This is a genomic window from Streptomyces sp. SudanB5_2050, assembly GCF_964272335.1.
GTDB classification, from domain to species: Bacteria; Actinomycetota; Actinomycetes; order Streptomycetales; family Streptomycetaceae; genus Streptomyces; species Streptomyces rochei.
In genome coordinates this window covers 5,155,609-5,211,204 of record NZ_OZ186760.1, presented here as the reverse complement: position 1 = coordinate 5,211,204, position 55,596 = coordinate 5,155,609, and the positions used below count along the sequence as shown (strand labels likewise).

Below are 55,596 nucleotides of genomic sequence, written 5' to 3'. Positions count from 1 at the left end.
GACGACGAAGAACGTCGACATCTGGCTGCTGGTCCAGCTGTAGTCGGCCATCGAGTGCCAGCCGAGCTTGTCCAGCACCCAGTTGACGACGCCGAAGCGCTGGGCGAACAGCCACTGGTAGACGGTGGTCGCGGCCACGACCGGCATCGCCCAGGCCAGCACCAGGCCGATCAGCAGGGTGAACCGCATCCGCCTGCCGAGGCGGGCGAGCAGCAGCCCGATCAGCGTGCCGCCGATCATGATCAGCACGACGTTGGTCGCGGTGAAGAGGATCGAGCGGAGGGTGACCCGCCAGAACTGCTCGCTGGTGAGGGTCTCCTCGTAGTTCTCGATGCCGTTCCACTCGGTGACGTGCTGGATCAGCTGCGCCATGTTGAGGTTCTGGAAGGACAGCAGGAGGTCCTTCAGCAGCGGCCAGCCGAGCAGCAGCACGGTGGCCGCGCAGGCGGGCAGCAGCAACAGGTACGGGGCGAACGCGCCGGCGCGCGACGCGGCTGTGGGTTTCGGCCTGCCGGCTCCCCCGTCGTCCGCCTTGCGGACGTCCGCCGGGCCGGAGGGCGGCCGTTCGGTCTGCACGGTCATGCTCGCGTTCTCTCTTCTCGACCTGTGTACGTCGACCCGCGTACGGTCGCCGGGGCGGGGGCCTTGGTCCGGCCTCCCCGCCCCGGCGCACCCGGTGTTACTGCTCCTGCGACAGGCGCTTGTTGAACTCTTCCTCGACCTGCTCGGCCGCCTCGGCCGGCGACTTACCGTTCAGCACGGCGGTCATGTAGGTCTTGACCGGGTTGGGCGGGTTCTCGACCGCGGCCCACTCCGGGATCAGCGGCGTGGTGCCACCGCCCGCGGCGGCCGGCGCGGCGGCCTCGGCGGCGGCGTTGCCCTTGAGGTTGCTCTGCAGCGCGTCCTTGTTCGGGATGACGCCGTTGGCCTTGGCCAGCGCGCCCTCGTTCTTGTCGGACAGGGCGATCTTCAGGAACTCCTTGGCGAGGTCCTGCTTCTTGCTGCCCGCGGCGACGGCGAGGTTGGAGCCGCCGAGGAAGACGCCCTCGGGCTTGTCGGCGGTCTCACCCGGGATGGTGAAGTAGCCGAGGTCCTTCTCGATCGCCGGGTTGGCCTCGATGGCGATGCCGGCTTCCCAGCCCATGCCGATGAAGGCGCCGACGTTGCCCTTGGCGAAGACCTCGCCCTGCTGCGGGGTGGCCTCGTCCTTGTCCTTGGGGGCCTTGGAGAGGGACTGGAACTTCTGGTAGGTCTCCATGGCGGCGGCGACCTTCGGGTCGGCCAGGTTGGAGACATACTTGTCGCCGTCCTTCTTGACCAGCTCGGCGCCCTCGCCGATGGCCAGGCCGACGAAGTGGTACCAGTTCTGGCCGGGCAGGTAGATCGGCTCGGCGTCGGTCTTCTCACCGATGGTCTTGAGGTCGTCGTAGAACTCGTCGCGGGTCTTGGGGGTGTCCTTGATGCCCGCGTCCGCCCAGACCTTCTTGTTGTAGACGACGACGCGGTTGACCACGAACCACGGAGCCGCGTACTGCTTGCCGTCGAAGACCGCGGACTCGTTGAGGGACTCGGACCAGTCCTGGCCGAGCGTGCTCTTCAGGTCGGCGAGGTCGGCGAGGCCGCCGGTCTTGGCGTAGGCCGGCGTCTGGGTGTTGCCGATCTCGAAGACGTCGGGCGGGTTCTCCTCGGACAGGGCCGTGGTCAGCTTCTGCTGGATGCCGTTCCACGTCTGGACCTCGAACTTGACCTTGGCCTTGGTCTTCGACTCGAACTCCGCGGCCACGTCCTTCTGCCACTGGTCGGGCGAGGAGCCGTCCATCACCCACACGGTGAGCGTCTCACCCGCGTAGCCGTCCGCCCCGGCCTTCTTGCCTCCGTCGTCGCTGTCGCCCCCGCACGCCGCGACCGAGACCATCATGCCCGCGATACCGATCGCGGCTATCAGCTTGCGCTTCACGCCACCCTCCTCAGGGATGCCACAAAACCCCCCTGCCTCCCCGCGGTTGCTCGTCGACGCGGACCGCCCATGGGGCCGGGACCTGGACCAATGGTGTAGACCAGTACGGGGAGCTTGGCCCAGACCAATAGGGCTGTCAAGGGTGTTCAACCACGCTCCTCGCGTCCGTGATGCGACCGAGATATGCAGGGACCTTTCATTGCGCAAGCGGCAGATCGGACGGACCGGGGCCGGGTGTACCACTGCCCCCGGAACGACATGCGGGTACGGTTCCGAACGCGCGTACCAGGGGCGTCGGCGGGCGCTATGGACTAGACCAACGGGAGCCCCGGAGGTATACAGAGGGGATCACGGAGCGTGCCGGACCGTGCCGGCGCGAAGCCGTGCCACGATGTGAGCCGTGGCCGACAGGGATATCGGTCGCTTCGGCATCCGGAGCCGGGAAGGCAGAGCATGAGCACCGACGTCAGCAGTGCGGAGAACGAGGGTGGGACGACGGTCCGTACCGCGCGCGTGCCCAAGTACTACCGCCTGAAGAAGCACCTGCTCGACATGACCCGGACCCAGGCGCCGGGCACCCCGGTCCCGCCCGAGCGCACCCTGGCCGCGGAGTTCGACACCTCGCGCACCACCGTGCGCCAGGCCCTCCAGGAACTGGTCGTCGAGGGCCGGCTCGAACGCATCCAGGGCAAGGGCACCTTCGTCGCCAAGCCCAAGGTGTCGCAGGCCCTGCAACTCACCTCCTACACCGAGGACATGCGCGCCCAGGGCCTCGAACCGACCTCGCAGCTCCTGGACATCGGCTACATCACCGCCGACGACCGGCTCGCCGGGCTGCTGGACATCTCGGCCGGCGGGCGGGTGCTGCGCATCGAGCGGCTGCGAATGGCCAACGGCGAGCCGATGGCCATCGAGACGACCCATCTGAGCGCCAAGCGCTTCCCGGCCCTGCGCCGCTCCCTGGTGAAGTACACGTCCCTCTACACCGCGCTCGCCGAGGTGTACGACGTCCATCTGGCCGAGGCCGAGGAGACCATCGAGACCTCGCTGGCCACCCCGCGCGAGGCCGGCCTGCTCGGCACCGACGTCGGCCTGCCCATGCTGATGCTGTCCCGGCACTCGCAGGACCGGACCGGCCAGCCGGTGGAGTGGGTGCGCTCGGTCTACCGGGGCGACCGCTACAAGTTCGTCGCCCGCCTCAAGCGGCCCCAGGACTAGACCAAGTCCCGCCCCGCACGCCCCTGACGTTGCGGTTGGGGACCGATATGCGGACGAGGGCTTCCGCTGTCCTGAACCCGTCACCTACATTTCGTGCGCACTGCACGAGGTGATCAGCGAGGGGACGGAGCCACCGCATGTCACAAGCCCCACCACAGAGCGGAGAACCGGTGGTGACGCCGGTGCGCGTCGTCATCGGCCTCTGCCTGCTCGCACCGTTCGTCGCCATGCTCTGGGTCGGCTCGTACGCGAAGTCCGACCCCGCTTTCATCGGCATCCCGTTCTTCTACTGGTACCAGATGGCGTGGGTCCTCATCTCGACCGCGCTGACGATGATCGCCTACAAGCTGTGGCAGCGTGACCAGCGCGCCCGCCGGGGAGGCGGTTCCCGGTGAACGACGGTGTGAACGGCGTCGCGCTCGGCGTCTTCATCTTCTTCTTCGTCCTCGTCACCGCCATGGGCTTCCTGGCCGCCCGCTGGCGCAAGGCCGAGAACGAGCACAGCCTCGACGAGTGGGGCCTGGGCGGTCGCTCCTTCGGCACCTGGGTCACCTGGTTCCTGCTGGGCGGCGACCTGTACACGGCGTACACCTTCGTGGCCGTCCCGGCGGCGATCTACGCGGCGGGCGCGGCCGGCTTCTTCGCGGTGCCGTACACGATCCTGGTCTACCCGCTGATCTTCACCTTCCTGCCCCGCCTGTGGTCGGTCTCGCACAAGCACGGGTACGTGACGACCTCGGACTTCGTGCGCGGCCGGTTCGGCTCCAAGGGGCTGTCGCTGGCGGTCGCCGTCACCGGCATCCTCGCCACGATGCCGTACATCGCGCTCCAACTGGTCGGCATCCAGGCCGTGCTGGACGTGATGGGCGTCGGCGGCGGCAAGGACACCAACTGGTTCATCAAGGACCTGCCGCTGCTGATCGCCTTCGGTGTGCTGGCGGCGTACACCTACTCGTCGGGGCTGCGCGCGCCCGCGCTGATCGCGTTCGTCAAGGACACGCTGATCTACATCGTGATCGCGGTGGCGATCATCTATATCCCGATCAAGCTCGGCGGCTTCGACGACATCTTCGCCGCGGCGAACGACAAGTTCACCGAGTCGGGCAACGGCGGGCTGGTGCCGAACCACGGCGGCCAGTGGACCTACGCGACCCTGGCGCTCGGCTCGGCGCTCGCGCTGTTCATGTACCCGCACTCGATCACCGCGACGCTCTCCTCGCGCAGCCGTGAGGTGATCCGCCGCAACACCACCATCCTGCCGCTGTACTCGCTGATGCTCGGCCTGCTGGCGCTGCTGGGCTTCATGGCGATCGCGGCCGGGGTGAAGGTGGAGAACGGACAGCTGGCGATCCCGCAGCTGTTCGAGAACATGTTCCCGGACTGGTTCGCGGGCGTGGCCTTCGCGGCGATCGGCATCGGCGCGCTGGTGCCGGCGGCGATCATGTCGATCGCCGCCGCGAACCTCTTCACCCGCAACATCTACAAGGACTTCATCAAGCCGGACGCCACCCCCGCCCAGGAGACAAAGGTCTCCAAGCTGGTGTCGCTGCTGGTGAAGGTGGGCGCGCTGGTCTTCGTCCTGGGCATGGACAAGACGGTCGCGATCAACTTCCAGCTGCTGGGCGGCATCTGGATCCTGCAGACCTTCCCGGCCCTGGTGGGCGGCCTGTTCACCCGGTGGTTCCACCGCTGGGCGCTGCTCGGCGGCTGGGCGGTCGGCATGGTCTACGGCACGGTCGCCGCGTACGGTGTCGCCTCGCCGACGCAGAAGCACTTCGGCGGCTCCTCCGACGAGATCCCCGGCATCGGCGAGATCGGCTACATCGGACTCACCGCCTTCGTGCTGAACGTCCTGGTCACGGTGGTCCTCACCTTCGTCCTCAGGGCTGTCAAGGCGCCCGACGGCGTCGACGAGACCAAGCCGAGCGACTACACGGCGGACGCGGGCGACCCCGGCGTCCAGGTCGAGCTGCCGCCGGCCACGGCGGGCTCCTCGCACTGAGCGCCGTCCCCGGCACGCGGCGGGCCGTCGGAGAGATCCGGCGGCCCGTCGTCGTACCGTCGGGCACACTCGGCGTCATGGACTTCGTGATCCGGCAAGCGGCGGCGGACGAGTACGGCACCCTCGGTGAGATCACCGCGCACGCCTATCTGCGGGACGGCCTCCTCGACTTCGGGGAGGGTGACGCGTACCTCGGCGAGCTGAGGAACGTGGCCAAGCGGGCGGCGGCCGCCGAGGTGCTGGTCGCCGCGGCGGACGGCCGGGTGCTCGGCGGCGTCACCTTCGTCCCGTCCGGCGGTCCCATGGCCGACATCGCCCGGCCCGGTGAGGCCGAGATACGGATGCTCGCCGTCGCCCCTGAGGCACGCGGACGTGGGGTGGGCGAGGCCCTCGTGCGGGCCTGCGTCGACCGCGCCCGGTCCGTCGAGGGCTGCGCGCGCGTCGTGCTGTCGACCCAGCGGACCATGCGCACCGCCCACCGCCTCTACGAACGGATGGGCTTCGCCCGCACGCCCGAGCGTGACTGGAACCCGCTGCCGGAACTCGACGACATCACGCTCCTCACCTACGAACTGACGCTCTGACACCGGCGCGACACGGTACGGGGCCGAGCCCGGGACGCCCCACCGAGACACAACATCTGGGGGTGCTCGCGGCACCCGGCACAAGATGTATGCTCATGCTCGCTGTCGCCGCAGGGGAATCCGGTGCGAATCCGGAACTGTCCCGCAACGGTGTACTCGCGTGTGTCCGTGCGCTTTCGCGCAGACGTCCACGCCTGTCCAGTCCGAGGACCTGCCGACGGTGCGCCCGGCCGCCCTGGCCCGGGTGCCATGACGTCCGGGCCTCGTGGAGTGGGCCGGTGGACGCGACGCCGTGTGCGCTCGTGAGCTGCCCCCTGCCCTCCGCCAGGCCCCGTGCCGAGCGAGGGAGTGCTCCACGTGACCATCGCGCCAGCCGATCCGGCTTCAGCGACCCCGGTGACGGCGACCGGGGAACCCGACGGACCCGGTGCCGCGCTGCTGCGGACCCTGACGGACCTGACCGCCGACCTCCCCGACGCCGACCCCGGCCGGGTGGCCGCCGCCGCGCTGCGCGGCCGGTCCGCCCGCGCGGACGAGGCCGAACTGCGCGAGCTGGCCGTCGAGGCGGCGGCCGGGCTCATCTCCGAGGACCCCGCCTACTCCAGGCTCGCCGCCCGCCTGCTGGCCCTCGGCATCCGCGCCGAGGCCGCCTCGCAGGGCGTCACCTCCTTCAGCGGTTCGGTCGCCACCGGTCACCGCGAGGGCCTGATCGCCGACCGCACCGCCGCGTTCGTACGGCTGCACGCGGACCGCCTGGACGCACTGGTCGACCCGGGCGCCGACGACCGCTTCGGCTACTTCGGCCTGCGCACCGTGTACAGCCGCTACCTGCTCCGGCACCCGATCACCCGCAAGGTCGTCGAGACCCCCCAGCACTTCATGCTGCGCGTCGCCGCCGGACTCGCCGAGGACGACACCGCCCGCTCGGTGGACGAGGTGGCCGCGCTCTACGGCCTGATGAGCCGCCTCGACTACCTGCCCTCCTCCCCCACCCTCTTCAACTCCGGCACCCGGCACGCCCAGATGTCCTCCTGCTACCTCCTGGACTCCCCCAAGGACGAGCTGGACTCCATCTACGACCGCTACCACCAGGTCGCCAACCTCTCCAAGCACGCCGGCGGCATCGGCATCGCCTACTCCCGCATCCGTTCCCGCGGTTCCCTGATCCGCGGCACCAACGGCCACTCCAACGGCATCGTCCCGTTCCTGAAGACGCTGGACGCCTCGGTCGCCGCCGTGAACCAGGGCGGGCGGCGCAAGGGCGCGGCGGCGGTCTACCTGGAGACCTGGCACGCGGACATCGAGGAGTTCCTGGAGCTGCGGGACAACACCGGCGAGGACGCCCGCCGCACGCACAACCTGAACCTGGCGCACTGGGTGCCGGACGAGTTCATGCGCCGGGTGGACGCCGACGGACCGTGGTCGCTGTTCTCGCCCGCCGACGTTCCCGAGCTGGTCGACCTGTGGGGCGAGGAGTTCGACGCCGCCTACCGCGGGGCCGAGGCGGCGGGGCTGGCCCGCAGGACGCTGCCCGCCCGCGAGCTGTACGGCCGCATGATGCGCACCCTCGCGCAGACCGGCAACGGCTGGATGACCTTCAAGGACGCCGCCAACCGCACCGCCAACCAGACCGCCGAGCCGGGGCACGTCGTCCACTCCTCCAACCTCTGCACGGAGATCCTGGAGGTCACGGACGACGGCGAGACGGCGGTCTGCAACCTCGGCTCGGTCAACCTCGGCGCGTTCGTCGACGTGGCCGAGGGCGACATCGACTGGGAGCGGCTGGACGCCACCGTCCGCACCGCCGTCACCTTCCTGGACCGGGTCGTCGACATCAACTTCTACCCGACCGAGCAGGCGGGCCGCTCCAACGCCCGCTGGCGCCCGGTCGGCCTCGGCGCGATGGGCCTCCAGGACGTCTTCTTCCGGCTCCGTCTGCCCTTCGACTCCCCCGAGGCCAAGGCCCTCTCCACCCGCATCGCCGAGCGGATCATGCTCGCCGCCTACGAGACCTCCGCCGACCTCGCCGAGCGCAACGGCCCGCTGCCGGCCTGGGAGAAGACCCGCACCGCGCGGGGCGTGCTGCACCCCGACCACTACGGCGTCGAGCACACCTGGCCGGAGCGCTGGGCGGCCCTGCGCGAGCGCATCGCCTCGACCGGCCTGCGCAACTCCCTGCTCCTGGCGATCGCCCCGACGGCGACCATCGCCTCGATCGTGGGCGCCTACGAGTGCATCGAGCCGCAGGTGTCCAACCTGTTCAAGCGCGAGACCCTGTCCGGCGAGTTCCTCCAGGTCAACTCCTACCTGGTGGACGACCTCAAGCGGCTCGGCGTGTGGGACGCCCGCACCCGCGAGGCGCTGCGCGAGGCGAACGGGTCGGTGCAGGGCTTCACCTGGATCCCCGAGGACGTGCGCGCGCTGTACCGCACCGCCTGGGAGATCCCGCAGCGGAGCCTGATCGACATGGCCGCCGCCCGCACCCCGTACCTCGACCAGGCCCAGTCGCTGAACCTGTTCCTGGAGACGCCGACCATCGGGAAGCTCTCCTCGATGTACGCGTACGCCTGGAAGCAGGGCCTGAAGACCACGTACTACCTGCGCTCCCGCCCGGCGACCCGCATCGCCCGCGCCGCGGCCCGAGCCACCGCCCCCGTCCCCGTGCAGGCCGGCCCGGACCCCGAAGCGGTCGCCTGCTCCCTGGAGAACCCCGAGTCCTGCGAGGCATGCCAGTAATGACCACCGAGACCCCCGCGACCCCCGAGACCACCGCGACCCCCGTCACGAAGAACCTGCTCGACCCCGGCTTCGAGCTGACCCTGCGCCCCATGCGCTACCCCGACTTCTACGAGCGCTACCGGGACGCCATCAAGAACACCTGGCACGTGGAGGAGGTCGACCTCCACTCGGACGTCGCCGACCTCGCGAAGCTCAGCCCCGAGGAGCAGCACCTGATCGGCCGGCTGGTGGCCTTCTTCGCCACCGGCGACTCGATCGTGGCGAACAACCTGGTGCTCACCCTCTACAAGCACATCAACTCCCCCGAGGCGCGGCTGTACCTGTCCCGCCAGCTCTTCGAGGAGGCCGTGCACGTCCAGTTCTATCTGACGCTGCTGGACACCTACCTGCCCGACCCGGACGACCGGGCCGCCGCCTTCGCGGCCGTGGAGAACATCCCGTCCATCCGCGAGAAGGCCGAGTTCTGCTTCACGTGGATGGACTCGGTCGAGTCGATCGACCGCTTGGAGACCAAGGCCGACCGGCGCCGCTTCCTGCTCAACCTGATCTGCTTCGCGGCGTGCATCGAGGGCCTGTTCTTCTACGGCGCCTTCGCCTACGTCTACTGGTTCCGCAGCCGGGGCCTGCTGCACGGCCTGGCCACCGGCACCAACTGGGTGTTCCGGGACGAGACGATGCACATGTCCTTCGCCTTCGACGTGGTCGACACCGTCCGCAAGGAGGAGCCGGACCTCTTCGACGACGCGCTGCGGCAGCAGGTCACCGACATGCTGCGGGAGGCCGTCGAAGCCGAGCTGCAGTTCGCGCGCGACCTGTGCGGTGACGGCCTCCCGGGGATGAACACCGACTCGATGCGGCAGTACCTGGAGTGCGTGGCCGATCAGCGTCTGACGCGGCTCGGCTTCGCCCCGGTGTACGGCTCCGAGAACCCCTTCTCCTTCATGGAGCTGCAGGGCGTTCAGGAGCTGACCAACTTCTTCGAGCGGCGCCCCTCGGCGTACCAGGTGGCGGTGGAGGGCACCGTCGACCTGGACGAGGACTTCTGAGTCTCCTTCCTGGTTCCCCCGCCCTCCTGGGCCTCCCTGATCTGACGGTCGATGCGCCGGTCGCGCACGATGCCGATCACCGAGGGGAGGACCATGAGGACCAGGAGTCCGAAGGTCACGAGCATTCCGATCAGGGCTTCGATCTGGTTTCCGGTCATGACACCACTGTCGCGCCGGACACTCCTGACCGGGAGTGGCAGGACTGCCGCAAGACCTCGATTTCCTGCCAAGGACGAGGCACACTGGCGGCATGCTGCAGAACGTGGCCGCCGTCCTGCTGGACGGCGTGCACCCCTTCGAACTCGGCGTCGTCTGCGAGGTCTTCGGCATCGACCGGAGCGACGAGGACCTGCCGAAGTACGACTTCGCGGTGGTGTCGGCGGAGGGCCCGGCGCTGAGCACCCATGTCGGCGGGCTCTCCGTCTCCACGCCGTACGGCCTCGACCGGCTGGAGGAGGCCGATCTGATCACCGTCCCGGCGGGCAGCGACTACGCCCGCCGGGAGTACCCGCCCGAGCTGCTGGCCGCCCTGCGGCGGGCGGTGGACCGGGGCGCGCGGGTGCTGAGCGTCTGCTCCGGGGTGTTCGTGCTGGGCGCCGCCGGGCTGCTGGACGGCCGGCGGTGCGCGGTGCACTGGCACCACGCCGAGGAGCTGGCCCGCCAGTACCCGACGGTGGCCGTCTCGCCGGACGTGCTCTACGTGGACGAGGACCCGGTGATCACCAGCGCCGGCACGGCCGCCGGCATCGACGCCTGTCTGCACATCGTGCGCAAGGAGCAGGGGCCGGAGGTGGCCAACAAGATCGCCCGGCGGATGGTCGTACCGCCGCACCGGGACGGCGGTCAGGCGCAGTACATCGAACGGCCGCTGCCGCGCTCCTCCTGCGACACCGTCGGCGAGGTGCTGGCCTGGATGGAGCAGCACCTCGACGAGGAGGTCACGGTCGACCAGCTCGCGGCCCGGGCCCACATGTCCCCGCGCACCTTCGCCCGCCGCTTCCAGCAGGAGACGGGAACGACTCCCTACCGCTGGATACTGCGCCAGCGCGTGCTGCTGGCCCAGCGGCTGCTGGAGGCGACGGACGAGACGATGGACTCGATCGCCTGGCGCACCGGCTTCGGTACGGCGGCGGCCCTGAGGCACCAGTTCGTCAGGGCCCTGGGGACCACCCCGCACGCCTACCGCCGCACCTTCCGGGGTCCGGACGCGGTCCCGGCCGCCTGAGCGTCACCGTGCCACGGGCCTGACCCGCAGGTCGTGCGGACGCAGCGTGATGCCCACGCGGACCGCGTCGTTGGAGCCGGCCACCTGCTCGAAGCGGTACTTGGTGGCCAGCGCCGCCGTGATCAGCGTGAGCTGCGCCATGGAGAAGTGGTCACTGGGGCACTTGCGATTGCCGACACTGAACGGCTTCATGGCGTATTTCGGCACATTCGCCGCGCGTTCCGGCAACCACCGGTCCGGGTCGAACTCCAGGTTGTCGGCGTACGACTTCGGATCGCGCTGGATTGCGTACGGACTGTAGATGATGTCCGCCCCGGCCGGAATGCGATAGCCACCGAGTTCCGTCGCGGTGACCGCGCGGCGGGTCAATACCCATACGGCCGGCCGCAGACGCATGGCCTCCATGATGACATTGTTGGTGTGGGTGAGCCCGCGCACGTCCTCGAATGCCACGGGACGCCCGCCGGTGACCGCCTCGACTTCGTCGCGTATGCGGTCGGCATGTTCCGGGTGATCGGCAAGTGCCTGCAGCAACCACATGATCGTGGAGGCGATGGTTTCACTGCCGGGGGTGAGTATCGCGACGACTTGGTCGTGGATCTCCTGTTCCCCGATCGGGTCGCCATTGTCGTCCTTCGCCTCCAGCAATGCCGTCAGCAAATCGTCCGGCTTTTGACCGGATGCGCGGCGCTCCGCGACGATCTCGTCGACCAACCGGTGCAGATCGGCCAAAGCGTCGTTGAAGGCGCGATTGGCCGGAAGCGGCAGCCGGTACAACGGCCCCAGCGGGACGACCATCCGCCGGTACATGCCGCGGAAGACGGTGGCGAGGGCGACGCACAGCCGCTCGGCCCGCTCGTCCATGTACTGGCCCCGCAGCAGGCAGCGGGCGGCGACCCGCACGGCGACGCGGAAGGACTCCGAGGTGGCGTCGACGGTCTGCCCCGGCCGCCAGCGCTCGGCGAGCGCGTGCGCCTCCTCCTCCATGATCGGACCGTAGGCGGGGATGGCGCCGAGCCGGAACGCCGGCTGGATGGTGCGCCGCTGGCGCCGGTGGAGCGGGCCGTTGGCGGTGGCCACGCCCTCCTTGCCGAGCAGGCCCTCCAGCGATTCCCACAGGGGGCCGGCGATGTGGTAGTCGGGGCTCAGGGCCAGGGCGCCGGTGAGGTCCGGGCTGGTGACCGCGTAGACGGTCTTGGGGCCGAGCTTGATGCGAACGATGTCACCGTGGTCGCGCAGCTGGGACATGAAGGCCAGCGGGTCGCGGGCCAGCCGCCAGCCGTGGCCGAGGAGCGGGACGCCGCCGCCCGCGACGGGCGGCTCGCGCAGCTCCGGGGCCGGATCGGCCGGCTCGGTCCGGGTCTCGGGATTGACGGACTCGACGCTCATTTCTCACCTGCCGCTTCGTTGTTGACGTACGGGGGCGTGGACCGGTCGTCCCAGCTGTCGACCATGTAGCGGCCGGACTCGTGGTGGAACCAGTAGACGGAACTGAACCAGTTCCGCATATTGCCGACGCAGGCCCGTACGGCGCCGCTCAGTTCTTTTCCGCGTACGGTGCCGTCGGCGAGCGAGTCGGCGAACCGCAGCGCGTCCTGTTCCACGGCGAGGAATTCGGTGATGCATTCCTCGACGCGTCGCCTGACTTCTCCGATGGCTTCTTCGAGGGTCAGCGCGTGATGCGTGATGAGACTTATTCCGAGATTGTGCACCTCATCGCCCGCTATTTCCTTGGGCAGTGAGCAGAGGTCGTTGTACCAGGCGGCGAATTCTTGGCTCAGCAGTGCCGCGCGGTGAAATGCCGGATGATTCCGGACGGCGGCCGGAAGTTCGCACCCGGCACTCGGCTCCAGCAGGTCGGTCCAGATCCAGTGGGCGAACGTGAGCCGGCGCAGTGCGAGGTACTCCTCGACGCCGGGCACGATTCCGTGCGTGCGGTTGTGGAATTCACGGTCGTACGCCTCGATCACCGCGTGGAAGTGCCGGGCGAAGCGCGCGTTCCACGTCGCCGGCGCCGGCAGGAAGGAGTACAGCCGCCGCACACCGTCGGCGAACCCCGCCACCAGCGCGTCCTCGTGGTGCAGGTGGGTCTCCGGTGAGTCGAGCGCCGCGTGCAGCCGGTCCCGCAGCCGCCGCCAGGCGACGGGACGTTCGTGGACGATGTCCCGGTCGTGCCGGTCGTCCCAGACGAAGAACCACGCGCTGTAGTCCGCTATCGCCTGCATGACCTCGTCGGGGGCGCCCAGGTAGTACCCCGCCATGAGGTCGGTGTAGCACAGGCCATCGGCATATTCCTCGACCTTGTCCGCCGGCATGAGCCGTTTTTCGAGCAGCCAGGCGCGTGTTGTCTCCTGGAGCTTCGGCCAATACGGGTGCAGTTGCCGGGGAAAGGCCGCCTCGATCACCGGGAGGCGGAGTGATGGCGGTACCGCGATCGCGGTCGGTGTCGCTGTGGTGCCGTGTGAGAAAGCGTGCACGAACAAACCCCTCTCAGCCGCCGGTGGCGCATGCCTCGAACTGAGCCGGGCGTGCGCCGTTGCGTATCGCCGCGCTTCCCATTCAGCACCACAACTGACCGTTCTGGGAACGGATTTGCTTCATTCACTACCCCTACGTGCCGGAATTCTCCTGTTGTGTGGCGGCTTTCGGCAAACGAACGGCGCCCGCCCGGGAGGTGACCCGGGCGGGCGCCGAACTCGCTGCTGGGGTGGGGCCGGTGACGTGCCGTCAGTCGTTCGCGACCACGGGGTAGCGCGGCTCGTTCTCGGCCATCTGCCGCAGCGCGTCCTTGCGCTCGCGCTTGGAGAGCCGGTCGATGTAGAGGTACCCGTACAGGTGGTCCGTCTCGTGCTGCAAACACCGTGCGAAGTACCCGGTGCCGCGCACCTTGATCGGGTTGCCCTTCTCGTCCTGCCCCGTCACCTCGGCGTAGTCGGGGCGGGCGAGCGGCGCGTAGGCGGTCGGCACGGACAGGCAGCCCTCGTTGCTGTCGTCCAGGCTGCGCCGGTCGGCGGGCAGCTCCACGAGCTTCGGGTTGCAGACCACGCCGACGTGGCGCACGCCCTGGTCGTCGGGGCAGTCGTAGACGAAGACCTTCTTCGAGACGCCGATCTGGTTGGCGGCCAGGCCCACGCCCTCGGCGGTGCGCTGGCTGGCGAACATGTCCGCCACCAGCTGCTGGAACTCCTCGCCGAAGTCGGTGACGTCCGCGCACTCCTTGTGCAGCACCGGGTTCCCGACCACCGTGATCGGCCGCGAGGTGCCGCGCTCACGCCAGGCGCTCTCGCGCTCCTCGCAGTCCTCGGTGTCGACGACGAACCCCTCGTCGTCGACGGGGAGCACGCCCGCGTGCTGCTGATCGGTGTCCTGCTGGGCCATGACCGACGTATGCCTTCCTCGTACAACCAAGGGGTGGTGCCTGCTGGTGACTGCTGCTGGAGAGTCCCCGGTAAAGACTACGGGGCCGCTCAGCAGACCTCTTCCAGGTCCCGCCAGTCCCGGGAGTCGGGGCTGTCCGCGACCCACCCGTCCAGCAGCCCCTTCACCAGCCCGGCCGGCGCGGCCACCCCGCACTCCCGCTCCGGCACCCACAGCTGGCCGTCGGTGCGGTGGCCGAGCGGCCCCGGGTGGCCGGGCTCGCTGTGGTCGTGGGGGTCGAGGTGCTCGCCGTCGCCCTCGTCGGAGGGCATCCGGGACTCCGAGCACATGCGGCACAGCAGCCGCACCGACGACGACCAGTCCTCGGCGGCGAACCCGGCGTCCGCGGCGAGCTGCTCCAGCGCGTCCCGGTCGGACTCGGTGGCGGCCTCCAGCAGGACCACCCAGGTGGGCACCGGCGAGGGCGCCCACAGCTCGATCTCGTCGAAGACCGGGAAGGAGTGCCCGGCGGTGGTGGTCCGCTCCCCGTGCGGGACGCCGTCGTGCAGGACGACCTCGCCCCAGCGGCGGCCCGAGGAGGGCAGCGGGATGGACAGCACCTCGATGCGGGCGGGGTCCAGCCGCCGCCCCCACACCACCTCGGCCTCCCCCTCCGGGGACAGCCGTACGGCCGCGCTGCCCAGGTCCATGCCGAGCGGCTCACCGGCGTCGGTCGCGTCCCCGGGGGTGCGCAGCCCGTACGCCTGCCAAGCGCGGCGGGCCAGCGGCCAGTCCTGCAACGCGGTCGCCGCGATGCCGACGTTCCACCAGTCGGGCGCGCCGGTGTCCCGGTCGAGCAGCGCCACGGCCCGCAGGCCGGCCGCCCGCGCCTGCTCCCAGTCGTGCCGGAACTTGTGCAGCAGCGCGAGATTGAACCACGACTCCGACAGCCACGGTTCCAGGTCGGCGGCGCGCGTCAGCAGCGCGCCCGCGTCCTCGTAGCGACCGTCGCCGATCAGCGTGAACGCGCGGTCGGTGGCCTGCCGCCAGGAGGCGGAGGGCCGGTGCCGTCCCTTGCCGAAGATCCTCACGATTCCCGCCTGCCAGTTCCGTTCTGTGGGCTGGCTGTGCCTTCCCGCGCCCCCGGACACCTACTTCTTCGCATCCAACCACGTACGGCCACGAGGTCGCTCATTACCCATGGGTTACCCAGCCGCGGGCACGCTAAGGCTGCCTCGTGACAGCACTCGGGCCAGTGCCTCCACGACCTCGGGAGCGTAGTCGTCCGCGGTGGCCAGGCGCAGCTCCTCCAGGGCGGTGAGGCCGCCGCCGGGCCCGGCGTCCCGCGACTTCTCCTCGTAGGCGTTGACGGCCCGCACGATGCGTGCGGCGACCGGCTGCTCCCGGCAGGGGTCGGCCTGCCGCTCCACCACCACCGCGACCGCCGCGTCGACGCCGGTCTGGCGGACGACGGCCCCGCCGAGCAGCGCGATCCGCCGCTGCTCGGTGACCGGCAGACAGGCGGTGGCCCCCGCCGGGACCGGGTCGACCAGGCTCAGCTGACCGATGTCGTGCATGAGGGCCGCGTACTCCAGGACGGTCAGCTCGGCACCGGACAGTCCGAGGTCCCGTCCGACGGCGCGGCTCAGCTCGGCGACGCGGCGGGCATGCCCGGCCGGGGTGTAGCCCGCGATCTCTGTGGCCCGGGCCAGCGAGGCGATGGTCTGCCGGTACGTGGCCCGCACGGCCGCGTAACGCCGGTAGGACAGCTGGGTGAGCAGCAGCGGCACGCTGAAGACGGGCAGCGCCCACAGTCCCGCGACGGCCACGGCGAGCGCCATCACCGCGCCGGTCGCGCACACCGCCGAGGTGACGCCGACCATGCCGCGCAGCTCCTCGCGCAGCAGCGGGCCGAAGGGCCAGCCGGTGCGGGCGTGCGCGGCCGCACCGGCCAGCAGGGCGTCGCACAGCGTGGTCAGGACCAGCAGCGCGATCAGCAGCAGTGCCTGCGCGGGCCCGCTCCCGTCGAGGAAGACCCCCCGCAAGGACAGCGGCTGGAAGCACACGGCGGCGAAGGCGACGGTGAGCACGCGCCGCGCCAGCTGGTCCGGCACCGGGCCGCGGCCCCGCGCGACGTGCGGCACGCTGCCGAGCAGGGAGGCGGCGAGGACGACGGTGACGGTCTGGGCGACGCCGTGGTGGGTGGGCGTCCCGGCGACGTGCCCGAGCAGCGCGTACGCCAGTGCCCCGGCGGCGGCGAGGGGGGCGGCCTCCCGGGTTTCGGCGCTGGTGCGCCGGGTGAGTTCGCCGAGGGCGACGAGGGCGCCGAAGGCGAGCGCGACGGGCCGCTCCGCCGGCCCCGCCCACAGCACATGGGCGAGACAGGCGAGCGCGAGGAGCCCGGCGCCGAGGTGCATGAGACCCGGGAGCAGCGGCGGACGACCGGGCGGGCGCGACGCCGTCATGACGGACTCCCGCCGGCGCGCCCGGGTCCGGCCTCCGCCTCCCGTCACCGCGCCCCCTTGCCCACGCTGTCCCGCGCCCGCGCCGCCCGGCCTCCGGGGACCGCGGCGGACTCGGGCGGGGCGCCGTCGGAGGTCACCGCCGGGCGCCAGCCGTGCCGGGCCAGGGCCCGGACCAGGGCGCCGACCATCCGGGGGTCGAACTGCGCACCGGCGCAGCGCTGGAGCTCCGCCACGGCCACCGGGACCGGGCGGGCCCTGCTGTAGGAGCGCGTGGACGTCATGGCGTCGAAGGCGTCGGCGACGGCCACCACCCGGGCCGACTCCGGGATGCGGTCGCCCGCGAGACCGTAGGGATAGCCGCTGCCGTCCAGCCGTTCGTGGTGGTGCAGGACGGCCGCCCTGGCCTCCCCCAGGAAGCGGATGCCGCGCACCATCTCGTGCCCGTACTCGGGGTGGAGTTCGATCACCCGGCGCTCCTCGGGCGTCAGCGGCCCGTCCTTGCGCAGCAGCCGGGTGGGTACGCCGAGCTTGCCCACGTCGTGCAGGATTCCGGCGAAGCGGAGCGTCTCGACGCGCTCGTCGTCCATGCCCAGCTCGCGGGCGATCATCATCGACGCCTGGCCGACGCGCTCGCTGTGTCCGCGGGTGTAGCCGTCCTTGATGTCGACGGCCTGCACCAAGGCGCGGATGGTCGCCTGGTGCGCGGCCTGTTCCCGGTGGTACTGGGCGAACGCCCACCAGGCCACGCACATCGGCAGCAGCACGAGCAGCGCGGCGACGGGGCCGTACGGACTGCGCCACAGGACGGCCATCATGAGTCCGGCGAGCCCGTGGACGGCGATCGGCCCGAGCGACCGGGTGAACAGCCCCCGCCAGGCCCGCCGGGCCGGCACCCGGTCCGCGAGCAGCAGGATGCCGCCGTCCAGCAGGGTCAGCACCAGGCAGAACGCGAGTACGGCGGCCCCGGCCGGCACGAGGGCGTAGGGGAAGTGCGGGCCGACGACCGCGTCGCGGCCGTCGTACTCCCAGTGCACGCGGGCGGCGGCCCACACCGCGAGCGTCAGTTGCGCGGCCCGCCAGATCCGGCGCAGGACGTAGGGCCGCTGCGCCACCGGCGAGAGCAGCGCACCCGGCAGTGCCACGAGCGCGGCGGCCGGCGGCGGCAGCAGGAACGCTCCGGCGAGCAGCACCGGGTAGCAGGTCCCGACGAAGCGGGACCTGGCGACCAGTTCCGAACCCGCGTAGAGCCCTGCCAGCAGCAGCACGGCCCACCAGGGCGTGTGCGTCTCCGGCAGCGGACGCAGGACGACCAGGGCGGCGAGGGCGACACCGGTGACGTACGCGCGCGCCCGCACCGGTACCGCGTCCATGAGCCCCTCCCCGGCCATGCCAGTCAGGCTCCGGAGCCTAGGGCGAGGGCGGGGGGAAGCGGGCAGATAACCCGCGGATTAGCACGTACGGGTGACGTCGGGCGGCGCGTGCGCGGACCGGCGGCTCAGGACTCCTGGGGAGTCGGCGGCGCGGTCGTGACGTCGTGCTCGGGCACCGACTGCCCGGAGCGGATCAGGTCGATCCGGCCCATGACCTTGGACCGCAGGTCGCCGGGGACGTCGTCCTGTCCGCAGCATCGCTTGACCAGCTTCTTCACGGCCTGCTCCAGCCCGTACTTCTCCAGGCAGGGCGAGCACTCCTCGAAGTGGTGCTCGAACTTCACGCAGTCCGAGTCCGGCATCTCCTTGTCGAGGAACTCGTAGAGATGATCGAGGATCTCGCTGCAATCCGTTTCGTGCGGCTCTCCGCAGCTCATGACCCCGAGCCTTTCGCTTCGTTCGACTTGCCGGCGCCGGCCGGGACGAGACCGCGGTCGCGGGCGTAGTCCTCGAGCATGCCTCGCAGCTGACGGCGTCCACGGTGCAGGCGGGACATCACCGTACCGATGGGTGTCCCCATGATGTCGGCGATCTCCTTGTAGGCAAACCCCTCGACGTCCGCCAGATACACGGCGATGCGGAACTCCTCCGGGATGGCCTGGAGGGCTTCCTTGACGTCCGAGTCGGGCAGGTGGTCGAGCGCCTGCGACTCCGCGGAGCGCAGACCCGTCGACATGTGCGACTCGGCGCGCGCGAGCTGCCAGTCCTCGATCTCCTCGGCCGCGCTGCGCTGGGGTTCGCGCTGCTTCTTGCGGTACGAGTTGATGAAGGTGTTGGTGAGGATGCGGTACAGCCACGCCTTGAGGTTGGTGCCCTCGCGGAACTGGTGGAAGGACGCGTACGCCTTGGCGTAGGTCTCCTGCACCAGGTCCTCGGCGTCGGCCGGATTACGTGTCATGCGCAGCGCGGCCGAGTACATCTGGTCGAGGAACTCGAGCGCGTCCCGCTCGAAGCGCGCGCTGCGCTCCGCGGTCGACTCCGCGCCCGTTCCCCGGCCCTCGGGCTGCTCCGCCTGGCCGTGTTCGGTCCCTGCGTCGGTCCCAGTGACCGGACCCACCTCCTCCAGAGTCGTCGCGAGGCCGAGGCCGGCCCCACTCGAATCGGAGGATAGACGACCTGCGCCCGGGGACGCTTGCCGATCCGGCCCGCCCGCCACCCGGAGAGGGGCGGTCTTCGCCGCGTGCAGCACCGTCCAGTCCAGGTCGGCGCGGCTGCTGCGACTTGGGCAGAAGGCTGAAGCCATGCGGCGGACTTCCTCTCGTACGGCGTCGGTGCTGATTCCCAGCAACGTATGTCCGCCACAACAGCGGGCGCCCGCCGGTCATTCCCGGGGGTTCACCCGAGTGAGCCGACCCACTCCGCGACGCCCTCGGTGATCAGTTCCAGGGCCCGCTCCTGGGTGATCTCCGCCCGCTTGGGCACGGCGAAGCCGTGGTCGCCGTGCGGGATCTCGATCAGGTCGTACGTGCCCTCGGGGGCCTCGGGGAACTCCTGCGGCCTGCCGAACGGATCGTTGCCGCCCTGCACGACGAGGGTCGGGACGCCCGCGCCGAGCAGTTCGTCGGCGCGGGACTTCTCGGGCCTGCCCGGCGGGTGCAGCGGGAAGCTGAGGGCGAGGACGGCGCGGGCGCCCAGCTCCGCGGCGGTGCGGCAGGCGACGCGGGCGCCGGCGCTGCGGCCCCCGGCGATCACCGGCGGGCCGGGCGCCCGGAGTGCGGGCCAGATTCCGCGCCAGCCGGTGTCGAGGGCCTTCGGCGCGGGTGCCATCTTCTTGCCGGCCACCCGCCAGGGCTGCTCGACGAGGGCGACGGTCACCCCGTGGGCGGGCAGCGCGGCGGCGAGCGCCCGCAGGTCGCGCGCCTCGATGCCGCCGCCCGCGCCGTGGCTCGCGGCGAGGACGAGGCGGGGCCGCTGCGCCGGATGCCAGGTGATACGGGCGGGACCGGTGCCGGTGTCGACGGTCTCCGTGGTCGTCTCGGTCTTCTCGCTGCTCACGTCAGAAGAGTGTGCCCTCTTCCGGCCCCTCCAGCTCCTTCAGCAGCTCCGGCCCGTTGTTGCGGACGTTGCTCACGGCCGTGGAGACCGGGAACGCCCGCATCAGGCCGGCGGGCGGGGGCGTGAGGAGGGAGGTCAGCTCGTCGGGGTCGGTGCGCGCGGGGTCGAGCCAGTCGTCCCAGCGGTCCGGCGTGAGCATGAGCGGCATCCGGGGGTGGATGTCGGCGAGGGCGTGCGGACCGTCGGCGGGGGCGACCGCGAGCGGCGTGGTCTCCGCCTCCGTGGTGATCACCGAGCAGGTCACCCACCATGCCTGCGGGTGGTCGTCGGGCAGGGTCCTGTCCCGCCAGAACTCGTACAGCCCGGCCATCGCGAAGACCGAGCCGTCGGCGGGAGTCACGAAGTACGGCTGCTTCCGCGGGCGCTTCTTGCGCCCCTCCACCTCGAGGTCCCGCTCCTGCTTGCCGGTGACCCACTCGTAGTAGCCGTCGGCGGGCAGGATGCAGCGCCGGGCGGTGAAGGCGCGGCGGAAGGAGGGCTTCTCGTGGACGGTCTCCGCGCGGGCGTTGATCATCCGGGCGCCACCCTCGGGCGTCTTGGCCCAGGACGGGACGAGCCCCCACTTCAGCTTCCGCAGCTGGCGAACCGGCTTCGGATCCTCGACGTCCTTCAGGGGGCGGTCCAGGACGGCGTAGACCTCCTTGGTCGGAGCCACGTTGTAGTCGGGCTCCAAGGTCTCCTCGGGCTCCCACTTCTCGATCTCGAAGATTCCCGCGAGATCCTCGGGCCGTCGACTCGCCGCATACCGTCCGCACATACGTGCCACACTGCCAGACCCCGCGTTCTCACGAGGAGCCCCCGCCCGACATGGACCACCTCGCAACGGCCTCCGTCGCCTCTCTCTGGGACGAGGTCTCCGGCACCCAGCCCGATCCCGACCTGTGGGTGGTGATCGCCACCCTGGTCGCCGCGCTCGCCGTCGTCGTGCCGCACGGACTGTGGCGGATAGCGCGCAACGCCATCACCATCGCCCACGAGGGCGGCCACGGGCTGGTGGCGCTGCTGACCGGGCGCACGCTGACCGGCATCACGCTGCACTCCGACACCAGCGGCCTCACCGTCAGCCGCGGCAAGCCGCACGGGCTCGGGATGATCCTCACGGCGGTCGCCGGCTACACCGCTCCCCCGCTGCTGGGTCTCGGCGGCGCCGCGCTGCTGGCCACGGGGCGCATCACACTGCTGCTGTGGCTGGCGACGGCGCTGCTCGTCGCGCTGCTGGTGATGGTCCGCAACGCCTACGGGGTGCTCACGGTGGTGCTGACCGGCGGCACCTTCGTCCTGGTGTCCTGGCTGGCGGGTCCGCAGGTGCAGGCGGCGTTCGCCTACGCGGTGGTGTGGTTCCTGCTGCTGGGCGGGGTGCGTCCGGCGTTCGAGCTCCAGGCGAAGCGGGCGCGGGGCGGCGCCGGGGACTCGGACGCGGACCAGCTGGCCCGGCTGACCCACGCGCCGGCGGGGGTGTGGTTCTTCCTGTTCCACGCGGTGTCGCTGTGCTCCCTGATCGGCGGTGGGCGCTGGTTGCTGGGGCTGTGACCGCGAGGGACCCTGCTCAGCGCATATATGCGCGGCACGTGCGTCACCGCGCGTTCGGCCCGGTTTCGGCGCTTTTGATCAAGATCTCCGGTGGCGTTCAGCCATTAAAGTGGGGCCCATGACCGTGAACCCCGCGCACACCGCCCTCTGGCCCGCCCCGCACGCGAGCGGAGCCGTCGACGCGACCGTCCACGTGCCGGGGTCCAAATCGGTCACCAACCGCGCCCTGGTGCTGGCCGCCCTCGCCTCCGAGCCCGGCTGGCTGCGCCGCCCGCTGCGCTCCCGGGACACCGTGCTGATGGCCGAGGCGCTGCGCGCGATGGGCGTCGAGATCGAGGAGGGCGTCGGCCCGGACGGCACGGGTGAGTTCTGGCGGGTCATCCCGGCCGGCCTGCGCGGCCCGGCCACGGTCGACGTCGGCAACGCGGGCACGGTCATGCGCTTCCTGCCGCCGGTCGCCACCCTGGCCGACGGCGCCGTCCGCTTCGACGGCGACCCGCGCTCGTACGAGCGTCCGCTGCACGGCGTGATCGACGCGCTGCGCGCCCTCGGCGCCCGCATCGACGACGACGCGCGCGGCGCGCTCCCGATGACCGTGCACGGCGGCGGCGCCCTGGAGGGCGGCCCGGTCGAGATCGACGCCTCGTCGTCGTCCCAGTTCGTCAGCGCCCTGCTGTTGTCCGGACCGCGCTTCAACCAGGGCGTCGAGGTCCGCCACACCGGCTCGGCGCTGCCGTCGATGCCGCACATCCGGATGACCGTCGACATGCTGCGCGCGGTCGGCGCCCAGGTCGACACCCCGGAGTCCGGCGGCGAGCCGAACGTCTGGCGGGTCACGCCGGGCGCGCTGCTCGGCCGGGACCTCACCGTCGAGCCGGACCTGTCCAACGCCCAGCCGTTCCTGGCGGCGGCGCTGGTCACCGGCGGCAAGGTCGTCATCCCCGACTGGCCGACGCGCACCACGCAGCCCGGCGACCGGCTGCGCGAGATCTTCACCGAGATGGGCGGTTCCTGCGAGCTGACGGACTACGGTCTCGTCTTCACCGGTTCGGGTGCCGTGCACGGCATCGACGTGGACCTCGGCGAGGTCGGCGAGCTGACCCCGGGCATCGCGGCCGTCGCCGCCCTGGCGGACTCCCCCTCCACCCTGCGCGGGGTGGCGCACCTGCGCCTGCACGAGACGGACCGCCTGGCCGCGCTCACCAAGGAGATCAACGAGCTGGGCGGCGACGTCACCGAGACCGCCGACGGCCTGCACATCCGCCCGCGCCCCCTGCACGGCGGCGTCTTCCACACCTACGAGGACCACCGCATGGCCACCGCCGGAGCGATCATCGGCCTCGCGGTCGAGGGCGTGGAGATCGAGAACGTGGCGACGACCGCCAAGACCCTGCCCGAATTCCCCGACCTGTGGACCGGGATGCTCGGGGCGTAGGGACGGATCGCCATGCGCCGCTACGGCAAGCACACCGACGAGGACGACATCCGCTCCCGGCCCAACCGCAAGGGCAACCGGCCGCGCACCCACACCCGGCCCAAGCACGAGGACGCCGCCGAGGGCATGGTCCTGACCGTGGACCGGGGCCGGCTGACCTGCCTCGTCGAGGACCGGATCGTCATGGCGATGAAGGCCCGCGAACTGGGCCGCAAGGCCGCGATCGTCGGCGACCGGGTGGCGCTGGTCGGCGACCTGTCCGGCAAGAAGGACACGCTCGCGCGCATCGTCCGCATCGAGGAACGCACCTCCGTCCTGCGCCGCACGGCCGACGACGACGACCCCTACGAGCGGGTCGTGGTCGCCAACGCCGACCAGCTCGCCATCGTCACCGCCCTCGCCGACCCGGAGCCGCGCCCCCGCCTCATCGACCGCTGCCTGGTCGCGGCGTTCGACGGCGGGCTCACTCCGCTGCTGGTGATGACCAAGTCGGACCTCGCCCCGCCCGACGAACTGCTGGAGCTGTACGGCGCGTTGGACATCCCGTACGTGGTCACCAGCCGCGAGGAGCTGGAGAACGGGGACGCGGCCGACCGCGTACGCGAACACCTCGACGGCAAGGTCACCGCCTTCGTCGGCCACTCGGGCGTCGGCAAGACCACGCTGGTCAACGCGCTGGTGCCGGAGGACCGGCGACGCACCACCGGCCACGTCAACGCGGTGACCGGGCGCGGACGGCACACGACGACGTCGGCCCTGGCCCTGCCGCTGTCGTCCGAGACCGGCGGCTGGGTCGTCGACACCCCCGGCGTACGCTCCTTCGGTCTGGCCCACATCGACCCGTCCCGCGTGATCCACGCCTTCCCCGACCTGGAGCCGGGCACCGAGGGCTGCCCGCGCGCGTGCAGCCACGACGAGCCCGACTGCGCGCTGGACGCCTGGGTCGCCGAGGGGCACGCGGACCCGGCACGGCTGTACTCGCTGCGCCGGCTGCTCTCCACACGCGAGCGCACGGAAGGCGACTGACCTCCGCGTTGTTTGCCGTGCCGTGCGGCCGGTAAGTGCATAATCGCACCAAGCCGGATCCAAGCCTGAGCAAAGCCGGACACAGCGGTCACGGTACGACGGGGACAACGGGAGGACATGCCATGGCGTGGCTGCTGGTCATAGTGGCCGGGGTGCTCGAGACCGGATTCGCCGTCTGCCTGAAGCTGTCGCACGGCTTCACCCGGCTGTGGCCCACGATCGCCTTCTGCGTGTTCGCGCTGGGCAGTTTCGGCCTGCTGACCATGTCGCTGAAGAAGCTCGACGTGGGCCCGGCGTACGCGGTGTGGACCGGAATCGGCGCGGCGGGCACCGCCATCTACGGCATGGTCTTCCTCGGCGACCTGGTCTCCACCCTGAAGATCGTCTCGATCAGCCTGGTCATCATCGGCGTGATCGGGCTGCAGCTGTCGGGCTCGGCGCACTGACCTCCCGTCAGGTCGCCGTCCGGCGCGGCAGGACGGTGCGCACGAGTTCCGCCACCCCGCCCTCGCCGGGCGGGGCCGTGACGCAGGACAGGGCCAGGCGCACGGCCAGTTCGCAGGAGCGGGCCAGCTCCCCGGCGTCCGGTGACGCGTCGCCCTCCAGGGCGGCGACGGCACGGTCGCGGACCAGGGCGACGAAGTCGCCGGGTGAGGGCAGCGGACCGTCGGCCCTGCGTTGGGCGGGGACCGGGGAGGAGGAGGCCACCGCCGTGAGGGGCGGCGCGGGCAGGCGCTCGCTCCAGCAGCCGGTGAGCATCGCCCGGACCAGGGCGTTGTCGCGGGCGGCGGAGACGGTCCACTCGGCGGTCGCGGTGAGGCGTTCCCGAGGGGCGCCGGGGGCGTCGCCGAGCGCACGCGCCACGCCGGCCAGATACCCGTCCGCCTCCCTGCGCACGAGCGCCCGGGCGAGGCCGTCCTTGCTCCCGAACTCGTTGTAGAGCGTCTGCCGGGACACCCCGGCCGCCGCCGCCACGTCCACCATCCGCACGGCCGACCAGGGCCGGCGCGCCAACGCCGTACAGGCGGCGTCGAGCAGGGATTCCCGGGCTGCAGGCATCATCGCCTCCTCGGGCCGAGCGACTCGTTGCCCAGATTTGACGGGTACGGGGACCCTGTCAAGGGCCCTCGCACGGCCCTCGGCCGGACAACCTCGCGCCCGCCACGCCCCACCGAGCCCCTGGTGGCCCCGTCCGGCCCGCTCCGGATAGCGTGACCCGCATGGCCGACTACCTCGACGACCTCCGCCTCGCCCACGTCCTCGCGGACGCCGCCGACGCCGCGACGATGGACCGCTTCAAGGCCCTCGACCTCAAGGTCGAGACCAAGCCGGACATGACCCCGGTGAGTGAAGCGGACAAGGCCGCCGAGGAGCTGATCCGCGGTCACCTCGCCCGCGCCCGCCCCCGCGACGCCGTCCTCGGCGAGGAGTACGGCACGGAGGGCACCGGCCCCCGCCGCTGGATCGTCGACCCGATCGACGGCACCAAGAACTACGTCCGCGGCGTCCCGGTCTGGGCCACCCTCATCGCCCTGATGGAGGCCGGGGAGGGCGGTTACCAGCCCGTCGTCGGTCTCGTCTCGGCCCCCGCCCTGGGCCGCCGCTGGTGGGCGGTGAAGGACCACGGCGCGTTCACCGGCCGCAGCCTCACCTCGGCCTCCCGGCTCCAGGTCTCCCAGGTCTCCACGCTCTCCGACGCCTCCTTCGCGTACTCCTCGCTCAGCGGCTGGGAGGAGCAGGGCCGGCTGGACGGCTTCCTGGACCTGACCCGCGAGGTCTGGCGCACCCGGGCGTACGGCGACTTCTGGCCGTACATGATGGTCGCCGAAGGGTCGGTCGACATCTGCGCCGAGCCGGAGCTCTCCCTCTGGGACATGGCCGCGAACGCGATCATCGTCACGGAGGCGGGCGGCACCTTCACCGGCCTCGACGGCCGCCCCGGCCCGCACAGCGGCAACGCCGCCGCGTCGAACGGCCGGCTCCACGACGAGCTGCTCGGGTACCTGAACCAGCGCTACTGAGCCCCCTCGACGCCCCCCGACCGCCCCCTTGTTGACCCGCCCTTTACCTGCCACTCTGAGAGTCCCCCCACTTGTGAACTTGTGAATCCATGAACTAACTCATGGATCACCGGCAGGAGGTGGCTCCACCCATGCTCGTCCGCGAAGCCATGAGCACGGTCGTCCTCACCATCGGCCCGGCCCACACCCTCCGCCAGGCCGCCGCCCTGATGTCCGCGCGCCGCGTCGGCGCGGCGGTGGTCCACGACCCCGACGCCGGCGGCATCGGCATCCTCACCGAACGCGACGTCCTGATCTCCGTGGGCCTCGGCCAGGACCCGGACACCGAGCGCGCCCACGCCCACACCACCACCGACGTCGTGTTCGCCGCGCCGTCCTGGACCGTGGAGGAGGCCGCCCGGGCGATGGCGCACGGCGGCTTCCGCCACCTGATCGTGCTGGACCGCGGCGAGCCGGCCGGCATCGTCTCGGTCCGCGACATCATCCGCTGCTGGGCCCCGGCCCGGGAGAGGGCGCAACAAGTACCCGCCTGAGCCCGGCACCCGGCCCGGGAACGCGAAACGGGCCGGACCCCCGTTCCCGGGGATCCGGCCCGCCGCCACGACAAGCGGTCCAGTGCTGGATGTGTCAGCCGCGCAGGGCCTGGACCGCGGCCTCCAGCCGCTTGCCGAAGTCACCGTCGGCCTGACGGAAGTTGTTGATCGCGCGCTCGATGATGTCCTCGCGCGAGACCTTGGAGATGGCGCCCGCCAGGTTGTCGATCAGGCGGCCCTTCTCCTCGTCCGTCATCAGCCGGTAGAGGTTGCCCGCCTGGACGAAGTCGTTGTCCTCGGCGTGCGACGGGGCCTCGGTCTCACCGGTGACACCGGAGACCGCGACCGGCTGCCACAGCGCGCGGTCCGTCTGGAACGGGCCGCCGAAGCTGTTCGGCTCGTAGTTCTTCGCACCCTTGTGGCGGCCGTCGTAGAGGTAGCCGTCACGGGAGTTGGTGCGCGCCTCGGTGGCGTGCGGACGGTTCACCGGCAGGTGGTCGGCGTTGATGCCGACGCGGTAGCGGTGGGCGTCGCCGTAGGCGAAGAGACGGCCCTGGAGCATCTTGTCCGGGGACGGGCCGATGCCGGGCACGAAGTGCGCCGGGGAGAAGATCGACTGCTCGACCTCGGCGAAGATGTTCTCCGGGTTGCGGTTGAGCTCCAGCTTGCCGAACCAGACGATCGGGTAGTCCGCGTGCGGCCACACCTTGGTCAGGTCGAACGGGTTGAAGCGGTAGGTCGCGGCCTCGGCGACGGGCATGATCTGCACGCCGACGGTCCAGGACGGGTAGTCACCGCGCTCGATGGCCTCGCGCAGGTCGCGCTGGTGCGAGTCGGGGTCCTCACCGGCGAGCTTGTCGGCCTCGGCCTGGGTGAGGCACTTGATGCCCTGGTCCGTCTTGAAGTGGTACTTGACCCAGAAGGCCTCGCCCGCCTCGTTGTTCCACTGGTAGGTGTGCGAACCGAAGCCGTCCATGTGGCGGTACGACGCCGGGATGCCGCGGTCGCCGAACAGCCAGGTCACCTGGTGGGTCGACTCGGGCGACAGGCTCCAGAAGTCCCAGACGTTGTCCATCTCCGTCGAACCCGTGTACGGGTCGCGCTTCTGGGTGTGGATGAAGTCGGGGAACTTGATGGCGTCCTTGATGAAGAACACCGGGGTGTTGTTGCCGACGAGGTCGTAGTTGCCCTCTTCGGTGTAGAACTTCAGCGCGAAGCCGCGCGGGTCGCGGACGGCGTCCGCCGCACCCAGGTTGCCGGCCACGGTCGAGAAGCGAAGGAAGGTCTCCGTCTCCTTGCCGACCTCGGACAGGAACTTCGCCCGGGTGTACTTGGTGACATCGGCGGTGACCGTGAAGGTGCCGTAGGCGCCGGCACCGCGGGCGTGCACGACGCGCTCCGGGATGCGCTCACGGTTGAAGTGGGCCAGCTTCTCCAGGAGGAGCTGGTCCTGGACGAGCACGGGGCCGCCGACGCCCGCGGTCTCGCTGTTCTGGTTGTCGGCTACCGGAGCACCGGCCTCCGTCGTAAGCGGTCCCTGAGTCACGTACGCCTCCTGCGCCAATCCTGCAAAACCTGTCCCTTGGCTAATGCCGTTACCGATCCTACAATGGACATTGTCTAAGTCAAGTAAAGCTCCAAAGTCACACACGTTCGGGACCTGGTCCCCCTTGCTGTTAGGCTGGTGCGTATGAGTGACCTACTGGAACGGCTGCGTGGACGTGGATGGCGCATGACCGCGCAGCGACGCGTGGTGGCCGAGGTCCTCGACGGCGAACACGTCCACCTGACGGCCGACGAGGTGCACGCCCGCGCGGTGGACAAGCTCCCCGAGATCTCCCGGGCGACCGTCTACAACACCCTGGGCGAGCTGGTCACGCTCGGTGAGGTGCTGGAGGTCGCGACGGACAAGCGCGCCAAGCGCTACGACCCGAACGCGCACCGGCCGCACCACCACCTGGTCTGCGCCCAGTGCGGCGCGATCCGTGACGTCCACCCGACGGGCAATCCCCTGGCCGACCTCCCGGACTCGGAGCGCTTCGGCTTCACCGTCTCCGACGTCGAGGTCACCTACCGCGGCACCTGCCCCAACTGCGCGGCGGCGTAAGACCCGCCACACCCGCGCGAAGCCCCGGCCCCCTTGGGTGCCGGGGCTTTTCCGTGGCTTCAACGACTTCGGCGGCCCGTCGGGGGGGCGAACGCGCCGAGGGCCGGAACCCTTTCGGATTCCGGCCCTCGACCATCAGTAGCGGGGACAGGATTTGAACCTGCGACCTCTGGGTTATGAGCCCAGCGAGCTACCGAGCTGCTCCACCCCGCGGCGATGAACGCAACATTACGTCAACCCCACGACCAGAAGCAAATCGCGACAGTCGCACCGCTCAGCCGTGGGCGCCCGGTCGGCCCCGGCACCAGCACAGCCAGGCCGCGCCCGGCTCCCGCGCGGCGTCACGCCGACAACTCCTGCCGCAGCGCGTCCCGCAACCGAGCCGCCCGCTCCCCCACTTCACGCGGCCCCAGCGAGACCGCGAGGTCCGCCCACCGCTGCCCCTCCGCCAGCTCGCCCCGTCGCGCACAGACCAGCGCCAGCCGCAGCGCCGCCCGGCCGTGCCCGGCGTCGGCGGCCCGCCGCCACCACACGACCGCCTCCGGCTCGCTCCCCTCCCGGGCCAGCAGGAGCCCCAGATTGAAGGCACCGTTGCGCGACCCGGCCTCGGCCGCCTCCCGGTACCACCGCGCCGCCTCCACCACGTCGCCCCGCGCCGCGGCCATCATCCCGACCCGCACCTGGGCCCGCCGGTGCCCCTGCGAGGCCGCCCGCTCGTACCACTCCTCGCACTCGGACTTCTCGTGCGCCGGTTCGCCCAGTTCGTGCTCGGGCGCCGGCGGCCGCCGCGCGTCGAGGACCGTCGCCAGCCGGTAGGCGGCCTCGGCACTGCCCCCGCCCGCCGCGCACCGCAGGAACCGTTCGGCCTCGCGCTCGTCGCCGTCGCGCAGGCGCGCCATCCCCACCTGGAGCGCCGCTTCCGTGTGCCCGGCGGAGGCGGCCCGCTCGTACCAGCGCAGCGCCGCCCGCTCCTCGCCGCGCCCGGCGTGCAGGATGCCGAGGTTGAAGGCCGCGTCGACGCTGCCCGCCTCGGCGGCCTTGGAGAACCAGGGTTCGGCCCCGGTCTCGTCCCCGCTCCGCAGCAGCAGGATCGCGAGCGCGTTGGACGCCTCCCGGTGACCCGCGTAGGCGGCCCGCCGGTACCACTGCTCGGCCTGGGTGGTGCGGCCCTGGTCGGCGCAGAGCAGCCCGAGGTTGTACGCCCCGTTGTCGTCGCCGGCGTCCATCGCGGCGCGGTACCAGCGCTCGGCGGTCTGGGTCTCGCCGCGCTCGGCGTGCAGGGCCCCCAGGGCGTTGGCGGCGTTGCCGTCGCCGTCCTGGGCGGCCCGCAGCCACCACACGGCGGCGCTCTCGGTGTCACCGGCGTCCCGCAGCAGGAAGCCGAGCGCGCAGGCGGCACGGGCCTCGCCGTCCTTGGCGGAGGTGAGGTACCAGCGGCCGGCCTCCTTCAGCTCGCCCCGCTTCTCCAGGATCGTCCCGAGGTGCAGCGCGGCTCGCCGGTGGCCGCGCGCGGCGGCCTGGCGGTACCACTGCTCGGCCTCGTCGGCCGCCTCCGTGTCGCCTTCGTCGCGTCCGTCGCGCCTGTGGCCGGCGTTCCGGTCCAGCGTCCTGGCCAGCCGGTACGCGGCCTCCCGGTGCCCGCGTTCGGCGGCGGCCCGCATCCAGCGCCGGGCGCCCGCCTCGTCGCCACGGTGTTCCAGCAGGTCGGCGAGTGCGTAGGCGCCGAGCACATGGCCCTGCTCGGCGGCCTGGCGCAGCCAGTACTCGGCGGCGGGCTCGTCCCCGCGCTCACGGAAGTGCCGCCCGAGCGCGTGCGCGGCCGGCGCGGACCCGGCGACGGCGGCGATCCGCCACCAGCCCGCGGCCTCGTCGGCGTAGCCGCGCTGGTGCAGCAGGACACCCAGGTTGTTGGCCGCGGCCCGGTCGCCGGCGGCGGTGGCGGCACGCAGGTGGGACTCGGCTCCGTCGAAATCGCCGCGGCGCAGCAGCATGGCGCCGAGAACGCTCATCGCCTCGACGTCACCGGCCTCCGCGGCCAGTCGCCTGCGCACCTCCTCGGCGGCCTCGTCGGCGGCTTCCTGAGCCTCGTCCGCGGCCTCATCCTGATCGGACGGCTGCGCAAAACGCCCTGTCTCGAACAGATTTGCCATGTCCCCCATAACGTCCATCGTCGCACCACCTGCAACCTGGGTACATCCGGTATACCGCAGCCAGTGAGGTCACTTCAGCGTTTTGTCGACATGCCCACAGGGAGACAAGTCAAACACAGATCGGCCCAACTACCCCTGGCGGCGCGGCCGTCGGCCCCACCGGCACATGCGTTCGCACATCACGAAGGCCCGGATTCCTTGGGAATCCGGGCCTTCGTGGTCGTTCGCACAAAGCTCACGAACTTCAGTAGCGGGGACAGGATTTGAACCTGCGACCTCTGGGTTATGAGCCCAGCGAGCTACCGAGCTGCTCCACCCCGCGCCGTTGTGTTCACTACCGTATCACGGCGCGGGATGGCCTCTGACCAGCTCTGACGGCTGCTCGGAGCATGCGGTCAGCCGCTGTCCGAGCCTCCGCCGCCGGTATCGCCGCTGGGAGTCGCGCTCGGTGTGGACTCGCCGCCCCCTGCCTTGTCACCGCCCTTGTCGTCGCCGTTCTTGCCGCCGGCGTCCTGATCGGCCTTGGCCTGGGCGGCCTCGGCCCGCTTCAGGGCCTCCTCGAGGTCCTCCTGTGCCTTCGCGTACGCGGCGAGGTCCTTCTGCTCCAGCGCCTTCTGGCCGGCGTCGAAGGCGTCCTGCGCGTCGCTCAGCGCTTCCCGGACCGTCGGGTTGGTGGACGTCGGCGGCGGGTCGGTGGTGCCCTCGCCCTCGTCCGCCGGCGGATCGGTGTCGGCCGCCTGCGCGCCGAAGACCTTGTTGAGGGCTTCGTCGAGCGTGTTCTCGAAGGCCGTGTTGCCGCCGTAGCTCACCAGCACCTTGCGCAGCAGCGGGTACTTGAGGTCGCCACCGCGCACGTAGACCGGTTCCACGTAGAGCAGTCCGCCGTCCAGCGGCACCGTCAGCAGGTTGCCGTACTCGACCTCCGAGTCGCCGCCTCTCAGCAGCCTGATGGACTCGGCGATGTCCTGTTCGGAGTTGAACTGGCTCTGGACCTGTTTGGGGCCGTTGACGGTGGTGCTGGTCGGCAGTTTCAGGATTCTGATCTTGCCGTAGCCCTCCGTCCCCGCCTCGGCGTCGACCGCCATGAACGCGCTGAGGTTGTCGCGTCCGTTGGGCGTGAACGTCGTCGTCAGCGAGAACGCCTGCTGGTCCTGGTCGGGCATCTTCATGCTCAGGTAGTACGGCGGCACCGCGTCGCCCGACTTGTTGGTCGGGTCGTCCGGCACCTGCCACACCTCGCTGCCGCTGAGGAACGTGTTGGCGTCCTTCACGTGGTAGCGGGTGAGCAGCTCGCGCTGGACCTTGAACAGATCCTGCGGATAGCGCAGATGCGCCATCAGCTCGTCGGAGATCTCGTCCTTGTCCTGCACCGTGTTCGGGAACGCCTTCATCCAGGTCTTCAGGACCGGGTCCTCGGTGTCCCACTGGTAGAGCTTGACGTCACCGCTGTACGCGTCGACGGTCGCCTTCACGGAGTTGCGGATGTAGTTGACCTGGTTCTGCTGGGCCACCACCGCCCGCTGGTCGTTGGCCGCGGTCAGCGAGTCGGCCGTGGTGTCGCCGAGCGTCGTGCGCGAGGCGTACGGGTAGCCGTTCGTCGTCGTGTACGCGTCGACGATCCACTGGATACGGCCGTCCACCACCGCCGGGTACGCGTCGCCGTCGATGGTCAGCCACGGGGCGACCGCCTCGACGCGCTCCTTGGGCGTGCGGTTGTAGAGGATCTTCGACCCTTCACCGATCGCGCCGGAGTAGAGGATCTGCGGCTCGCTGAACGCCGCCGCGTACGCCGCGCGGTTGATCGGGTTGGACAGGTCCACCCCGCCGTCACCCGTGTAGCTGAACGTCTTCTCCCCGGAGTCGTCGGAGTAGTCGATCTCCTTCTGGGGGCCGCCGACGATCGAGTACGTGGTGGTCTTCTCGCCGTAGTAGATCCGCTGCTCGTACGTGCCGAGATCGCCCTCGGACGGCAGGTTCGACTCGGTGAAGACCGGGCGTCCCTCGGAGTCCACCTCGGTGCCCTTGGCCGCGACCACGCCGTAGCCGTGGGTGTAGCGGAAGTGGTTGTTGATCCAGTTCTTCTTCGGGATGCCGGCCAGGTTCAGCTCGCGCAGACCGATGACCGTGTCCTGGTCCTTGCCGTCCTTGGAGTAGCGGTCGACGTCCAGGTTGGTCGGGAACGCGTAGTAGTTACGCATCTGCTGGAGCTGCTGGAACGTCGGCGAGATGACGTTCGGGTCCATGATCCGGATGGACGCCGCGTCGTCGGCGTCGTCACGGAGCTTGGTCTTGTCCTTGGTCTCGCTGACGCCCGGGTACTCGCTGACCTGGGTGCCCTCGATGCCGTAGGCCTCGCGGGTCGCCGCCAGGTTCTTCGCGACGTACGGCGCCTCCTTGGCCTGCTCGTTCGGCTGGACCTGGAACTTCTGGACCAGTGCCGGGTACAGGCCGCCGATGAGGATCGCGGAGAGCACCATCAGGCCGAAGCCGATCACCGGCAGCTGCCAGGTGCGACGCCACAGGGTGGCGAAGAAGAGCAGGGCGCAGATGACGGCGATGCAGAAGAGGATCGTCTTGGCCGGCAGGTAGGCGTTGGCGTCGACGTACCTCAGGCCGGTCCAGCTGTCGGTGGCCTTGAAGTCGCTGGACTTCACCGCCAGTCCGTACCGGTCGAGCCAGTAGGCGACCGCCTTGAGGGCGACGAAGACACCGAGGAGCACCGAGAGGTGACCGGTGGCCGCGGCCGTGGCACGGGCGCCCGGGCTGGTGACGCGCAGCCCGCCGTAGAGGTAGTGGGTGAGCGCGGCGGCGATCACGGAGATGATCACGGCGGCGAAGCCGAAGCCGAGCAGGAACCGGTACCAGGGCAGGTCGAAGGCGTAGAAGGCGACGTCCAGCTTGAACTGGGGGTCCTTCTGCCCGAACGAGACGCCGTTGACCCACATCAGCCAGGTCCGCCACTGGCCGGACGCGGAGGCGCCGGCGATGAGGCCGACCAGGGCGGTGATGCCGAGCAGCAGCCACTTCTTGTACGGGGCGATGCCCATCCGGTACCGGTCGAGGTTCTGCTGCTCCATCGACATCGCGCTCAGCGGCGGCCGCAGGCGGTGGGCCAGCCAGATGTTGAACCCGACGGCGAGCGCCATCAGCAGTCCGAAGACGAAGAAGAGCCCGATCTTGGTCCACAGGGTCGTCGTGAACACCGACGAGTAGTGGACCGACCGGTACCAGAGCCAGTCCGTCCAGAAACCCGCGAACATGGTGAACGCCATGCCGAGCACGGCGAGGACACCAAGAGTCATCAGCAGGGTTCGGACACGCCGGGACGGGCGGCCCACTCTGATCCGCGGCCCCGTCGGGGGGCCTCCGCCGCGGTCCGGCATCTGGAAAGCCAAGGTGCGCACCTCGAAGTTCGCTGTTGATCCGTCAGGCCCTCGGGTTCGTGGGCCCCCCGTGCGCCCGCGTGATCGTGGGCCCACACTTATGCAACTTACTCATCGTTTACTCGGTTCCCGATTCGGGCCAGTAACGAGGCAGGATTGTGACCATGTCCAACACCCCCATGGCAGCGAGCCCCCTCACCCGGGCCGTCCTCGAGATCGACGAATACGTATCGGGCCTCGGCTGGGACCAGCCCGCACGCCTCTTTGCACTTGTCGACACCGCGCGGCTGAGGGCCGATCAGCCCTCGCTCGCGGACCGGCTCGGTCTTCAGGACGAGCCGGAGAGCTCCGGCCTGACCCCGATCGAGCAGGACGAGATTCCAACGGACCAGCCGCTCGACGAGTTCCTGGGCACCATCGCCTGGCCGGACGCGGTGGTCGGCTGTGCGCTCGTCGTGGAGCGTCTGATGCTGCCGCCGTCCGCCGAGGCCCAGGTGCCGCAGGGCCTGAACGAGGCCAAGCTGGCGCAGTGGGTGGCGGAGCACCCGGATCGCCAGGAGGTCCGCATGACGGTCGCGGTGCTGCGCGACGGTTCCCGCGACTCCGCGCTGCGCCTGCGGGAGAAGGACTCCACCACCGAGGTCCTCACCGGCTCCGACCTGGTGCCCGGTCTGGCCGAGGCGCTGACGGCGACCTTCGAGGAGTAGGGCTCAGGAGGAGGGCCGGGGGCCGTGCCGGGTTGCCCGGCCGGTCAGCCCTTCGCGCACGTCGGCAGGTCGGCGGTCTTCCCGGAGCGGATGTCCGCGAGCGCGCCGAGGGCGTCGTCGATGGTGTCCACCTTGACCAGGGTGAGCCCGTCGGGGGTGTCCTCGGCCGCGGCCGCGCAGTTGTCCTCGGGCGTCAGGAAGTACTGGGCGCCCTTGTCGCGCGCGCCGATGGTCTTCATCCCGATGCCGCCGATCGGGCCGACCTTGCCGGCGTCGTCGATCGTCCCCGTGCCGGCGACGAACGCGCCGCCGGTGAGGTCGCCCGGCGTGAGCTTGTCGTAGATGCCGAGGGCGAACATCAGACCGGCGCTCGGGCCGCCGACGTCGGCGAGCTTGATGTCGATGGTGAACGGGAAGGTGTGGTCGGTCCCCGCCGAGATGCCCACGACGGCGCGTTCCTCCCCGGCGTCGTCGGAGGTCGCCGTGGTGATCGTGACCTTCTCGGTCTTGGTGGGCGTGCGCCCCTCCTTCTCCGCGGCGGCCTGTTCCTCGGCGGGCACGATCGTGAAGACGACGTCCTGTCCGGGCTTGTGCTCGGTCACCAGCTCGGCGACGTCGGAGGGCTTGCGGACGGTCCTGCCGTCCACGGCCTTGATCACGTCACCGGCGTGCAGCCGGCCCTCGGCCGGGGAGTCCTTGACCACCGTGGAGACGACGACCCAGGACTTCACCGGGATGTCGAGCGCCTTCAGCGCGGCGACCTTGGCGCTCTCCTGGGACTGGCTGAACTCCTCGGCGTTCTCCTGGGTGGCCTCTTCCTCGGTCTTGCCGTCCGGGTAGAGCGTCTCGTGCGGCACCACGCGGTTGTCGTGGGCGAGCCAGCCGTAGACCGCCTCCACGAGGTTCATCTTGTACTCGGCGCTGGTGACCCGGACGGTGGTCATGTTCAGGTGACCGCTCGCCTCGTAGGTCTTGTGCCCGTCGATCTGCAGCACCGGCTCGCCGTCGTGATCGCCGAGGGTGTTCACCGTCGGCCCCGGGGACATCTCCGAGTACGGCACGGGGATGAACACGCCCGCGCACAGGAGCGCGATCAGCATCAGGGTGGACGCGAGCATCGTTGCGGTACGGCGTGGCATGGCACGACAGTACGGGACGCGGCTGTCGGAGCACTGTCAGGGCAGTCCGTTCAGGCGCCGGTGCGGGGCCTCTCCATCGCCTCGCGGAAACGGGCGTACCCGTCCAGTTCGGGGCCGTCGCTGCGGATCTTGCGGGTCCGGTTGGCCCAACTGCCCCACAGCCCCGCGCCGACAGCGGCCACCAGCGGAATCAGCAACCAGGCAAGCGCTGCCATGCCGACCTCCCAACCCCATGAGCGTCCGCTACTGACTGATCAGCAGATTAACCATCCGTCGTGACAACGCTCACGCCGGGGGGCCGGTTACGCAACCGGAGCAAGGGGGGACGACGGCTCCCTCGGCACCCCTCTCAGCAGGCGCCCACCCACTCCTCGGTGCCGTCGGAGAAGGTCTGGTGCTTCCAGATCGGCACCTCGTGCTTCAGGTCGTCGATCAGCTTCCGGCAGGCGTCGAACGCCTCGCCCCGGTGCGGGCAGGACACGGCGACCACCACGGCGAGATCGCCCACCTCCAGATCCCCCACACGGTGGACGGCCGCGAGCGCCCGTACGGGGTACTCCGCGGCGACCTTCTCGGCGATCCGCCGCATCTCGGCCTCGGCGCTGGGGTGACAGGAGTATCCGAGCCGGTCGACGTCGGTGCCCCCGTCGTGATTGCGCACGGTACCCACGAAGAGCGCGGTGCCGCCGGCCGCGTCGTCGCCGACGGCCCGGAAGACCTCGTCGACGGAGAGGGGCGTCTCCCGGATGCCGATCAGCCTGACGGGGTCGGGGGCGGCCAGCTCACCGGGGTGGTCGTTCGTGGTTGCCATGCGCCCATCGTGCCCCACGGCCCGGCGGCGCGGAATAGCGTGATCGCCCGGCACGGGGGCGTACCGCGTTGGAGCCTCCTACAGCGCCACCGGTCCGGACGGACGGCGCGGGCCACGGACGCAGGCAGGGACGGTGGACAGCGGGGGCGGCGGATGACGGGGACGGCGGATGACGGGGACGGCGGAGGCGGCGGATGACGGGGACGGCGGGGCCGTGCCGTCAGATCCGGCGCCGGGCCTTCCGCGCCCGCCGCACCACCGCGGCCGCGCCCAGCAGCGCCACGGTCGCACCGGCGGCTCCGGCGGCCGTCGCGTCCTTGCGCCCGAGGCGGCGCCCGGCGACGGTGTGCCGCCCGGAGACCTCCTCCAGCAGCTCCGCCAGGACCTCCTCGTTGGTGTACTTCGGCCGCCATCCCGCGTCGTGCAGCCGGCTGCCGCTCACCACCCAGGGGTACATCGTGTACGCCAGGTCCCCGGCCGGGGAGGGGGTCAGGCCGATGCGGTGCAGGCGGGCCGCCGCGCCGAGCGCGACCGCCGAGGGCAGCTCCATCCGGCGGATGCCGCTCAGCTCCTCGACCTCCTCCTGCTCCAGCCAGCCGTCGCACCCGACGGCGAGTTCCCCTTCGGCCTTCTCCAGGACGGCGTACTCGAGGGCGCTGCACAGGTCGTCGACGTGGCAGAACTGCCAGGCCGGCCGCGACCCGGCCACGACGAGCAGCCGGGGCGACTCGAAGTACCTGGTCAGGGCGGTGTCCACGCCGCCCACCAGCACGGCGGGCCGGACCACGGTCACGTTGAGGCCGGGGTGGGCGCGCGGCGCGCGCCGCGCCAGCCGCTCGATCTCCAGCAGGTCGCCCACGCCGGTGGCCTCGGCCGTGGCACGCAGCTCGGCGTCCTCGGACAGGGGCAGTTCGTTGTCCGGGAGGGCGCCGTAGACCATGGCGGAGGTGCAGAGCACGACGCGGTGCACGCCGGCCGCCGCGGCGGCGGTCAGGACGGTCTGCGTCCCCCGGACGTTGTAAGCGGTCCGGGCCGCCGCGTCGGTCTCCAGGTCGAGGTCGAGCGCCAGGTGCACGACCACGTCCGCACCGCGCAGTTTCTCGGCGATGGCCGGGTCCCGCACGTCCAGGATCTGCCACCGTGCCGCCGTGCACTCCCCGCGCCGTTCGTCGATGGCCACGACCTGTCTGACCTCGTCGGACGCGGCCAGCCGCTCGGTGAGCAGCGCGCCGATCCCGGACGCGGCGCCGGTGACCGCGACGACGGGTCCCCGCGCGCCGGGGCGGGGGGAACTGGTTGACTGGTTTCGCGCTGCGCGAACCTGCGGATCTGGGGAACTCACCGGGCGTCTCCAGCGGTTGTCTTCAGTACGGACGCGCTCGACGCGTACGTACCAGGTGGCATCCATCCTGCCGCAGGCAGTCAGTCGGCGAAGCACCGAGGCCCGAAGCGCCACGGGTGTCTACGCTGGGTGGTGAAGTCGGGCAGCCGTGCCGCCGGAAAGAACCGGTGGCCTTACCAGCCGAGGAACCCCGTGAGTGACACCCCATTCGGATTCGGCCTTCCGCCGGAGGAGCCGGACGACGGCGACGAGGGCAAGAAGAAGGACCAGCAGAGCGGCGGTGGTCAGGGACCGGCCAACCCGTTCGGATTCGGGCTGCCCGGGGCCGGAGGCCTGGGCGGCCCCGGCGGTCCGGGTGCGGACAACCCTTTCGCCGCCATGTTCGGTTCCATGAACCCCACCGACCTGGGCGCCGCGTTCCAGCAGCTCGGCCAGATGCTCTCCTACGAGGGCGGCCCGGTGAACTGGGACATGGCCAAGCAGATCGCCCGCCAGACGGTCGCCCAGGGCACGCCGGACGGCACCAAGGACGCCAGCGTCGGCCCGGCCGAGCGCAACGCGGTCCAGGAGGCCGTCCGCCTGGCCGACCTGTGGCTGGACGACGCCACGGCCCTCCCCTCGGGCGCGGGCACCGCGGTGGCGTGGAGCCGTGCGGAGTGGGTCGAGGCGACCCTCCCGGCCTGGCGCGAGCTGGTCGACCCGGTCGCCGAGCGCGTGGGCACCGCCATGGGCGATGTGCTGCCCGAGGAGATGCAGGCCATGGCCGGCCCGCTGATCGGCATGATGCGCTCGATGGGCGGCGCCATGTTCGGCACGCAGATCGGGCAGGCCGTCGGCGTCCTCGCCGGCGAGGTCGTCGGCTCGACCGACGTGGGCCTGCCGCTCGGTCCGGCCGGCAAGGCCGCGCTGCTGCCGGCGAACGTCGAGGCGTTCGGCAAGGACCTCGGCGTGCCCCAGGAGGAGGTGCGGCTGTACCTGGCCCTGCGCGAGGCCGCCCACCAGCGCCTCTTCGCGCACGTGCCGTGGCTGCGTTCGCACCTGTTCGGCGCCGTCGACGGCTACGCCCGCGGGATCAAGGTGGACACGGCCAAGCTGGAGGACGTGGTCGGCCAGTTCGACCCGCAGAATCCGGAGCAGCTGCAGGAGGCTCTCCAGCAGGGCATGTTCCAGCCGGAGGACACCCCGGAGCAGAAGGCCGCCCTGGCCCGTCTGGAGACGGCTCTGGCGCTCGTCGAGGGCTGGGTGGACGCGGTGGTGCACACCGCCGCCAAGCCGCGCCTGTCCTCCGCCGACGCGCTGCGCGAGACCCTGCGCCGCCGTCGCGCCTCGGGCGGCCCGGCCGAGCAGACCTTCGCCACGCTGATCGGCCTGGAGCTGCGCCCGCGCCGCCTGCGCGACGCCTCGCGTCTGTGGGCGTCGCTGACGGACGCGCGCGGTGTCGACGGCCGCGACGGCCTGTGGGCCCACCCGGACATGCTGCCGACCGCGACCGACCTGGACGATCCGGACGGTTTCGTCCACCGCGAGCAGCTCGACTTCTCCGAGCTGGACAAGATGCTCGGCGAGGCGGCGGGCAAGCCCGACCTGAAGAAGAGGGACGAGAAGAAGGGCCCGGACGAGGCCGAGGGCAAGGGCGACGACGGCGAGTGAGCCTCCACGACGACGCGGTCCTGGTCCTGAAGGGGTACGAGGGCCAGGACGAGCTGCGCCAGATCTACCTGGACCACCTGGCGACGCACCCGGACGGCATGTGGAAGGCGTGCGGGGACGGGCACATCACGGCGAGCGCCCTGGTGATCGACCCGTCGCGCGAGCGGGTCCTGCTGACGCTCCACAAGAAGCTCCGCATGTGGCTGCAGATGGGCGGCCACTGCGAGCCCGCCGACGAGACGCTGGCGCATGCCGCCCTGCGCGAGGGCACGGAGGAGTCCGGCATCGCCGGGCTGACCCTGCTCCCCGGCGGTCCGGTGCGGCTGGACCGCCACCACACGCCGTGCGCCTGGCATCTGGACGTCCAGTACGCCGTCCTCGCGCCGGACGGGGCCGTGGAGGCGATCAGCGACGAGTCCCTGGACCTGCGCTGGTTCGCGTACGACGAGGTGCGGTCCGTGGCGGACGACTCGGTCGTACGCCTGCTGGAGGCCACGCGCGCGAGGCTCGCGACCTGAAACCGAGGGTGGGACCGCGCCCCGGAAGGGGCGCGGGGAACTGCGCGACGAGCCACGGACCACCCGCAGCCGAAAGCGTCCCGCAGCCCCCGCTGCCCGGCCCCACCCGCGGAGCGCTCAGCTCCAGACGTTGCCCTGGTTCTGACCGCGGGCCCCCTGCTGGCCCATGCCGTACTGGGCGGCGACGCCCGAGCCGATCTGCGCGTTCTGCGGCGGCAGCAGCTCGCTGGGCTGCACCAGCGCGAAGCCGCTGCCCATGAAGCTGAGCTCCCAGCCCTCCCCGGTGCTGCCCCGGCGCCGCCACACCCCCGAGGAGTGCGTCTGGGCCTGCATCTGCACGCGCAGGCCGGTGGACCAGGCGACGATCGCGTCGGCGTCGCAGTTGACGTACTTGTCGGGCGTCACCTGCATCAGCAGCGGGGAGCCCGAGGTCATCAGGGCGACCTTGCCGCGCCCGGTGATGTTGAGCTGGTACTTCCCCGAGCCGGAGATGCCGTACAGGCTGTCGACGGCGATGACCTCGTGGTGCAGGGAGGAGTCCATGGCCAGCACGTAGCTGCTGTCGACGGTCAGACCGTCCTGGTCGACGTCCATCACGTGCACGCACTGGGCGAGGTTGGCGAAGAAGACCGTGCCCTGCCCGTGGCAGCGCATCAGGTCCAGGCCCTCACCGGTGTGCGCCCGCGCGCTCGACTGGTTGCCGCTCTGGTACTCGGCGTCGAACTCGACGAGCCCCTGGTAGGCGACCATCGTCCCCTTGCGGGCGAGCACGTCGTCGTGGCCCGTCAGGGCGACGCGGAGCATGTGCTTGCTCTGCAGACTCCAGGCTTCCTGGGTCTGCTGGTCGTTGTAGGCGAAAAGCGGGCTCTGCATGGTGTTCTGGCTCCCCCTCAGCCCCGGACCCGGAGGCGGTCGGTGCTGTCCTCGCTGGGCTGGACGACGACGATGCCCTGACCGGAGAAGGCCATCTGGTAGGCCTCGCCGCTGCCGCGGCCGATCAGTGACTGCGCCTTGAAGCTGCGCTTGCCCTTCACCTTCAGGTTCGGGGACCAGGCGACGAGCGCGTCGGGGTCGACGTACGTCTCGTCCTCGCCGCCGCCGCAGTCGACGACGATCGGCTTGCCCCGGGAGGTGAGGGCGACCCAGCCCTGCCCGGAGATCTTCGTGTTCCACAGGCCCTGACCGGCGAACTTCGCCAGGCCCTTGACCCGCTCCACGCCCCAGGTGAGGTGGGCGTCGAAGGCGAGCAGATTGGTGGCGTTGACGGAGATCCCGTCGCCGTTGAGGTTGATGACGACAACGTTCGCGCCGTAGTCGGCGAGGTAGAGCAGGCCGTCGCCGGAGCACTTCATCAGGGGCGCGCCCTCGCCGGTCATCCAGTCCTTGGCGATCTGGCGGACGGCCGGCGGGTTGGGCTCGTACTGGACGAAACCTTCGTAGGCGACCATCGAGCCCACACGCGCGAGGAGGTCGTTGCCGGTCTGCATGGCGACCTTCAGCATGTGGTTGCCGTGGTTCTCCATGCGGGCGGTGACGGGTGCGGGAGCGTAGCCCGCGAGCGGCTGGTTCATGTCGGGCTCTCCCTCAGATCTCGTACGGCTGGACGATGACGAAGTTGCCGGGCGCGGCCCGGAACTGCAGGTTGACGCTCTCGCCGGTGTCGCCGGCGTAGGAGTTGCGGCGCATCCGCACCTGGCTGGAGACGACCACCTGGGCGGCGGCCGACCAGGCGACCACGGCGTTGCAGTCGGCGAAGGTGGTGGGCGTGACCGGCAGCACCACGGGCACACCGTGGGTCTTGACGACGATGGTGCCGGTGCCCTGGAACTGCATGGTGAACAGCGCGCCACCGGGGATGCCGTGCCCCTCGATGCGACGGACCTCGTACTGGAGGCTCTCGTCGAAGGCGAGGACGTTCTCGGCGGAGACGCAGATGGCGTCGCCCTGCAGCTCGATGGGGTGCAGCATCGCGGAGTTCTCCGCGAGGAAGACCTGGCCCTTGCCGGTGCAGCGCATGAGCTGCATCTCCTGGCCGGTGGCGTTGCCCACGACCCGGCCGGCGAATCCGGCGCCCTTGTAGCTGAAGTCGACCTTGCCCTGGTAGAGCACCATGCTGCCCTGGCGGGCGAGCACGGGCTGGCCGTCGGCGCCGAGGTCGACGCGGACCAGCTTCTTGTTCTGCTGGGTCCAGCGCTGGCCGGTGGCCGTCTCACGGAACTGCTGGAGCGCGGCCGTCACACCGGCGCCCTGCGGCGCCTGCTGGGGCACGCCCTGGGGGGCCGCGCCCGGGGGCATGCCCGGGAGCGCCGCTGCCGGGGGCATGCCCTGCGGGGCGCCGTAGGGCGCCTGCTGGCCGTAGCCGGGGGGCGGGGTGGGCTGGCCGTAGCCCGGGGGCGGGGTGGGCTGGCCGTAGCCGGGCGGCGGAGCCGGGGTCTGCGGCGGCTGAGGGGCATGGGGCTGGTGAGGGGCGTGGGGCGCCTGGGGCTGGCCGTAGCCGGGGGGCGGGGGCGGCGGGGCGGTCTGGCCGGGCACCTGGCCGAACGGCGGCTGCTGGCCCTGCCCGCCGAACGGCGCGGGCGCGGGGGCCGGGGGCGGCACCGGGGAACCGCCGGGCGGCGTGTTCATGGGCGCCACGACCGTCTGCGCGGCGTGGACGTCGGGGGCGGGAGCCGGGGCGGGCTGTGGCGGAGTGGCGCCGGCCGGTGGGGCGAAGCCCTGCTGGGCGGGCTGCGGTGCGGGAGCCGGGGCCGGCGTGGGCGCGGGCGCGGCGGGAGCGCCGAACGCGGGCGGCGCGGCGGCCTGGGCGGGCGGTGCGAAGCCCGGCACGGCACCGGCCTGCGGCTGCTGCGCCTGCTGCGGCGCGGGGGCCTCGTCCTCGGCCACCTCGCCGCCGAAGTTCCTCAGCAGCGCGTCCAGCCCGCCGTCGAAGCCCTGCCCGACGGCGGCGAACCGCCACACGTCCTTCAGATAGAAGTCGCCCAGCATCACGGCGCGCTCGGTGGAGAACTCCGCACCGCTGAACGGATACCGGGCCACCTCCTCGCCGCCCGCGACGATCCGGATGTACCCGGTCGCGACCTGCGACATCTGCCCCGCGCCGTCGATCGTCGCCGTGAAGGACAGCTTCTGGATCTGCGGCGGGATCTTGTCGAGGGTGACCCGGAACGACTCCGTGTCGCCCGCCTGCGCACCCAGGAGCTGGATGGACTCCTCGGGGGTCTTCGGCTGATTGAAGAACACGAAGTACCGGTCGTCCGACAACCGCTCGTCGGCGTCGAGACCGAAGCAGCTGATGTCGAAGCTCAGTCCGGGGCCCGAGATCTGCACGCCTACGTACAGATCCGTGCCCGCCGTGAGGTCACTGATCCTGGCCTTGTGGCCGCGTTGGAATTCCCTGGCCATGCGTTACGACCGTCCCCCATCCGAAATACGAGTGCGTCGCGCCAGGCTAACGGCTATCCCGGAGGCCGGAAGAGGTCGGTACAGACCCGGTACAGAACCCGTGCGCGGTCGTGGCGTACCCACGCCGGGGTGTGCTCGGCCCCGCTTCGAGGGCACGCTCGGGGGCCCGCGGCGGGAACGCGGTCGGGGCGGTCCCTACTCGCCGCGGGCGCCGGGCACGTGCGGCAGCCGGTCGGCGGCGACCACGCCCTCCAGGTATCCCCGGGCCCGCTCGGTCCTCGGATACGCCTCCAGCAGCCGCCAGAAGCGGGGCCCGTGGCCGGGCACGAGCAGGTGCGCCAGTTCGTGCAGGAGCACGTAGTCGACGACGTACTCGGGCATGCCCTGGAGGCGGTGCGAGAGCCGGATGCTTCCCTCGGAGGGGGTGCAGGAGCCCCAGCGCGTGTTCTGGTTCGTGACCCAGCGGACCGACCGGGGCCGGGCCCGGCCCTCGAAGTACTGGTCGGACAGGCGCCGCGCGCGCTCGGCGAGCTCGGCGTCGCCCAGGACGCGCTTGCTCTCCTGGGCGGCCAGCTTGTCCAGCATGACGCCCACCCAGCGTCGCTCCTCCGCCTCGGACATCCGGGCGGGGATCAGCACGACGGTGCGATCGCCCTCTCGGTACGCGGAGACCGTCCGGCGTCGCCGGGTGCTCCTGCGGACCTCGATCGCGCTCGCCGCCGAGCCGTGCGGCGGCGGATTCGTGGGGGTGCGCTGGGACGCCCCGGCGCGGTGCAGTGGGTCGGCGGACACGCCACGACGTTACCCGCTGCACACGGCGAAGTCCCGGCTCCGGGACGCTTCGGCCCCGATCCGCCGCCCCTCGCCGGACAGGTACGGATGATTTGTACGACGAATCTCACGGGCTGTGGACAACTTTCGACGCCTCGTCGCGCATCCGGGCATGCTGGCACTCGCCGGCGGATCCGCGACCGACCACGCGGACCGGCCCGGGCAGAGTTCGACGACCGGAAGACCCACGGGGGGCCTGGCATGCATCCGATGGTGAAACCCGCGCTCAGGCGCGGCTGGCGTGACCTCAACACCGTGCAGTTCGGGATGACGCCCGCGCACGCGCTGACCCTCGGCCCGGTGGACACCGCGACGGGCAGCTTCCTGGACCTGCTCAACGGCACCCGCGGGCCGGCTCTCCTGCGCCAGGAGGGACGCCGCATGGACCTGCCCGACGGCCATGTCGACCGGGTGGTGGAGGGACTCGCCCGTGCCGGGCTCCTGGACGACGCCAGGGGCGGCGGTCCGGAGGCCGACGCCCTGCGGGAGAAGACCGGTCTGCTCGACCGGCTCCGCCCCGACCTGGCCACCCTGTCCTTGACCACCTCGGCGCCGGGAGAGGCGATGCGACACCTGGCCGCCCGGCGCGCGCTGCGGGTCCGGGTGAAGGGCGCGGGGCGGGTGGGCGCGGTGCTGGCGGGTCTGCTGTCGGGCGCGGGCGTCGGCGGGGTCGACGTGCTCGACGGCGGATGCGTCGAGCCGTGGGACGTCGCCCCGGGCGGTCTCCCGGTCGAGTCCGTCGGGGACCGCCGGGACGAGGCGGCCCGCCGTGTCGTCCGCAGAGCGGCGCCCTCCCGGCCGCCGCGCCGCGGTCCCTCGACACCGCCCGAGGAACACGACCCGGGGTACCACCTGGTGATCGTCGCCCCGCGCGACGACGTCGCGGTGCACGCCCCCGACCCCGCCGCCGCGGAGTGTTTGATGGCCTCCGGCACACCTCACCTGTACGCCGGGGTCGTCGAAGCGACCGGTGTCGTCGGTCCCCTGGTCCTGCCCGGCGAGACGGGGTGCGCGGGATGTCTTCAGGCGGACCGTACCGACCGGGACCCGGCCTGGCCGCGGCTGGTGGCGCAGTGGCGCTCCGGCGCCCGCCGCCAGGTCCCGCCGCCCTGCGACCTGACCCTGGCCACGACGGTCGCCGGGCTGGCCGCGGCCCACGCCCTCGCCTTTCTGGACGGCCGGACCCCCTCCGCCGTCGGCACCCGCTGGGAGGTGACGCTGCCGGATCTGCGGTGGCGGACACGCCCGGTCGCGGCGCACCCCGCCTGCCCCTGCGAGGCCGCCGGAAAAGGTAAGCGGGAACACACCCCCGAGTACGGGGAGCGGCGCGCGACAATGGCTGGGCAAGGGCCGTCCGCGGAGGTCCGCCGCGAGGCGGAACCCGCTCGGCCGGCAGGGACTTGGAGGGCGCATGTCTGATCTTCCGCGCAAGGCGGTCACCCGCACCGCCAAGCTCGCCGCGCTCCCGCTCGGCTTCGCCGGGCGGGCTACCTGGGGGCTCGGAAAGCGAATCGTGGGCGAGTCCGCGGAGATCGTCGGCCAGCAGCTGCAGCAGCGGACCGCCGAGCAGCTGTTCAAGGTGCTCGGCGAGCTGAAGGGCGGAGCGATGAAGTTCGGGCAGGCCCTGTCCGTCTTCGAGTCCGCGCTGCCCGAGGAGGTGGCGGGTCCCTACCGGGCGGCCCTGACCAAGCTGCAGGAGGCGGCGCCGCCCATGCCGACGCGCACGGTGCACGCCGTTCTCGCGGAGCGGCTCGGCGAGGACTGGCAGGACCTGTTCCTGGAGTTCGAGGACAAGCCGGCCGCGGCGGCGTCCATCGGCCAGGTGCACCGGGCGGTGTGGCAGGACGGCCGCGATGTGGCGGTCAAGGTGCAGTACCCGGGCGCCGGCGAAGCCCTGCTCTCCGACCTGAACCAGCTCAGCCGCTTCGCCCGCCTGCTCGGCCCGCTGGTCCCCGGCATGGACGTCAAGCCGCTGATCACCGAGCTGAAGGACCGGGTCTCCGAGGAGCTGGACTACGGCCTGGAGGCGCAGGCCCAGCGCGCCCACGCCGAGGAGTTCGCGGACGACCCGGACATCGTGGTGCCGGGCGTGGTCCACCAGTGCGAGCAGGTACTGGTCACCGAGTGGATGGACGGCGTGCCGCTGTCGGAGATCATCGCGGACGGCACACCGCGGCAGCGCGACCGGGCCGGTCAGCTGCTGGCGCACTTCCTCTTCTCCGGCCCGGCCCGCACCGGCCTGCTGCACGCCGATCCGCACCCCGGCAACTTCCGGCTGCTGCCCGGCGGCCCGGACGGCGAGGACGACTGGCGCCTCGGCGTGCTGGACTTCGGCACGGTCGACCGGCTCCCGGGCGGTCTGCCGGAGCCCATCGGGCAGGCGCTGCGCATGACGCTGGACGGCGAGGCGGAGGCCGTCTACGAGATGCTGTGCTCCGAGGGGTTCGTCAAGGAGTCGATAGAGCTGGACCCCGACGCCGTCCTCGACTACCTCCTACCGATCATCGAGCCGGCCCGGGTGGACGAGTTCACCTTCACCCGCGGCTGGATGCGGAGTCAGGCGGCCCGGATCGGTGACCCGCGCTCCCCGGCGTACCAGCTGGCCAAGCAGCTCAATCTGCCGCCCGCGTATCTCCTCATCCACCGTGTGACCTTGAGCACCATCGGCGTGCTCTGCCAGCTGGGGGCGACGGTGCGTCTCCGTGACGAGCTGGAGGACTGGCTGGTGGGCTTCCTGCCCGAGGACGACGAGGCGGAGGAAGAGGACACGGCGGCCGAGGCGTGAGCGACCGGGCCTGAACGCGCCGCGGGGGCCGGTCCGTTCGGACGGACCGGCCCCCGCGGGGAAGGCTTCGCCTCCCGGGCGGGAGACCACTGCTTCGAGTGTTCGGTTACTGCATGACGGCCATGGCGAGCGCCCGCCGGGCACGCATCGAGGCGCGCTCGGCCCGGCGCTGCATCCGGCGAGCGGTCGCCAGGCGCAGCGCCCGGCGTTCCCGCTCGGCCTCGTGCAGCCGGTCGTGCATTTGCGCACGAGCCAGGGCTTCTGGGATGAGTTGCATCTCACGGTTCCTGTTCTGACGCGAGTCCTTCGCGCCGCTGGTGGTGAAGTCTTCAGGCGCGGAGCCTGCGATGTCGTGGGCGGACGGCTTCATCGGGGCCTGCTTCTGGGGGTCGTACGTGAGGGGACGGTCGATCGTGCCGGCGGTGTTCATGCCGAAACCGGGTTCTTGCGCGGGCGGCCACGGGGCCGCTTCCGGGCGACGACGACACCCTGGACGAACAGCTCTCCGCCCCAGACGCCCCAGGGCTCACGCCGCTCCTTGGCGCCGGCGAGGCAGGCCTCGATCAGCGGGCAGGTGCGGCACAGGGACTTGGCGTACTCGACGTCCGCCGGCGACTCCGCGAAGAAGACCTCCGGGTCGTAGGAGCGGCAGGGAACGGGTACACCGAGGTTCTCGATGGCGTCGTCGAGCGCGGTGAGCGCGGTGAGCGGGGTCAAGGTCGGGTCCTCCGTGGAGCAGGGCTTGGGGATCGTGTCGGAAGGCGGTACGGACGGGGCGTGCGCTTCGAGTTGCACGGTTGGTCTTCCTCGTCTGGTCGTTCCGGCCGGTCGGCCGGTTGGCGGCTTGGTACCGGGTTCTTTTCTTGTCCCGAGGCTCCTTCGTGCTGTCGTCCCCGTTCGGGGACAAACAGAAGGGCCGCGGATCCCGGATGGGGTTCCGCGGCCCTGAAGGCGCCGGCCTGATCGAATCAGGCTGGATCACTCCAGGGTTCTGGCCCACGGAAGGCCCACATCAGGTGGTGCTGCGTCGTCTGCTTCCGGAATCCGGCACCGGTCGCCGTAAAGGCATAGGCCTGCGCCTGTGCCACTACTGCTGCTTCCAGTGCCTTGGTCGGTCGCTCATCGCGCTCACGGACAGGGAGGCCCGCGGGGGCGACGGAGGCGGACGCCGGGAGCACGGCACGGATGCCGGACAGACCGGTGCCCGGGTTCGAGGCGCCGAGCATGCACAGGGAGACGGCCGAGCGATCGGTCATTTTGGCGGTGGAGCTGACGATGGAGCTGAAGTTGATGCTGATCACTGGACTCGCCTCCTCTCGGCGTCTAGGGGACCGGGCGAACCGGTCCGCGGATATGCAAGTACAACACGGATTCGGGGCCTCCGGGAAGGCCGCCGTCCCCGTGACCAAGAACCTATGGGGATTCCCGGGGCATGCGCAAACTATTTTTTCGACGAGTTCGCATCAGTCGTCTCCGTCAAGCCCCACGCCTTCCCGGCCTGCGCAGATGGCCAGGACGTCGGCGCCGTAGCGGTGGAACTTGCGCATCCCCACGCCGGGGATGCGTGCCAGTTCGTGCTGGTCCTCGGGGACGGACTCGGCGATCGCCATCAGCGTCTTGTCGGTGAAGACGCAGAACGCGGGCTGCCCGCTGAGTTCCGCCTGGACCGCGCGCCACTCGCGCAGCCGCTCGTAGACGCCCTCGTCCATGTCGGAGGGGCAGTCCTCGCAGCGCATCAGCTTCATCTCGCCCGCTTCGGTGAGCGTGCGGCCGCAGACCCGGCAGCGCGCGGGCGTCCTGCGGCTCCGTCTCGGGGCGGCGGGCGCGGCACCGCCGCCCGCCGAACCGCGCTCGACGCCCCCGGAGCCGCCGGCCGTCGCTCCCCCGCCGGTCGGACCCGAGCCGGGCCTGAGCCCCTTCAGGAAGCGGCTGGGACGCCGACTGGGCCGTCCCCCGGGCGAGCGGGCGAGGGCCCAGGAGAGGTGCAGGCGTTCCCGTGCTCGGGTGACGCCGACATAGAGGAGACGGCGCTCCTCCTCGATCTGCTCGTCGGTCTTTGCGTAGGTGATCGGCATCATGCCTTCGGCGACGCCGACCAGGAAGACGACGTCCCACTCCAGGCCCTTGGCCGAGTGCAGGGAGGCGAGGGTGACGCCCTGGACCGTCGGGGCGTGCTGGGCACCGGCCCGCTCGTCGAGCTCGGCGACGAGGTCGCCCAGCGTGGCGCCCGGCCTGGCGGCGGCGAAGTCCTGCGCCAGACCGACCAGCGCGGCCAGCGACTCCCACCGCTCGCGCACGGCGCCGGAACCGGCGGGCGGCTCCGACGTCCACCCCTCTCCGGAGAGCACCGCGCGCACCTGCGAGGGCAGGTCCACCACGTCGTCGAGCAGCGAGTCGTTGCCGCCGAAGCGGGCCGCGGCCCGCAGCGAGCTGTGGGCCTTGCGCACCTCCGGGCGGTCGAAGAAGCGCTCCGCGCCGCGCAGCTGGTAGGGGACCCCGGCGTCGGCCAGGGCCTGCTCATAGGTCTCCGACTGGGAGTTCGTCCGGAAGAGGACGGCGATCTCGGCGGCCGGTACACCCGCGTCGATGAGCTCGCGGATGCGGCGGGCGGCGCCCTCGGCCTCGGCCGGCTCGTCCGTGTACTCGGTGTAGACGGGCTCGGGTCCCGCGGGGCGCTGGGAGACCAGCTCCAGCCGGTGGTCGGCGGCCCGGCCGCGGGCCTGGGAGAGCAGGCCGTTGGCCAGGTGGACGACCTGCGGGGTGGAGCGGTAGTCGCGGACCAGCTTGACGACGGTGGCGCGGGGGTGGCGGGCGCGGAAGTCGAGCAGGTGGTCGGGGGTTGCTCCCGTGAACGAGTAGATCGTCTGGCTGGCGTCGCCGACCACGCACAGGTCGTCGCGGTCCCCGAGCCACAGCTCCAGCAGGCGCTGCTGGAGAGGGCTGACGTCCTGGTACTCGTCGACGACGAAGTGCTGGTACTGGGCGCGCACCTGCTCGGCGACGTCCTGCCGGTCCTGGAGGACGGCGACGGTCAGCAGCAGCACGTCCTCGAAGTCGATCACGCCGCGCCCGCGCTTGAGGTCCTCGTAGGCCGCGTAGATCTGGGCGATCTCGGCCGGATCGCGGGGTGCCGCGCGACCGGCCTTGTCCGCCGCGAGGGCGTAGTCGGCGGGGACGGTCTGGGTCACCTTGGACCATTCGATCTCGGCGGTGGCGTCGCGCAGCTCGCCCCGGTCGAGACGGATGCCGCAGGCGGCCGCCGCGTCCGCGACGAGCTGGATCTTGCGGTCGACGAGCCGGGGCAGGGAGCCACCGATCGCTTTCGGCCAGAAGTACTGGAGCTGGCGGAGCGCCGCCGAGTGGAAGGTGCGGGCCTGCACGCCCCCGGCACCGAGCTGGCGCAGCCGGCCCCGCATCTCGCCCGCGGCCCGGTTGGTGAAAGTGACGGCCAGCACGCTGGTGGGCTGGAGGATGCCGGCGCGGACCCCGTAGGCGATGCGGTGGGTGATCGCCCTGGTCTTGCCGGTGCCGGCGCCCGCCAGCACGCACACCGGACCGCGCAGGGTGGTCGCCACCTCGCGCTGCTCGGGGTCGAGCCCTTCGAGCACCGCGTCGGCCGAGTCCGGTACCTGCGGGAAGAGGGTGGAGTGCGTTGCTGCTGTCACACCGCCATGCTGCCAGGTCGCGCGGGACGGGAGCGCCGGTTGTCCACAGGCGAGCACCGATAGTCGTACCGATGCGACGGGCGTCACGCCGCGGGAATGGTGGAGGCGCCGGGGACGTTCCACCCGTGCGGCCTTCAGGAGCCGCCGATTCCCCGAGCCGCCTAAGGAGCGCGAGAGACATGCCGGGCACTGTGACGATGTACAGCACCACGTGGTGCGGCTACTGCCGTCGGCTGAAGAGCCAGATGGACCGCGAGGGCATCGCGTACACCGAGATCAACATCGAGCAGGACCCGGAGTCCGCGGCGTTCGTGGAGAAGGCGAACGGCGGAAACCAGACGGTGCCGACCGTGCTCTTCCCGGACGGCTCGACGCTGACCAACCCGTCGCTGGCGCAGGTGAAGCAGAAGATCGGCGCATAGGCGGAACGCTGACGCGAAGCGCGAAGCGCGAGACGCGAGAAGCGAGATACGTGAGGGGTGGGCCTCCCCGGCCGGGGAGGCCCACCCCTCACGTATCTCGCTGCGTCCGCCTCAGAAGGCGCCGCGCGTGGGCAGCGGCTTGCCGTACCAGAGCTCGATCAGGCGGGCCGCGATGGAGATGCCGTAGGGCGGGAGCACCTCGCCGGACTCGAAGGCGGCGCCCAGTTCGTCGCGGGAGAACCAGCGGGCCTCGTGGATCTCGTCACCGTCGACGTCGATCTCGGTCGAGGTGGCGTGGGCCATGAAGCCCAGCATCAGGCTGGACGGGAAGGGCCAGGGCTGGCTGGCGACGTACTCCACGGGGCCGACGGTCACGCCGACCTCTTCCTGGACCTCCCGGCGCACCGCCTGCTCGATGGACTCTCCCGGCTCCACGAAACCGGCGAGCGTCGAGAAGCGGCCCTCGGGCCAGTGCACCTGGCGGCCGAGCAGGATGCGGTCCTCGTCGTCCGTCACCGCCATGATCACCGCCGGGTCGGTCCGCGGGTAGTGCTCGGCTCCGCAGGCGGGGCAGCGGCGGATGTGGCCGGCCGCCGCGATGACGGTGCGCTCGCCGCAGCGGGAGCAGAACCGGTGCAGGCGCTGCCAGTTCTCCAGGGCGACCGCGTGGGCCATCAGGCCGGCGTCGCGGGGCGACAGGAGCAGACCGGCCTCGCGCAGGCCGGCCGGGCGGGCGGACTGGTCCATGCGGCCCGGCAGCGAGTCCTTCTGGAGGGCGAAGTAGCTGACGCCGTCGTCGTCGGTGCCCAGGAAGTAGCGGTGTGCCTCGGTGAGCGGGGCCTCGAAGGACGGGGTCATGACGAGTTCGGTGCGCCCGTCGGGCGTCTCGTCGATGAGGACCTGACCGCCGGAGACCACGAAGCAGCGCGTCGAGGGATGGCTCCACGCCGCCGCGAGCCATGCCTCGTCGAGGCGGTGGTGGGCGGCGCGGTCGATGCCGCTCGGGGCGGTGAGCGAGATGGGACGGTCGGCGGTGTGGTCGGTCCAGGTGGTCACGGGTGCTTCCAACTCCCCCGGTGAGCGTTTCGGTTCGGCAGGGCGGTTCAGCGGGTCGTACGGCGGGTGGCGACCGGGTCCGGGAGGGATCGGCGGTGCGGGGCGGCCTTTCCAGTGTGCCGCGCGCGGTGCCGGTCCGGTCCTGGACCGCGCACGTCGCTCAGGGCGCGTGGCGCCAGTACTCCGCCAGGTCACCCCACAGGTGGGCGGATGTCTCGACGCCCTTGAGCAGCAGGTCCAGCTCCACCTTCTCGTCGGGGGCGTGCCAGCCGTCGGACGGGACGGAGATACCGAGGAAGAGCACCGGTGCGCCCAGCACCTCCTGGAGGTCGGCGGCGGGGCCCGAGCCTCCCTCCCGGGTGAAGCGCACGGGCTTCTCGAAGGCCCGGCCCATGGCGCGGACGACCGACTGCAGCGCCGGGTGGTCCAGCGGGGTCAGGCACGGGCGGGTGGCCGAGCCGAAGGTGATCTCGGCGCGGATCCCGGCGGGCACCTGTGCGGCGGCCCAGGCGCGGACGGCTTTCTCGACATGGTCGGGGTCCTGGCCCGCGACCAGGCGGAAGGACAGCTTCACCATGGCGGACGACGGGATGATCGTCTTGCTGCCCGGGCCCTGGTATCCGCCGCCGATGCCGTTGACCTCGGCGGTGGGGCGGGCCCAGACGCGTTCCAGGGTGGTGTGCCCCGCCTCGCCGTGGGCCGCGTGCGACTTCGCCGTGCGCAGCCACTGTGCCTCGTCGAAGGGAAGCTCGGCGAAGAGGGTGCGTTCCCGATCGGTGAGTTCGATCACGCCGTCGTAGAAGCCCGGGATCGCCACGCGCCCGTGCTCGTCGTGCAGGGCGGCGACCAGGCGGGCGACGGCGGTGGCCGGGTTGGGGACGGCGCCGCCGAAGGAGCCGGAGTGGATGTCCTGGTCGGGGCCGTACAGCCGGATCTCGCACTCGGCCAGGCCGCGCATGCCGGTGCACACCGTGGGGGTGTCCTCGGACCACATGCCGGTGTCGGAGACGATCACCGCGTCGGCGACGAGCCGGTCGGCGCGCTCCTCGACCAGCGCGCGGAAGTGCGGGGAGCCGGACTCCTCCTCACCCTCGATCAGCAGCTTGAGGTTGACCGCCGGGGCGGTGCGGCCGGTGGCGGCGAGGTGGGCGCGGACGCCGAGTGTGTGGAAGAACACCTGTCCCTTGTCGTCGGCCGCGCCGCGCGCGTAGAGGCGGTTCTCGCGGACGACGGGTTCGAAGGGCTCGCTGTGCCAGCCGTCCTCGCGGGCCGCGGGCTGCACGTCGTGGTGGCCGTAGACGAGGACGGTCGGTGCCTGCGGGTCGCCGGAGGGCCATTCGGCGAAGACGGCGGGGGCGCCCGGGGTGGGCCAGACCTCGGCCGTCGGGAAGCCGGTCTCCTTCAGTTTGGCGGCGAGCCAGTCGGCGCTGCGTCGCACATCGGTCGCGTGGTCGGGCTGGGCCGACACGGACGGGATGCGCAGCCACTCGACGAGGTCGTCGAGGAAGGCGGCGCGGTGGTGCTCGATGTACGTACGGACAGCGCTGTCCGGGGTGTCGCTCATGCTCACGAGCCTATCGGCCCGCGGGGGCACCCTGATCGTGCGGTTCGTCACCGCCCGGGTCGGCCAGCAGCAGTCTCTCCAGCGCCGCGCGGTCCGGCAGCCCGGCGGGCCGCACCACCTCGCCCGTGCGCACGTACAGGAAGGCGGCGGTGACCGACTCCAGGGGGACGCGCTGCTGCTCGGCCCAGGCGACGCGGTAGAGCGCGAGCTGGAGCGGATCGGCGGTGCCGGTGCGGTGCGTCTTCCAGTCGACGATCTCGTACGTGGCCGTCTCGCCGTCGCCCTCCTTGTAGACGGCGTCCATCCGGCCGCGCACGACCCTCCCGGCGAGCGAGATCTGGAACGGCGCCTCGACCCGGTACGGAGTACGGCGGGCGTACTCGGTGCGTTCGAAGGCGTCCTTGAGGAACTCCAGGTCGCGTTCGTCGGCGATCTCGGCGTCGCCTCCCGGCAGCTCCTCCGGTTCCAGCAGGGGCAGCGTCAACGGCTCGAAGCGGGCCTCGACCCAGGCGTGGAAGCGGGTGCCGCGGCGGGCCGCGGGCCGGGGCGGGCGGGGCATGGGCCGGGCCAGCTCCTGGGCGAAGCCGTCGGGGTCGGCGGCCAGGCTCAGCAGCTGGGTCGCGGTCAGCGACGCCGGGAGGGGGACCTCGGTGACGCTCTCACGGGCGCGCAGAAGCTCGCCGGTGAGGGCGTCGAGGTCGCGGTCCCAGGAGGCGACGGTGCGGGCTTCCTCCGGGGTGAGGCGGCCGACGGCGGGCCGGCTCGGGCTGGGGGCGGCCGGTCCCCGAGGGTGAGGGCGGGGCGGGTGGATGCCGACGGGCCGGTCCTCGGACGGGCCGGGCCGGTCCGGGGGAGGTGGCGCCTGGTGCGAGGGCGATGCCGCCTCGTGCCCGGGCACGGGTGTCCGGTGCGGGGGCCGGGGTGTCTGGTGCGGGACGGTCGGGCGGTTCGTGGTCCAGGCGTCCCAGTCGGCGGGGTCGTGCTCGGTCCCGTACCCGTAGGGGTCGGGGTCGTCCGGCACACCGTCGTCCGGGAGCGGGTCCCGCGGGAGGTCCCCCTCCAGGAGTTCTCCTTCCAGAGGGTCTCCTTCGAGGAGGTCCTCTTCCAGGAGTGCGTCGTCGTCCGGGGGCGGCGGCCAGTCCGGGTCGTCGTGGGGCTCGGGGAGGTGGGGTTCGGGGACGTGGGGCACGGCGGGGCGGCCGTCCTCGTGGGCGGCGAGGTCCTCCAGGTGGGCGAGGACCGTCTCGGCGGCGGCCCGGCGGCGGGCGAGCGCGTCGGCGTCCAGGGGCAGGGGCCAGACGTGGTCGGCGGTCGTCCGGTGCAGGGCCGGATTCTCCTCGCCCTCCGCCGGTTCGTCCGCCCACGCCTCGATCTCACCGTGTCCGGCGGCGCAGTGTTCGTACAGGGCCGTCAGGAAGTCGGAGGGACCGCGCGGCTTCTT

52 protein-coding genes, 2 tRNA genes and 1 riboswitch (2 of these 55 cut by a window edge) are annotated in these 55,596 nt (G+C 71.5%); of the genes, 20 read left to right on the top strand and 34 right to left on the bottom strand.

Going from position 1 to position 55,596, the window contains the following annotated elements; all coding sequences use genetic code 11:
• Window positions 1-582: the 5' portion of a carbohydrate ABC transporter permease gene (locus ACFZP7_RS23370; RefSeq protein WP_385635525.1), read on the bottom strand. The gene continues 405 nt to the left of window position 1, outside the view; 582 of the gene's 987 nt are visible here — the first part of the coding sequence; its start codon is at window positions 580-582; its stop codon lies off the left edge, out of view.
• Window positions 583-679: 97 nt separating this feature from the next.
• Entirely contained in the window at window positions 680-1,957 is a 1,278-nt protein-coding gene (locus tag ACFZP7_RS23365; RefSeq protein WP_019326957.1) for an extracellular solute-binding protein, read from the bottom strand.
• A 453-nt stretch (window positions 1,958-2,410) separates the two neighbouring features.
• On the opposite strand from ACFZP7_RS23365, the gene ACFZP7_RS23360 reads away from it, so the two are divergent.
• The 6 genes from ACFZP7_RS23360 to ACFZP7_RS23335 all read left to right on the top strand — a co-directional run bounded on the left by ACFZP7_RS23360 (window position 2,411) and on the right by ACFZP7_RS23335 (window position 9,546).
• A complete protein-coding gene (locus ACFZP7_RS23360; RefSeq protein ID WP_030974845.1) occupies window positions 2,411-3,175 on the top strand; it encodes a GntR family transcriptional regulator in 765 nt (254 codons plus the stop codon).
• Window positions 3,176-3,312: 137 nt separating this feature from the next.
• Window positions 3,313-3,570, top strand: coding sequence for a DUF3311 domain-containing protein (locus ACFZP7_RS23355; protein ID WP_029393673.1), 258 nt, complete (start codon window positions 3,313-3,315; stop codon window positions 3,568-3,570).
• Window positions 3,567-5,177 (top strand): monocarboxylate uptake permease MctP, encoded by a 1,611-nt coding sequence (mctP, locus tag ACFZP7_RS23350; RefSeq protein WP_031016245.1) that lies wholly within the window; start codon window positions 3,567-3,569, stop codon window positions 5,175-5,177. Before ACFZP7_RS23355 ends, mctP begins: the two co-directional genes overlap by 4 nt.
• Window positions 5,178-5,254: 77 nt before the next feature.
• Window positions 5,255-5,761 (top strand): GNAT family N-acetyltransferase, encoded by a 507-nt coding sequence (locus tag ACFZP7_RS23345; protein ID WP_270891191.1) that lies wholly within the window; start codon window positions 5,255-5,257, stop codon window positions 5,759-5,761.
• Between the two features lie 114 nt (window positions 5,762-5,875).
• A riboswitch (cobalamin riboswitch) is annotated at window positions 5,876-5,973 on the top strand.
• Window positions 5,974-6,118: 145 nt separating this feature from the next.
• A complete protein-coding gene (locus ACFZP7_RS23340; protein ID WP_385635522.1) occupies window positions 6,119-8,497 on the top strand; it encodes a ribonucleoside-diphosphate reductase subunit alpha in 2,379 nt (792 codons plus the stop codon).
• Complete coding sequence (locus ACFZP7_RS23335) at window positions 8,497-9,546, top strand: ribonucleotide-diphosphate reductase subunit beta (RefSeq protein WP_046248962.1); 1,050 nt, start codon at window positions 8,497-8,499, stop codon at window positions 9,544-9,546. Before ACFZP7_RS23340 ends, ACFZP7_RS23335 begins: the two co-directional genes overlap by 1 nt.
• Here the strand turns inward: ACFZP7_RS23335 and ACFZP7_RS23330 are convergent.
• On the bottom strand, window positions 9,459-9,704 hold the full coding sequence (locus ACFZP7_RS23330; protein WP_046248961.1) for a hypothetical protein: 246 nt from the start codon (window positions 9,702-9,704) through the stop codon (window positions 9,459-9,461). The two genes, ACFZP7_RS23335 and ACFZP7_RS23330, sit on opposite strands and share 88 nt — an antisense overlap.
• A 92-nt stretch (window positions 9,705-9,796) precedes the next feature.
• On the opposite strand from ACFZP7_RS23330, the gene ACFZP7_RS23325 reads away from it, so the two are divergent.
• Window positions 9,797-10,771 carry a GlxA family transcriptional regulator gene (locus ACFZP7_RS23325; RefSeq protein WP_019326964.1) on the top strand — a complete coding sequence of 325 codons (975 nt, stop codon included), beginning with the start codon at window positions 9,797-9,799 and terminating at the stop codon, window positions 10,769-10,771.
• 3 nt (window positions 10,772-10,774) lie between these two features.
• Here the strand turns inward: ACFZP7_RS23325 and ACFZP7_RS23320 are convergent, their stop codons facing one another.
• From ACFZP7_RS23320 to ACFZP7_RS23275, 10 genes are all read right to left on the bottom strand, one after another.
• Window positions 10,775-12,160: a cytochrome P450 gene (locus ACFZP7_RS23320; protein ID WP_385635520.1), complete on the bottom strand. Its 1,386-nt coding sequence runs from the start codon at window positions 12,158-12,160 to the stop codon at window positions 10,775-10,777.
• On the bottom strand, window positions 12,157-13,248 hold the full coding sequence (cyc1, locus tag ACFZP7_RS23315; protein ID WP_078911878.1) for an epi-isozizaene synthase: 1,092 nt from the start codon (window positions 13,246-13,248) through the stop codon (window positions 12,157-12,159). The genes ACFZP7_RS23320 and cyc1 overlap by 4 nt, the downstream gene beginning before the upstream one ends.
• Before the next feature lie 250 nt (window positions 13,249-13,498).
• Window positions 13,499-14,149 (bottom strand): peptide deformylase, encoded by a 651-nt coding sequence (gene def, locus ACFZP7_RS23310; protein ID WP_019326967.1) that lies wholly within the window; start codon window positions 14,147-14,149, stop codon window positions 13,499-13,501.
• Window positions 14,150-14,238: 89 nt separating this feature from the next.
• Window positions 14,239-15,219, bottom strand: a complete 981-nt coding sequence (locus ACFZP7_RS23305; protein ID WP_019326968.1) for a hypothetical protein — start codon at window positions 15,217-15,219, stop codon at window positions 14,239-14,241.
• A gap of 114 nt (window positions 15,220-15,333) precedes the next feature.
• Complete coding sequence (locus ACFZP7_RS23300; RefSeq protein WP_385635518.1) at window positions 15,334-16,593, bottom strand: HD-GYP domain-containing protein; 1,260 nt, start codon at window positions 16,591-16,593, stop codon at window positions 15,334-15,336.
• A gap of 44 nt (window positions 16,594-16,637) precedes the next feature.
• Window positions 16,638-17,963, bottom strand: coding sequence for an HD-GYP domain-containing protein (locus tag ACFZP7_RS23295; protein WP_385635516.1), 1,326 nt, complete (start codon window positions 17,961-17,963; stop codon window positions 16,638-16,640).
• Between the two features lie 125 nt (window positions 17,964-18,088).
• Entirely contained in the window at window positions 18,089-18,400 is a 312-nt protein-coding gene (rsrA, locus tag ACFZP7_RS23290) for a mycothiol system anti-sigma-R factor (RefSeq protein WP_019326971.1), read from the bottom strand.
• Window positions 18,397-19,080 carry an RNA polymerase sigma factor SigR gene (gene sigR, locus ACFZP7_RS23285; protein ID WP_019326972.1) on the bottom strand — a complete coding sequence of 228 codons (684 nt, stop codon included), beginning with the start codon at window positions 19,078-19,080 and terminating at the stop codon, window positions 18,397-18,399. The genes rsrA and sigR overlap by 4 nt, the downstream gene beginning before the upstream one ends.
• A 278-nt stretch (window positions 19,081-19,358) precedes the next feature.
• Entirely contained in the window at window positions 19,359-20,018 is a 660-nt protein-coding gene (locus ACFZP7_RS23280) for an alpha/beta family hydrolase (protein ID WP_385635514.1), read from the bottom strand.
• Window position 20,019: 1 nt separating this feature from the next.
• A complete protein-coding gene (locus tag ACFZP7_RS23275) occupies window positions 20,020-20,835 on the bottom strand; it encodes an SOS response-associated peptidase (protein WP_019326974.1) in 816 nt (271 codons plus the stop codon).
• Window positions 20,836-20,885: 50 nt separating this feature from the next.
• Here ACFZP7_RS23275 and ACFZP7_RS23270 point away from each other — a divergent pair, with 50 nt between their 5' ends.
• The 4 genes from ACFZP7_RS23270 to ACFZP7_RS23255 all read left to right on the top strand — a co-directional run bounded on the left by ACFZP7_RS23270 (window position 20,886) and on the right by ACFZP7_RS23255 (window position 24,515).
• A complete protein-coding gene (locus ACFZP7_RS23270) occupies window positions 20,886-21,608 on the top strand; it encodes a M50 family metallopeptidase (RefSeq protein WP_031016232.1) in 723 nt (240 codons plus the stop codon).
• A 118-nt stretch (window positions 21,609-21,726) separates the two neighbouring features.
• Window positions 21,727-23,043, top strand: a complete 1,317-nt coding sequence (gene aroA / locus ACFZP7_RS23265) for a 3-phosphoshikimate 1-carboxyvinyltransferase (RefSeq protein WP_019326976.1) — start codon at window positions 21,727-21,729, stop codon at window positions 23,041-23,043.
• Between the two features lie 12 nt (window positions 23,044-23,055).
• Complete coding sequence (rsgA, locus tag ACFZP7_RS23260) at window positions 23,056-24,069, top strand: ribosome small subunit-dependent GTPase A (protein WP_019326977.1); 1,014 nt, start codon at window positions 23,056-23,058, stop codon at window positions 24,067-24,069.
• A 122-nt stretch (window positions 24,070-24,191) separates the two neighbouring features.
• Window positions 24,192-24,515 carry a multidrug efflux SMR transporter gene (locus tag ACFZP7_RS23255; protein WP_019326978.1) on the top strand — a complete coding sequence of 108 codons (324 nt, stop codon included), beginning with the start codon at window positions 24,192-24,194 and terminating at the stop codon, window positions 24,513-24,515.
• A 7-nt stretch (window positions 24,516-24,522) separates the two neighbouring features.
• Here ACFZP7_RS23255 and ACFZP7_RS23250 read toward each other — a convergent pair whose 3' ends face one another.
• Entirely contained in the window at window positions 24,523-25,131 is a 609-nt protein-coding gene (locus ACFZP7_RS23250; RefSeq protein WP_175461261.1) for a TetR/AcrR family transcriptional regulator, read from the bottom strand.
• Window positions 25,132-25,289: 158 nt separating this feature from the next.
• Between ACFZP7_RS23250 and hisN the strand changes: the two genes are divergently transcribed.
• Window positions 25,290-26,090 carry a histidinol-phosphatase gene (gene hisN / locus ACFZP7_RS23245; protein ID WP_019326980.1) on the top strand — a complete coding sequence of 267 codons (801 nt, stop codon included), beginning with the start codon at window positions 25,290-25,292 and terminating at the stop codon, window positions 26,088-26,090.
• Window positions 26,091-26,221: 131 nt separating this feature from the next.
• Window positions 26,222-26,623 (top strand): cyclic nucleotide-binding/CBS domain-containing protein, encoded by a 402-nt coding sequence (locus ACFZP7_RS23240; RefSeq protein WP_019326981.1) that lies wholly within the window; start codon window positions 26,222-26,224, stop codon window positions 26,621-26,623.
• A gap of 94 nt (window positions 26,624-26,717) precedes the next feature.
• Here ACFZP7_RS23240 and ACFZP7_RS23235 read toward each other — a convergent pair whose 3' ends face one another.
• Complete coding sequence (locus ACFZP7_RS23235; RefSeq protein ID WP_019326982.1) at window positions 26,718-28,169, bottom strand: catalase; 1,452 nt, start codon at window positions 28,167-28,169, stop codon at window positions 26,718-26,720.
• Window positions 28,170-28,313: 144 nt separating this feature from the next.
• Here ACFZP7_RS23235 and ACFZP7_RS23230 point away from each other — a divergent pair, with 144 nt between their 5' ends.
• Complete coding sequence (locus ACFZP7_RS23230; RefSeq protein WP_029393677.1) at window positions 28,314-28,730, top strand: Fur family transcriptional regulator; 417 nt, start codon at window positions 28,314-28,316, stop codon at window positions 28,728-28,730.
• 139 nt (window positions 28,731-28,869) lie between these two features.
• Here ACFZP7_RS23230 and ACFZP7_RS23225 read toward each other — a convergent pair.
• The 4 genes from ACFZP7_RS23225 to ACFZP7_RS23210 all read right to left on the bottom strand — a co-directional run bounded on the left by ACFZP7_RS23225 (window position 28,870) and on the right by ACFZP7_RS23210 (window position 34,263).
• Window positions 28,870-28,943, bottom strand: a tRNA-Met gene (locus ACFZP7_RS23225).
• A gap of 128 nt (window positions 28,944-29,071) precedes the next feature.
• Window positions 29,072-30,889, bottom strand: a complete 1,818-nt coding sequence (locus ACFZP7_RS23220) for a tetratricopeptide repeat protein (protein ID WP_046251330.1) — start codon at window positions 30,887-30,889, stop codon at window positions 29,072-29,074.
• 239 nt (window positions 30,890-31,128) lie between these two features.
• Window positions 31,129-31,202 (bottom strand) — tRNA-Met (locus ACFZP7_RS23215).
• 73 nt (window positions 31,203-31,275) lie between these two features.
• Window positions 31,276-34,263: a UPF0182 family protein gene (locus tag ACFZP7_RS23210; protein ID WP_164289109.1), complete on the bottom strand. Its 2,988-nt coding sequence runs from the start codon at window positions 34,261-34,263 to the stop codon at window positions 31,276-31,278.
• Window positions 34,264-34,427: 164 nt separating this feature from the next.
• Here ACFZP7_RS23210 and ACFZP7_RS23205 point away from each other — a divergent pair, with 164 nt between their 5' ends.
• Window positions 34,428-34,970, top strand: a complete 543-nt coding sequence (locus ACFZP7_RS23205) for a PPA1309 family protein (protein WP_019326986.1) — start codon at window positions 34,428-34,430, stop codon at window positions 34,968-34,970.
• A 44-nt stretch (window positions 34,971-35,014) separates the two neighbouring features.
• Here ACFZP7_RS23205 and ACFZP7_RS23200 read toward each other — a convergent pair whose 3' ends face one another.
• The 4 genes from ACFZP7_RS23200 to ACFZP7_RS23185 form a co-directional block, all read right to left on the bottom strand.
• On the bottom strand, window positions 35,015-36,109 hold the full coding sequence (locus ACFZP7_RS23200) for a PDZ domain-containing protein (protein ID WP_385635512.1): 1,095 nt from the start codon (window positions 36,107-36,109) through the stop codon (window positions 35,015-35,017).
• Window positions 36,110-36,159: 50 nt separating this feature from the next.
• The gene (locus ACFZP7_RS23195; protein ID WP_019326988.1) at window positions 36,160-36,324 is read right to left on the bottom strand and encodes a hypothetical protein; all 165 of its coding nucleotides are present in this window, start codon (window positions 36,322-36,324) and stop codon (window positions 36,160-36,162) included.
• A 134-nt stretch (window positions 36,325-36,458) separates the two neighbouring features.
• Window positions 36,459-36,920 (bottom strand): molybdenum cofactor biosynthesis protein MoaE, encoded by a 462-nt coding sequence (locus tag ACFZP7_RS23190; RefSeq protein WP_019326989.1) that lies wholly within the window; start codon window positions 36,918-36,920, stop codon window positions 36,459-36,461.
• 220 nt (window positions 36,921-37,140) lie between these two features.
• The gene (locus ACFZP7_RS23185) at window positions 37,141-38,262 is read right to left on the bottom strand and encodes an SDR family oxidoreductase (protein WP_019326990.1); all 1,122 of its coding nucleotides are present in this window, start codon (window positions 38,260-38,262) and stop codon (window positions 37,141-37,143) included.
• A 192-nt stretch (window positions 38,263-38,454) separates the two neighbouring features.
• Here ACFZP7_RS23185 and ACFZP7_RS23180 point away from each other — a divergent pair, with 192 nt between their 5' ends.
• A complete protein-coding gene (locus ACFZP7_RS23180; protein WP_019326991.1) occupies window positions 38,455-39,912 on the top strand; it encodes a zinc-dependent metalloprotease in 1,458 nt (485 codons plus the stop codon).
• On the top strand, window positions 39,909-40,430 hold the full coding sequence (locus ACFZP7_RS23175) for an NUDIX hydrolase (protein WP_385635510.1): 522 nt from the start codon (window positions 39,909-39,911) through the stop codon (window positions 40,428-40,430). The genes ACFZP7_RS23180 and ACFZP7_RS23175 overlap by 4 nt, the downstream gene beginning before the upstream one ends.
• 117 nt (window positions 40,431-40,547) lie before the next feature.
• Here ACFZP7_RS23175 and ACFZP7_RS23170 read toward each other — a convergent pair whose 3' ends face one another.
• From ACFZP7_RS23170 to ACFZP7_RS23155, 4 genes are all read right to left on the bottom strand, one after another.
• Window positions 40,548-41,303: an AIM24 family protein gene (locus ACFZP7_RS23170; RefSeq protein ID WP_030974880.1), complete on the bottom strand. Its 756-nt coding sequence runs from the start codon at window positions 41,301-41,303 to the stop codon at window positions 40,548-40,550.
• A gap of 17 nt (window positions 41,304-41,320) precedes the next feature.
• Entirely contained in the window at window positions 41,321-42,001 is a 681-nt protein-coding gene (locus ACFZP7_RS23165; protein ID WP_030974882.1) for an AIM24 family protein, read from the bottom strand.
• A gap of 13 nt (window positions 42,002-42,014) precedes the next feature.
• The gene (locus ACFZP7_RS23160) at window positions 42,015-43,832 is read right to left on the bottom strand and encodes a TerD family protein (RefSeq protein WP_385635508.1); all 1,818 of its coding nucleotides are present in this window, start codon (window positions 43,830-43,832) and stop codon (window positions 42,015-42,017) included.
• 195 nt (window positions 43,833-44,027) lie between these two features.
• Complete coding sequence (locus ACFZP7_RS23155; RefSeq protein ID WP_136236144.1) at window positions 44,028-44,624, bottom strand: M48 family metallopeptidase; 597 nt, start codon at window positions 44,622-44,624, stop codon at window positions 44,028-44,030.
• 240 nt (window positions 44,625-44,864) lie between these two features.
• Here ACFZP7_RS23155 and ACFZP7_RS23150 point away from each other — a divergent pair, with 240 nt between their 5' ends.
• Both ACFZP7_RS23150 and ACFZP7_RS23145 read left to right on the top strand, forming a co-directional pair.
• The gene (locus tag ACFZP7_RS23150) at window positions 44,865-46,082 is read left to right on the top strand and encodes a TOMM precursor leader peptide-binding protein (protein ID WP_385635506.1); all 1,218 of its coding nucleotides are present in this window, start codon (window positions 44,865-44,867) and stop codon (window positions 46,080-46,082) included.
• Window positions 46,075-47,448, top strand: coding sequence for an ABC1 kinase family protein (locus ACFZP7_RS23145; RefSeq protein WP_385635504.1), 1,374 nt, complete (start codon window positions 46,075-46,077; stop codon window positions 47,446-47,448). The genes ACFZP7_RS23150 and ACFZP7_RS23145 overlap by 8 nt, the downstream gene beginning before the upstream one ends.
• A gap of 106 nt (window positions 47,449-47,554) precedes the next feature.
• Here ACFZP7_RS23145 and ACFZP7_RS23140 read toward each other — a convergent pair whose 3' ends face one another.
• From ACFZP7_RS23140 to ACFZP7_RS23125, 4 genes are all read right to left on the bottom strand, one after another.
• A complete protein-coding gene (locus tag ACFZP7_RS23140; RefSeq protein WP_019326999.1) occupies window positions 47,555-47,878 on the bottom strand; it encodes a hypothetical protein in 324 nt (107 codons plus the stop codon).
• Entirely contained in the window at window positions 47,875-48,243 is a 369-nt protein-coding gene (locus tag ACFZP7_RS23135) for a WhiB family transcriptional regulator (protein WP_019327000.1), read from the bottom strand. The genes ACFZP7_RS23140 and ACFZP7_RS23135 overlap by 4 nt, the downstream gene beginning before the upstream one ends.
• A gap of 173 nt (window positions 48,244-48,416) precedes the next feature.
• Entirely contained in the window at window positions 48,417-48,749 is a 333-nt protein-coding gene (locus tag ACFZP7_RS23130) for a hypothetical protein (protein WP_019327001.1), read from the bottom strand.
• A 162-nt stretch (window positions 48,750-48,911) separates the two neighbouring features.
• Window positions 48,912-51,170, bottom strand: coding sequence for an ATP-dependent DNA helicase UvrD2 (locus ACFZP7_RS23125; protein ID WP_385635503.1), 2,259 nt, complete (start codon window positions 51,168-51,170; stop codon window positions 48,912-48,914).
• A gap of 122 nt (window positions 51,171-51,292) precedes the next feature.
• Between ACFZP7_RS23125 and ACFZP7_RS23120 the strand changes: the two genes are divergently transcribed.
• Window positions 51,293-51,535, top strand: a complete 243-nt coding sequence (locus ACFZP7_RS23120; protein ID WP_004983675.1) for a mycoredoxin — start codon at window positions 51,293-51,295, stop codon at window positions 51,533-51,535.
• Between the two features lie 111 nt (window positions 51,536-51,646).
• Here ACFZP7_RS23120 and nudC read toward each other — a convergent pair whose 3' ends face one another.
• The 3 genes from nudC to ACFZP7_RS23105 form a co-directional block, all read right to left on the bottom strand.
• The gene (gene nudC, locus ACFZP7_RS23115) at window positions 51,647-52,591 is read right to left on the bottom strand and encodes an NAD(+) diphosphatase (protein ID WP_062132423.1); all 945 of its coding nucleotides are present in this window, start codon (window positions 52,589-52,591) and stop codon (window positions 51,647-51,649) included.
• A gap of 160 nt (window positions 52,592-52,751) precedes the next feature.
• Window positions 52,752-54,155 (bottom strand): dipeptidase, encoded by a 1,404-nt coding sequence (locus ACFZP7_RS23110; protein ID WP_086876462.1) that lies wholly within the window; start codon window positions 54,153-54,155, stop codon window positions 52,752-52,754.
• Window positions 54,156-54,165: 10 nt separating this feature from the next.
• Window positions 54,166-55,596, bottom strand: partial view of a UvrD-helicase domain-containing protein gene (locus ACFZP7_RS23105; RefSeq protein ID WP_385635501.1) — the final stretch only. The gene runs 2,274 nt beyond the window's last position; only the last 1,431 of its 3,705 coding nucleotides appear in the window; its start codon lies off the right edge, out of view; it ends in the stop codon at window positions 54,166-54,168.

Excerpts from the sequence above, each read along its gene's own strand:
- ACFZP7_RS23160 (WP_385635508.1), bottom strand. The coding sequence starts at position 43,832 with ATGGCCAGGGAATTCCAACGCGGCCACAAGGCCAGGATCAGTGACCTC.
- ACFZP7_RS23270 (WP_031016232.1), top strand. The coding sequence starts at position 20,886 with ATGGACCACCTCGCAACGGCCTCCGTCGCCTCTCTCTGGGACGAGGTC.
- ACFZP7_RS23110 (WP_086876462.1), bottom strand. The coding sequence starts at position 54,155 with ATGAGCGACACCCCGGACAGCGCTGTCCGTACGTACATCGAGCACCAC.
- rsrA (WP_019326971.1), bottom strand. The coding sequence starts at position 18,400 with ATGAGCTGCGGAGAGCCGCACGAAACGGATTGCAGCGAGATCCTCGAT.
- hisN (WP_019326980.1), top strand. The coding sequence starts at position 25,290 with ATGGCCGACTACCTCGACGACCTCCGCCTCGCCCACGTCCTCGCGGAC.
- ACFZP7_RS23205 (WP_019326986.1), top strand. The coding sequence starts at position 34,428 with ATGTCCAACACCCCCATGGCAGCGAGCCCCCTCACCCGGGCCGTCCTC.
- ACFZP7_RS23240 (WP_019326981.1), top strand. The coding sequence starts at position 26,222 with ATGCTCGTCCGCGAAGCCATGAGCACGGTCGTCCTCACCATCGGCCCG.
- ACFZP7_RS23210 (WP_164289109.1), bottom strand. The coding sequence starts at position 34,263 with ATGCCGGACCGCGGCGGAGGCCCCCCGACGGGGCCGCGGATCAGAGTG.
- aroA (WP_019326976.1), top strand. The coding sequence starts at position 21,727 with ATGACCGTGAACCCCGCGCACACCGCCCTCTGGCCCGCCCCGCACGCG.
- ACFZP7_RS23255 (WP_019326978.1), top strand. The coding sequence starts at position 24,192 with ATGGCGTGGCTGCTGGTCATAGTGGCCGGGGTGCTCGAGACCGGATTC.
- ACFZP7_RS23295 (WP_385635516.1), bottom strand. The coding sequence starts at position 17,963 with ATGGACGCGGTACCGGTGCGGGCGCGCGCGTACGTCACCGGTGTCGCC.
- ACFZP7_RS23145 (WP_385635504.1), top strand. The coding sequence starts at position 46,075 with ATGTCTGATCTTCCGCGCAAGGCGGTCACCCGCACCGCCAAGCTCGCC.
- ACFZP7_RS23195 (WP_019326988.1), bottom strand. The coding sequence starts at position 36,324 with ATGGCAGCGCTTGCCTGGTTGCTGATTCCGCTGGTGGCCGCTGTCGGC.
- ACFZP7_RS23140 (WP_019326999.1), bottom strand. The coding sequence starts at position 47,878 with ATGAACACCGCCGGCACGATCGACCGTCCCCTCACGTACGACCCCCAG.
- ACFZP7_RS23220 (WP_046251330.1), bottom strand. The coding sequence starts at position 30,889 with ATGGGGGACATGGCAAATCTGTTCGAGACAGGGCGTTTTGCGCAGCCG.
- ACFZP7_RS23200 (WP_385635512.1), bottom strand. The coding sequence starts at position 36,109 with ATGCCACGCCGTACCGCAACGATGCTCGCGTCCACCCTGATGCTGATC.
- ACFZP7_RS23170 (WP_030974880.1), bottom strand. The coding sequence starts at position 41,303 with ATGCAGAGCCCGCTTTTCGCCTACAACGACCAGCAGACCCAGGAAGCC.
- ACFZP7_RS23120 (WP_004983675.1), top strand. The coding sequence starts at position 51,293 with ATGCCGGGCACTGTGACGATGTACAGCACCACGTGGTGCGGCTACTGC.
- def (WP_019326967.1), bottom strand. The coding sequence starts at position 14,149 with ATGGCCCAGCAGGACACCGATCAGCAGCACGCGGGCGTGCTCCCCGTC.
- ACFZP7_RS23335 (WP_046248962.1), top strand. The coding sequence starts at position 8,497 with ATGACCACCGAGACCCCCGCGACCCCCGAGACCACCGCGACCCCCGTC.
- ACFZP7_RS23250 (WP_175461261.1), bottom strand. The coding sequence starts at position 25,131 with ATGATGCCTGCAGCCCGGGAATCCCTGCTCGACGCCGCCTGTACGGCG.
- ACFZP7_RS23320 (WP_385635520.1), bottom strand. The coding sequence starts at position 12,160 with ATGAGCGTCGAGTCCGTCAATCCCGAGACCCGGACCGAGCCGGCCGAT.
- ACFZP7_RS23165 (WP_030974882.1), bottom strand. The coding sequence starts at position 42,001 with ATGAACCAGCCGCTCGCGGGCTACGCTCCCGCACCCGTCACCGCCCGC.
- rsgA (WP_019326977.1), top strand. The coding sequence starts at position 23,056 with ATGCGCCGCTACGGCAAGCACACCGACGAGGACGACATCCGCTCCCGG.
- ACFZP7_RS23325 (WP_019326964.1), top strand. The coding sequence starts at position 9,797 with ATGCTGCAGAACGTGGCCGCCGTCCTGCTGGACGGCGTGCACCCCTTC.
- ACFZP7_RS23345 (WP_270891191.1), top strand. The coding sequence starts at position 5,255 with ATGGACTTCGTGATCCGGCAAGCGGCGGCGGACGAGTACGGCACCCTC.
- ACFZP7_RS23360 (WP_030974845.1), top strand. The coding sequence starts at position 2,411 with ATGAGCACCGACGTCAGCAGTGCGGAGAACGAGGGTGGGACGACGGTC.
- ACFZP7_RS23355 (WP_029393673.1), top strand. The coding sequence starts at position 3,313 with ATGTCACAAGCCCCACCACAGAGCGGAGAACCGGTGGTGACGCCGGTG.
- ACFZP7_RS23150 (WP_385635506.1), top strand. The coding sequence starts at position 44,865 with ATGCATCCGATGGTGAAACCCGCGCTCAGGCGCGGCTGGCGTGACCTC.
- ACFZP7_RS23300 (WP_385635518.1), bottom strand. The coding sequence starts at position 16,593 with ATGACGGCGTCGCGCCCGCCCGGTCGTCCGCCGCTGCTCCCGGGTCTC.
- ACFZP7_RS23230 (WP_029393677.1), top strand. The coding sequence starts at position 28,314 with ATGAGTGACCTACTGGAACGGCTGCGTGGACGTGGATGGCGCATGACC.
- ACFZP7_RS23275 (WP_019326974.1), bottom strand. The coding sequence starts at position 20,835 with ATGTGCGGACGGTATGCGGCGAGTCGACGGCCCGAGGATCTCGCGGGA.
- ACFZP7_RS23190 (WP_019326989.1), bottom strand. The coding sequence starts at position 36,920 with ATGGCAACCACGAACGACCACCCCGGTGAGCTGGCCGCCCCCGACCCC.
- ACFZP7_RS23330 (WP_046248961.1), bottom strand. The coding sequence starts at position 9,704 with ATGACCGGAAACCAGATCGAAGCCCTGATCGGAATGCTCGTGACCTTC.